Here is a 53,204-nt window from a genome sequence, read left to right on the forward strand (position 1 = left end):
GCCCCCTGCCCTCTGCCCCCTGCCTCCTATTGGACTCCTGACATGGGTTGTTATTCAGCGATGAAGCTTCTATCAATGCGTGATATTGTTGCTGAATTGACCGCACCATATTAGCATCGACAATAATATCTGCATCTAATATTTCGCCAGTGAGTGGGTTAACACGCATTGGCGCTCTCGCAAAACCTGCATCTAAAGAATTGAACCAGCGAATAGTATTGTAGCGGACATCTGCTGGATGCCAATCAGCATCATCTGGCATTTGCTGTACTTGAATTGCATTTTGAAATCCGGCTTTTTCAAATGCTTTATTCCACATCAAAACACCTTCACGAATTGCATCACGATATGCTGGTGGTACAGCATTTTCAATCCAAAATACAATCGGTTTTTTAGGTGGAGATAAGGGTGCGTTAGGTTCTGATGGTTCTAGATGCCAACGATTGATATAACGTACAAATGGTTCTTGAATGTTATTTTGAGAAAAATCTTGGAAAGCAGTAATAAAATATCCCACTCTATCATCAGCAAGTCTGGGAATATAACCGTTATTTTCTCGAAGTTGGGAAAAACTATAATGTACCTTCAGGCTAATTGATCTACTATCAGGTACAGTGATTAAATCTGCACCTTCTAATGATGAAAAACCGTAAATTGAATCAATCTCTACGTTTTCAGGAAAACTTTTAACATCACCAAAATACGATTTACTTTTATCTAAGCGGTAATCAGCTTGCAAAGAATATTTCAAGAAAAAAGTCAAGCCTGGAAAATCCTGCATCAGCAAATCATCCAGGTCAATTAAAATATTTTTATTGTGCTGATCTATACTGTTAATTGCTAATGAATATAACACCGAATCGCTAAAAGAACGCGCCAGCGATCGCTGTTCTGCTTCACCTGGCTTTATCCGAAATTTGACATTACGAATTACAAAATGCAAATTATTTTTGACTCGCCGGAAATAAAAGAGAAAATCATCCAGCGGTAATCCACTATAAATCCCTTTTTCCCCAACCCCAGATTCTAATGTCACTGTAGCTAAATAATTTTGATTTAGCTGTTCGGGTTTAATTACTAAGTAAATCTTGCCTGATTCCTGATTGCAATAAAAGCTGAAAAGTCCTTCTGGTTTATTGATTTGTTTGACTATTTCACGAAATGGCGGCAATTCTTCTTTGTTATTTTCTTCAATATTATCGTTAGTACTCCCTAAATTTTCAACTACTGGGAGTGTGTTTAATTGCTGTAGATACAATGGGTTAGCTTCTACCCAAGCAGTATTTAAGATAAAAAAATATAACAATACTATATAGATTGCTAATTTGGCGATCCAGTGTTTCATCCTTTGGTTGTTTAACTGAAGTGGTTATGTATAGAGGAAAAACTGTAGATTGATGCGCCGTGAGTCAGCTTCCCCAAGACTTCTGCGATACTTAGTACTGACAAACTGTGTAAATTCACTGGTTCTAGCCGCACAAAGATTAGATGTCTTGTGATTGATACGTAGAATTTTTGAGGATTTTTTGTTTATCAGATGAAGTTAATTGTATCTTAAGGTAGATATTTTTTGCATCTTAAGATATATGTTTTTTTAAATATATATTGTATCTAAGTTAAAAGAATGTATGTGTTGCTACAGTATCTAAATCTCTTCGTAAACAGCAAGATCCCTGATTTTTTCCAGGATGCTAAATTTAACGCTCAATTCAATCTGTATTCATATTGGAGCTTTTAATAGTGTTGCGTTTTAACGAGTCTTAATATGGGGTAGATGCAAGATAGTGACTATATATTTTGGGCAAACTAAAATAGCCAAATTATTCAAACACACAATGAAAAAGCTGCTATTTTACCAAAAATTATCGTTAAGCTTGCTAGTTTTTACTGCTTTACTCACGACATGTAAACTATCTCAAGCATCGACTTTATCAACTTCTGCTCAAACACTAGCCGTGAAGGAAGGTAAAATCATCGCTTGCGGCAAAAATAGGCGGCAAGATGACTCACTTATCAATTACGATAGTGATGGAATTCTCGAAGAATGTGTGATTGGTACTTCTTCTTTGCCAAAACAAATTAATGAGACTGTATCAACCGAAAAAGAAGAAATAAAGACTGAAACCCCAGAAGAAATTCTTGATGCACTCATGCAGTCTCTTGCAGAAATGACTGAAGGTTGCGATGAAGCGATAAAAGTTAAAGCAGGGATAAGTTACAGAATTTGTACAATCAATAACGAACCAGTCACAGCTTCCGAAACGCTTTCAGAGGTAGGAGACGGTATAGGTTTCTGGTTTAAAAATAGCAAAGTTGTGGCAATCCGATATTTCCACTCAGGAGAAACACTCTTCTTTGATGATGAAAAATTAATTGCTAAATTTTCTGATAACCAGGAACTACAAGGTAACTTCACTGATGAAGAACGCCGAGAGGCTGAGACTTTAGCAAAAGATGGCTATCAAACAATTTTTCAAGCTTTTGCAGCCGAAGCCGATTAAGTTTCTTATTTTATAGATTTTTAAATCATCCGCAGATTAGCCAAGAAGATGCAAGGGAGAGGTGACAGGTGACAGGTGACAGGTGACAGGTGACAGCCAGTAGGGTGCGTCAGTAGGGTGCGTTATCGCGTCAGCGTAACACACCCTACCAGATTCAAGCCTATTGTGGATCAGGTTTTTCCGACTTGTGTATACACCGTAGCCGCGTCGGAGAGGGGTTTTTTCAGTATTAATGAATTGGTGTTCTATAGGTTTTGTGTTTATGTCCTAATCACCTTATCTGTTGCTATAAGCTAACAATCTGACTTTAATTTTAACCAGAGGCGTTGCTGATTTCAGAGACAAGAAAACTTCTGAAAGTGAAAATTTTCAGTCTGTTCTATCCTACTTTTAGCAACGCCCACTATTTGATAAACAACAGACGCGATCGCTCGCGTCTCTATTTAGCCTTATACTGCTTCTGTATTCTTTTCTCCAGTCCGAATCCGCACAACTTGCTCAACAGGAGAGATAAAGATTTTACCATCACCGATTTCGCCTGTACGCGCAGCAGAGATAATTTTGTCTACTACCATATCAACTTGACTGTCTTCAACGACAATTTCCACTTTCAGTTTTTGCAGAAACTCAACTGTGTACTCAGAACCGCGATAGCGTTCTGTTTGTCCCTTCTGCCGTCCAAAACCTCTTACTTCAGAAACTGTCATCCCAACAATACCAGCATTAACCAAAGCAATCTTTACTTCGTCAAGCTTAAATGGGCGAATAATTGCTTCTACTTTTTTCATGTATTTGACTCCTAAGTTTTAATAGGTTTGTTTATCTATCTAACCAGATCCACTGTCTGACACTCTTACCAATACCGCGATTACAAAAACATAATGTAATAATTGCAACTTTTTTTAAAGTGTATGATGTTTGTATATGCAGTTTTGGCACCACAGATTGATGACCGAAAGCAGTAGGAGAGCAAGCAAGCGGGGCGCAGCGAGAAACGTGCTTTGTGCAACTCAAAAATAGAAAAATTCTATGTTTAAGTATATTTGTTAACAATTTAGAACAGATGTTAGCGACTTTGATGTTCAAACAAAGGTCGCACAATCAAATACCCAGCACCAAAAGCGGTAAGCATAACTAACAAAATAGTAATAACTAACCACCAGCCATTAAATTCTTTCTTTTCTGCTGCCATAGAAGGATAATAACTGACTGGCCGTTCTTCAATAAAGACTGTTTCTGGTAAGTCAGAATTTATTTCTAGTACAGGTACAGAAAAATCAGAACGGCGTTTGGCTTTAGGCGCTTCAGGTGGACGTGGACGTGCTTCCTTTTTCGGCTGCTTGGCTGGATTTTTCACTTCACCAACCGCACGAGGAGGATGGCTACTATCATTACCCTGTGTACCACGGAAATCTACTAGCTTTTGCAAGTGTGAAACAGATTCCAAGACTTTGGTAATTTCTTGGCGGAGGAACTGATTTTCTTGCGCTAGTTGTTGATTTTTTGCGGTGAGTGCATCTAATTTTGCCTGGCTTGCTTGCAACTCTGCTGCCAATTCCCGATATACGTACAGTGGCACAGAGGACGGATAATTTTGAGAAGCAGGCCGTTTTGCAGGGTGGCTATGAACATCTGCTGTCGTTGTTCGCATCGGTGAATTGGTATCAAAAATTAAGGTAATGAAATTGTACAGAGATGCTATCAGAAATAAATAAATCTGAAACTATGCCCAAGAATAATAGAAAAATGCCGAGATAGCAAAGATTTTTTTCGGTTGAGTCACCACCCGAAATTCATCTTAACAAGCAACTAACAACTTATAATATTCCACAAAGCACAGGTCAATTTCGTAACAAAGAAAAAAAGTGTCCTACAGGGCCTTGACCGTTGCCAATACTGAGAGAGTAAGTGAGTGCAGTTGTAACATATTCTTTTGCCTGTTTGACAGATATTAACAAATCCTTGCCCATTGCTAAATTAGCTGCGATCGCTGCTGATAATGTACAACCAGTACCGTGGGTATTTTGCGTGTCTACTTGCTGTGTTGTCAAAATTTCTAAACGGTTGCCATCAAACCAGATATCCACCCCACGGGCATTTCCCTGCATTCCGCCACCCTTGACTAACACTGTCTTAGCTTTTAAATTGCGGTGAATGGTTTGAGCAGCTGCTCTCATATCATCCAAAGAATTAATCGGCAAACCACTCAAAATCTGTGCCTCGTAGCGGTTAGGTGTGATAATAATTGCTTTAGGAATTAGTTGTTGGCGCAAAGTCTTAATGGCATCATCATCAATTAACTGCGCCCCAGTGCGGGATACCATCACTGGGTCAACTACTAAATTACTAATTTCTAAAGCTTCCACTTGCTGGGCAACAGCAGCGATAATGTCTTGGTTCAACAACATTCCCGTTTTTGCTGCTTGCACGCCAATATCTTCTACTACAGCTTGCATTTGGGCTACAACTGCCTCTGGGGGCATAGCATCAACCCGCGCCACTCCCAAGGTATTTTGCGCTGTGACGCAAGTAATAGCGCTAGTACCGTGGACACAATGAAAAGCAAAGGTGCGTAAATCAGCTTGAATTCCCGCACCACCACCACTATCAGAACCAGCAATGGTTAAAGCAACGGGTATTTTAAATGTTGTTTCAGTGTTCACCGTTCGTGCAATCGAGAATGAGTTTGGTGAAATAGATGAAATAAAGGAGAGTATCTAAGCAGGCATTGGCGTTCCGCCCACCGTAGGCGACCGCTACAACTTAGACAGTAGCCAAATCATAATGCAAAACTAAAATTTCATTGATTTTTAAGACAGCCATTGCATATTCACACCCTTGGGTATCAGCAAATTCAACTAAGTAATTAGTCTCGTCTCTTTCCTCATATACTTCTACAATTGTTCCCACTTGTCCATTTGGTAAATTTTCCATAGAAAGAGCATCCGATTCTACCAGAGTTAATCACTCGATTGGAATAGGATTAAGAGTGGCAACAGTATCCAAAAGTTTAGGTTTAGTCATTGCCCATAAGATTGTCTCAATAGAATACAAAGATTATCATGCGATCGCTCCCACCTCACTTTACAACCCAGATTTCCGGTAAAATCAAGTTCGGAGGATTGTGAATCGGGAGACTAGGGTTGCCTACACTTGGAGTTAACATTGACCATATCGCCACCATCCGACAAGCGCGGCGGACGGTGGAACCAGACCCTGTAGCGGCGGCTGTACTGGCAGAGTTAGGAGGTGCAGATGGTATTACCATACATTTACGGGAAGACAGGCGACATATCCAAGACCGGGATGTGCGTTTATTGCGGCAAACAGTGAGAACGCATCTTAATTTAGAAATGGCCGCTACAGAAGAAATGCTGGCGATCGCTCTTGACATTAAACCAGATTATGTGACTCTAGTCCCTGAAAAACGGGAAGAAGTCACCACCGAAGGCGGACTCAATATTGTTGGGCAAATTGCTAGAATAGGTGAGATTGTCGATAAATTGCAAAATGCTGGCATTCCTGTTAGTTTATTTATCGATGCTGAACCTGCACAAATCGAAGCATCTGTCAAAGTGCAGGCAAAATTTATTGAGTTGCACACCGGGCAGTATGCTGAAGCTAAAGATGAAACCACTCGCCAGCAAGAGTTAGCTGTATTAGCTACAGGGTGTGAGCAAGCAATTAAAGCTGGATTACGGGTAAATGCTGGTCATGGACTCACCTACTGGAACGTTTATCCTGTGGCTGCTCTTCCCGGAATGGAAGAACTAAACATCGGTCATACTATCATCAGTCGGGCAGCTTTAGTCGGGATGGAAAGAGCAGTCCGGGAAATGAAACAAGCTATGAGAGTGCTGAGTTCTGAGTAAAGCAAAAAGTACTAAGTAGTTTTGCACTCAGTAAATACCCCGCCAAGTTAGGAGCAGTCTTTTAACTCAGCACTCAGCACTTATTTATCAAGAGGGGTTGTAACTGCGAAATCCAGAAAGAAGTATGAAGTGTGAAGTCAATTTTTCAGATTTTAACTTCAACTTTCAGCCTTCGTTGGTTAAATTTTCAACTAAAACTTTTATGACCTCAACACAATCTGATAACCTTCCGCTTTGGGTACAAGATAGAGATAAAGTTATCGCCGCCAGCGCTGATGTCGAGTGGCGCTATCAAACACCTCCTGATTATTCTCGTTCTAAAGAAAATCTTGCTCAAGAGAGTGTATGTAATCATATTGAAGGTTCATTAGAAGCGATCGTCCAGAATTTAGTGCGAACCTTCGAGATGGAGGTATCTTTTAAATCTAACCCAGAACAGTGGTTAGCAGTTGTGAGTGACAAGTTTCGTGTCAGTACCAATGGTGGGGCAGAGTACACAGCAGCAGATTTATCAGCCCAAGGTACTTACAATTTATTTATGGCTGATTCCGAACATTACAAAGCTTCCCAAGAAAGCTTTGAATCATCAGCTAAAATCTTCCACACAACATTTCCCCAAGGATTTCCTTGGGAAGTACTGGAAGTGTTCTCAGGGCCACCAAACGTAGCATTCAAATGGCGACACTGGGGACATTTTAAAGGTGCATATCAAGCCTATACACCCACTGGAGAGACAGTTGAAATTGTCGGGATGAGCATTGCTCGTGTCACCGATGATTTAAAGATTATTTCCGTGGAACACTATTTTGACAACATGCTGTTCTTAGAAAAACTAACAGCAGCTGGCAAACAAACAAATAGTGAAACCAAAGGAAGTGCTTGTCCCTTCAGTTCTTGGTTCCAAAAATTCCGTAAGAGTTAATTATTCTGGGTACAGGAGTAATACTGTACCCTTAAATCACTCGTTAGTAACCCAAGGATAAAAATGCAAACATATTATTACGTTTTGGCCAGCCAACGCTTTCTCATACAAGAAGAACCTTTAGACGAAGTGCTGAAAGAACGCACGCGCCATTACCACGAAAATGAGAAACAAATTGATTTTTGGTTAGTTCAACAACCAGCTTTCGTAGAAGCGCCAGAAATGGCAGAAGTTAAGGCTAAGTGTCCCAAACCCGCAGCTGCAATTATTTCTACAAATCCCCAATTTATTACCTGGCTGAAACTACGATTAGAATACGTAATTACAGGAGAATTTCATGCGCCTTCTGTAACAATCCCTGATCCTTTAGCATCGCTTGTGGCTATTTCCTAGTCCACTAAAGTATGAAGTGTGAAGTGTGAAGTATGAATTAAAATTACCCCGACTACAAGAACTTGGTATGTAAAGATTTTTTCATCCTTCATCCTTTAGACTTCAGACTTTTTAGTGACCAATTACTAAAATAAAACTTCTTAAAAAATCTAGCTTATGCGTGCCAATTTTGTGCAGAGGGTTAAGACTGTATCCAGTGCATTGGTAATAGCGATCGCCAGCTTAATCAATAGTACGACTTTTGTCAGCGCTCAACAAAAAATTCCCGTATGCCAACCACCAAACCCTGGGGAATATTTGTTACTAGTAATTAGCCCCACAGCCGAATATCAAAGACAATTACGAAGTGCTTTACCCAATGAAATTTCCACTACTACTTGTCAATATCTCACCGACACAGTGACACGGATAGGCGGTTTTAACAAAATTGAAGATGCTAATCGTTGGGCAAGATATATCAATAATATTGTTGGATTGTCTGCCATCATCACTACACGACCTGCCGAAGTTGCTCAACAACCAGCAACAGTACCAACAGTTAGCTATAATCCCCAACCACTAGGACAAGGTTACGCCGTATTGGTGGATTATTTTAACCGTCCAGAACTAGCCAATAGCGTGCAGCAAGTCGTAGGAAGTAACATAGGTTTTGCTTCCTACGGACAGCGCCCCTACTTGCTGGCAACTCATACCAGCAACCAACAACAGGCTTACAACACACTACAGAAACTCAACGAGCGTGGCTTTTTCGCCATCTTAGTTGATAGTCGAAAAGTAATATTACTGCGTTCAGCCGTGCGCCTACAGTAGCCAGTTCAAAAAGGCAAAAGTTAAAAGAAAGAATGTTTATCTTGCAAGATTTTCATACTTCATACTTCATACTTCAGTAAGCATACCTAGCTAACAAGTAAATTGTGATGCCCAACGCTGACCCAGCAATAACTTGTACTGGTGTGTGTCCCAGTAATTCCTTGAGGCGGTCTTGGCTAAACTCATGCTTTTCGTCAAATAATTCAGCAATCATTTGATTGAGTATTCGAGCTTGCTTACCCGCAGCTTGGCGCACTCCGGCTGCATCGTACATAACGATAATGGCAAACACTGTAGCTAAGGCGAATTCAGGGGATGCCCAACCAACAGTTTGACCAATACCAGCAGCCAACGCTGTCACCAGAGCAGAATGAGCGCTAGGCATACCTCCGGTAGTAACTAAAACACGCACATTCAGTTTTTGATTTTTGACTAGCTCGATGACGAGCTTCAATGCTTGAGCAATGAAACAGGCTACCAGCGCAACCAGCAGCACCCGGTTGTTTAAAATATCGGCTATGTCCTGCATGGTGTTTTGGTTTAGTTAGTTAAAATTAGCAGTAGTTATTTTGTAAGTAAAAATTTTGATGGAGTCCAAAAACCCAAATCTCAAAAGATACTGATCCCAAATTGGCATATTTAATATTGTTTGAAGTTGTTGGAGCAGGCTGTTAGTCAAGACCATGAATCTAAAATCATGTTAATTGATCCAACACCATGAACCTCTTTTGGGGTGATATAGTTACTGAGATCAGGTCTAACCTGCCTGTAGCACTTATTCACCACAACATAGCGGCTCCAAAATTTAAAACCCAAATTGCTATGACCTAGTTACTGCGATTCACAATAAAGTGAGCTAGGGCTTGCAGCGGCTGTGCAAGTTTGCCAAATGGTTCCAACTCCGCACAGGCTGCCTCAATTAGCTGTTGGGCTTTAGAGCGTGATTCCTCAATTCCCCACAGGCTAGGATAGGTGACTTTCTTGGCTAGGAGGTCTTTACCAGCAGTTTTGCCCAATTGTTCTTGAGTTGCAGTGATATCCAGGATATCATCGATGATTTGGAATGCTAGACCAATATTCTGAGAATAGCGAGTCAATCGTTGGATATCTTCTGGTGATGCTCCCGTCAAAATGCCACCACAAACCACACAAGCTTCCAGAAGGGCAGCAGTTTTATGGTTGTGAATAAAATTCAGGGTTTCCAGGGAAATATCAGACTTACCTTCTGATTCCAAATCGACTACTTGACCACCGACTAAACCCGCAGCTCCCAGCGCTCTCCCCAGACGAGCAACTACCTGTAAAACTCGGTCTTTGGGAACGCTCTCAGGAGTTTGAGTAGCGACTAATTCAAAGGCGAAGGCTAATAAACCATCTCCAGCCAGAATAGCAATATCGTCGCCGTAAACTTTGTGATTGGTCAACCTACCACGACGGTAATCATCATTATCCATTGCTGGCAGGTCGTCATGAATCAACGACATTGTGTGAATCATTTCTACAGCACAAGCTGTAGGCATGGCTATTTCGATAGTACCGCCCATCATTTCACAGGTAGCAAGGCAGAGAATGGGGCGTACGCGCTTACCTCCAGCTAGTAGCGAGTAGCGCATTGATTCGTAAATCTTTTCTGGATAAACGACAGGCATAGACTTATCCAGAGCAGCTTCACAAAGCTTTTGTCGGTCTTTGAGATAAGCTGCAAGGTTAAAGGTTGCTGTTTCTGGCATCTTCTGAAGGTTATCAGCTGCTACCATTCTTATAATTCCTTCAATTTTTAGCTTTTGGCTGTTTGTCGTATACGTCACAATTTTACGGGGCTTTGGCGCTGAAAAGTTATGAGGGAGGAATCGAGAGTTAAAAATTAAAAATTCATAACTTTTTACTCATAACTTTTGACTACTTTGTTGTGTGCAAATAGCTGGTAAATGTGTTTTGCAACAACATAGCAACGGTCATTGGGCCGACACCACCAGGAACAGGGGTGAGATATTCCGCCACACCAGCAATTGATTCTAGTTCGGCATCGCCAACTAAGCGACTCTTGCCGTTGGTATCAGTGACGCGATTCATTCCCACATCTACCACGATCGCACCCGGTTTTACCATGTCAGCGGTGATGAGTCCTGGACGACCAACGGCGGCGATGAGAATATCAGCATTTTTGGTAATGCTACTCAGATTTTGCGATCGCGAGTGGACAATGGTAACAGTAGCATCAGCTTCTAGTAGCATCAAGGCCATTGGTTTACCTACCAAAATACTACGTCCCACAACTACGGCATTTTTTCCCCCCAAGGGAATTTCATATTCTTGCAATAGCCGCATTACACCCGCAGGTGTACAACTGCGTAAACCTGCTTCACCCCGCACTAGTCGCCCCAAATTCACTGGGTGCAGTCCATCGGCATCTTTATCTGGATGTATTCGATTTAACAAGGTTACAGCGTCCAAGTGGTCAGGCAGGGGTAGCTGCACAAGAATACCATCTACTCTTTCGTCTTCGTTGAGTTCGGCAATGACATCCTCTAATTCCCTTTGGCTAGTTTCTTGAGGAAAATGCTTACCAAAGGAGGCGATTCCCACCTGAGTACAGGCTTTTTCCTTATTGCGTACATAAGCGGCTGATGCAGGGTTATTGCCAACCATCAGCACGGCTAAACCGGGGGGACGGCCAACTTTAGTTTGTAATTCCTGAATATGTGTTTGTAGTTGTTGGTAAATTTTTGCTGCTAACGCTTTACCATCAAGAAGTTTAACAGTTGTTGTTTTCATGAGAATCCCCAGAAGATTCGCCTCTAATCCAAAATTTTAGTTGTCTGTAGCGAAGTCAACATTTGGCAAAAATTTTTGTATGTTGATTGCTGTTGCGTCTCTCCTACCACAAGACCATACTTGTTTATCTTCTCAGATCCATTGCTTTATCTGACGGATAAAAGCATGAAATATTCAAGGGAGCGGTGAAACACTATGTCAAAGATGGGTGTCTGATAGCCAGGAACATGGGTTATGAATGAGAACTGGGAAATAACTTGATGAAACTAATGCAGCAATCGCCAAATTTTTACCGTGTACTTTTCAATTTTTTCCTGGTAGCGGGACTGTGTAGTTGTGCTTCTTGGACAGCTTCTGACCTCAAAGGTAGTAACTTGATATTTGGTAGCAATGTCACTGCGATTGAGAAGATTCAAGCTAAACCAAATAAACAAGCTACCGTTTATATTCAAGGCAAGGTTGAAAAGCAAGTTCCGCTAATGAAGCAATGGGCATATCAAATTAGTGACTCTACTGGCAAAATTTGGGTAATTACCAATCAAGGCAATCTTCAAAAGGGAACACAAGTAGTATTAAAGGGTAAAATTCGCTACCAAAATATTTTGATTGCCGGCCAAGATTTTGGGGAAGTTTATATAGAAGAGTAATTAATAAAAAATTAGGTATAAATTTTATGAATAATCAATTAGTACAAGTAGCGATCGCCATTCTCTACCAAAACAACAAGTATCTCATGCAACTACGAGATAATATCCCAACGATTGCGATTCCTGGTTGCTGGGGTTTGTTTGGTGGACATATCGAACCTGGCGAAACCCCGGAGGTGACAGTCAAAAGAGAAATTATTGAAGAAATAGCCTATGATTTGCCAGCCTTTACAGAATTTGGCTGCTATACCGATGAAAAAGCCATCCGCTATGTGTTTCAGGCTCCATTGCTGGTTGATTTAAGTCAACTGGTGCTGAATGAAGGCTGGGATATGGGATTATTGACCCCAGAAGATATACGCCGGGGTGATTGTTACTCAGCTATCGCTGGTGAAGTCCGTCCATTAGGGATGATACACCAAAAAATCATGCTTGACTTTATCAACAAGCAATCTCTAGCACCTGACGCACGAGCAGAATTGGAAATTGGCATCTAATGCCACAATAAACTAAAGAATTGTGGTGGAGTCAACATAATTCGTAATTGATAATGAGGCTCTCTACGAGACGCTAAAAGCGTAGACTTCGGCGTGAGCTCAGTCGAACGCTTGCTTCTCCGCAGGAGTACGCGGACTCGCTACCGCTACGAAGCGCGTAATTCGTAGTTATAGCGGTTCCTACTCACGTGAGGTACACTAAAAACCTTAAATTGACAAGCTTCTCCGTCTCACACGTGTACCTCATCCCACAGAGAAACGCTATACAATCAGTGGGGGCTTGAACCAACCACTGATTGAAGACCACCCTTACGAGTTCACCAGTCACCTACAGAAGGAAACCTTCTTGCAGTGCTGGCTCACCAAATCAAAGATTTGGTGCGGGCTTGTACCCTCTTTAATTACGAATTACGAATTAGTAATTATTTGGTCACTCTCATGCAATCAGCAAACAAACTACCACGATGGTTCAGTTATGGTTTGGCCTTTCCCTTGGTCATTCTCAACGGTTGGTTATTAATCCAGGTTGTCAAGTACTTTCAACCTTTGGTAAGTGTAGTGGCGATCGCCATTCTACTAGCTTTTGTCTTAAACTACCCCATCCAGTTTTTTCAAAGACGCGGTGTACCGCGTAACTTGGCTATTGTCGGAGTCTTACTATTAGCAGTGGTAACTTTAGCAGGTGTTGGTGTCACCTTAGTACCAATTATCCTGCAACAATTAAACGAACTAGCTAATATTCTTCCGTCTTGGATAGATTCTGGCGTGCAACAATTAGAAGCTTTCCAAAATTGGGCGGCTACACAGCAACTTCCTGTAAATTTACGAAATTTAGCTCTCCAACTTTTAGAAAGATTGTCTAATCAATTTCAATCTTTCACTGGCAGAATTCTTGGTTTTGCTTTTGACACTATTGGGGTTGTAGTGAACATATTAATTGCTGGAGTATTAACTATTTACCTAATATTAAATGGTGAGAATTTATGGGATGGAATTTATCAGTGGTTTCCATCCTATATAGGTATGAAAGTTAGGCAATTATTACGAGAAGATTTTCAAAATTATTTTATCGGTCAAGCAACATTGGGTGCTATTTTGGCTGTGACAGTGACATTAGCATTTGTCACGCTACGAATTCCCTTAGCTTTACTTTTTGGTATAGCTATTGGATTTTTCTCACTTTTCCCTTTTGGTACAGGTATCGGAATTGCCATAGTGAGTTTATTAGTTGCTTTGGAAAACTTCTGGTTAGGTGTGGAAGTTTTAGGTGTAGCCGTAGCTATTGACCAAATCAACTCTAATATTGTTGCACCGCGAATTTTAGGAAATTTAACTGGTTTAAATCCTGTATGGGTTGTAATTTCATTATTAATAGGTGCAAAACTAGGCGGCGTTTTAGGTTTGCTAATTGCTATTCCGATTGCCAGTTTCATTAAAGATGTTGCAGATAGTTGGCGAGCCGGAGAACTTAATCAAAAGATTGTTGCTAGTGAAGATGGTGTAAAAGTTTCACAAACTGAAGCCAGTCAAGAAAATTACGTCAGTTAAAGCTGTTTAGAAGCCAATACACCCAAAAATTAAACATGGCATAATTTGAATTGAGCAACCTAGACGCGCCCCGTGCGGCTTCCTGTACCTCTACGGAGAAGCAAGCGTTCAACTGAACTCACTCCGAAGTCTACGCGTAGCATCTCCATTCTCAAGACTTTATTAGGGTATTTCTGTCGATACACGTACTAATCTTCTATAAATTAGGTAACTCAATCCTGGAGTAAATTTAGATAGACAGTAGAGCATCTTCAGTCACTAAACTTGATCTGCGAAAATAAGAAGCAGAATTAAGCCCCATTTTATTGCAATATTCAGCGCACTTGCGGCACATAGCTGCACAGAACATCATTGTGGCATCACCACTCGTCTGTTCACAAGTTATGGCAGTGCGATCGCAAATTTGGGCGCACAAGCTACAGGTATTTCCCATAAACTCAGAACCATCATTAATCATATTGACGCACATTGTGCACATTTCTGCACAGTCCCGCATCATAGATATCATACTCATATCCATGTATTTACCACCTCTATGCTTGCAATATTTAAGAGTATCAATGCAAGTAGTTTGGCATTCGATGCAGATTTGTTTACAAGCTTCCATTTCAGCGAGTATGGATTCAATGATCATAGAAATAGTCTCCTAGTTTTCACAGTTGATAGTTTGGTTGACTTAATTAGCAAGGTAAAACTTTATTTTTGAGAAATCAATAGATTCTGAAGTTCTAGTAATTTGAAGGCCGCTATATCTATATACTTGATGTAATTTCATTGGCTTTTCAATATTTAATGACTACCTAATTAGCTAAAATCCTCATCAATTAAGACTTGAGAATATTCTGTTAGTTATGGGAAATTACTTTTAGGAAGTAAGCTCTCCTTTAATATCAAGAATTTAGCTGTCGGGTTATTTAATCTGCACACCTACTAAATAGAAAAATAGTTGAGGGATAGTACTACTTTTATTTTCTAGGTTATAAGCCGTCAAAGCTTTATATAGTAAAAACTATAGCTATATTCATTATGAAGAAAACTCATTATTTGAAAAAAAGCTATCAGTATATTTTCTTGTAGTTAGCTAATATCAAAGTTTCCTGACTTTGTTAAGCCTCATGTCATACTCCGGTACCCTACGCCAAGGCTACTACACAAACAAAGTCCTAACAAAAAAAACAAAGTTGGCGTTGCTGAATTTAGGGATGAAATAATGAACCGCAAAGTACGCATTCTCTACGAGAGGCTTCCGCCAACGCGCAGCGTCTCGTAGAGAAGAAGAGGTTTTGAGAGATAAATATCAGAAAATCATCCCGCATTTATGCAACACCACAAAGTTTTTAAGCCGCTTGTACGGGTTTTGTCATGACTGATTTAAATGAAGTTTCCATAGACGGATTCAGTATTAAGTCAAGAGCTTGATAGATGAACAGCTATAAATCGATATATTTATCGTAATTTCATCAGAATTTGAGTAAATGTATCTGAGAAAACATTGTGTTTAACGATGTTCTCGTTTAAAGTACAATAAATCAATCAACTAACAGTAGTATAATGGATGAAAGCTCAAAAAAACAAAACTATATCCTCTTGGATCTATCTGCCAAAGTGGAATATGCACTGTTAGCACTTTTAGAATTAGCGAACCATTATGTTCACAAAACCCCTGTAACGATGGGCGACATCTCCGCCAAGCATCCGATACCAGAGCGTTATCTAGAGCAGATTCTTTCCAGTTTGCGGCGAGCAGGTGTAGTCAAGAGTCAACGCGGCTCTAAGGGTGGCTTTGTTTTGGCGCGTGAACCTCGACAACTGACTTTGTTAGAAGTCGTGATTATGTTGGATGGGGAGCAGAAAAAGGAAGAATGCTCTTCTAGAGAAACTTTAGAAAAAAACTTGGTGTGGGATATTTGGGGGGAAGCCGACAGGGCTTCACAAGCTGTTTTGAGTCAACATACCATCCAAGACTTATATGAACAGCGAGAAGCACGTTTACAGAAAAGTCAGATGTATTACATTTAGCAACATACATCAGGGATCAAGAGCGAGAATTCATAATAGTCTACCCAGCATAAAGAAAATACATAATTCAACCTAGTTTCAGCGAAGGTTACTTTAGTATTACATCATTTCAGTATTTGTCAGAGTCGGAGATACTTGCATTCAATTAGCTAGAGATAGATTCTGAGTGTAGACCATGTCTTAAAGACAATTCGCCTACCTTCCCTACAGTTGATCATTCCAGTATAAAACTATTTAAATAATCTAGAGGAACTGTGAACACATAGTATAGTACACCCCCTCCAAGAAGAATCACAGCTAGACTTGCCAGAAGTATCCAACGATCGGGTGGTTGATAGGTATCCTCGTCAATATCTTGACGAACAGCGAAATAATGCTGAGTTGACAGTAACACTGTTAACACACCAACCAAGGCAAATGCTAAACCTAACTTCCATCCATTACCAGGAGGTTGCGGTGCTAATGGAGGGTTGATTATCCGCAACCGCACAATCAAAACACCAAAACCCATGAGCGCAATACCACTCCGCATCCATGCTAGATAGGTACGTTCATTCGCTAAATGATCTCGGATTCGATCCGATCTGTACTTTTTTTTTACTAAATTCTTATTTTCTAATTTTTCTACTTCGATATTCATGAGAAATCTGTGTTCAATTAGTTATTCAATAATTTTACTATTTAATCTGTTTTACGAAATTAAATCAATATTCTTCTAAAACAAAAGCGTAATTTTATATCCAAAATATAAATCAAAGTAAGTGATTAATTTGGGGTAGTTAATAAATTATTTTTATTGAAAACTTATAACTAATATGTTCCTTATTTTTTTATAATTTTAGACATATAATCAGATAAATTGGCAACAAAAAAGCCAGAAGAATTCTGGCTTTTAGTTTTTATGCAAAATTATGGCTGAATTTACCTATTCAATCAATTAATCGTTAATTTTCGCGGTTGTAATTCCAGCGTCTAGTGCGGCTTGTAAATTCTCAGGAATCAACCAGTTAGCTTCGCCAGATTGAAAAACCTTCGCCGGTGGAAGATTGAAGTCAATTTCTCCAGTTTGAGAGTTGCTTGTAGCTACTAACCGAGTTCCGTGAACAATCTTAAAAGCTTGAGCAGGGGTGGCTGCTTGTTCTTCTGTAGCCGCTTGTCCGGGGAGATAAACGCCTTGACAGTCCCACTCATCATCAGTTTCTGTGCCACTAGGGAGCAGATATAATTCATTGTCGTAGTTTGAGGTAGATTTTTTCGGTTTTTCACCGTATATCAACAGCATTTTATCTGTTTCATTACGGCAGATTCCTACAGAGTCTTCACTATTTTCTAAAATGTACTTTTGGTATTTTAAGTTAGAAATTTTCTGCTCAATTTCTGGTGTATCTCCTTGGCTTTGTTTATCCTGCAATGCAGATTCTAGTGATTTAGTTATTTCTATATAGTCTGGATCATCAGCTAATTTTTTTCCTGCCCAAGATGGTTGAGCAATCATCAAGTTTACCAATAGTAATAAGCAAACTAGTGTAATTTTAACCAGAGTATTTTTGAACAATCTCATGTGTTTCTCCTAAGAAGTTAGTGTTTTTTTGATGCTAATTACCTAATTTAAGGTATTAATTGGGCATTGTTTCATCTATCTGTTGATGCAAGTTGCAAACATAAAAGCTTATTTTTGTTTAACTCCAGATATAAATTCGGCTTCAGAAGATCCCAAGGAGAATCTATAATTTTCTCGCCAAAGATTCTTGCTTAAAATTAACAAGTAAGAACCAATACTTACACAAGTAATTAAAACTAAGGCAGGAGTTTCTAAGGTTTGACTTTCTATTAAAATGGAAACACCCAATCCAATTAAAATAAAGGGAACTAAAGAATTACCGTAGCGAGTAATTGCAGAAGCGATCGCACTTACCTGAGTTAAGCAATAGGCTGTATAACACCACACACCTACCATCACGAAGAAAACTACCAAAATCACCAGTAAGCTATCCCATGTATTGGTAGCAAACATTGGCATATAGATACTGATGTTGTCACCACCATTAGCGATAGTAACTGCTGCTACACTGTAGGTTTGGGGTGAAAGGAAATTGTTCCACCAAGCTTGCGAAGATTCGGGGGTGTTTAAATCCTCTGTATCGCTAGTCTCTTGATTTAGTAAGCGATTAATACCAATGATGATTGGAACAATACCGAGTAGACCAATCCAAGATTCTGGTAGGATGAACTTGCCAAAAAAGCTGGGTAAACTGGCAACTACTAACGCACTAAAACCTAAATACTGACCGATAACTATGTGACGACGGCGAAAGCAAGTATCTATCTGTGAGAAAAAAAGCGACAGGACAATAATATCGTCGAGATTGGTAGCAGCAAAAGCCGTGAGTCCTGTAGGAATAGCAGTCAGTAGTTCGCTCATGTGTGCGTCGTGTTTCCTCAATGATCGGTATGGGTGAGATAGAGGCTGCGAGTGTAGAAAATTTGTAATTTCAGAAAATCATTAGTGTAGTTAGCACTTTTGCTAGAAGCATAGTTTCACTCTATGGCTACCCATCAATAAGAGCAAACAGTCTTTTTTGTTAAATCCATAGACTGAATTTATGGTTATGCAGATATGACGGCCAAATAACAATTACTGTTATCTACACTTTTCCGCTAAATTTACCGTATAATTCTCTCAAGGTGTTCAAAATCACTACTATACAAGCCTGTAAATATTCCAAATGACGCTGGAACAGTTACGAATTTTTTTAGCTGTGTCGGAAATGCTGCACTTTACCCGTGCAGCTGAAGCACTTTACATAACTCAACCAGCCGTCAGTGCTGCTATCCAAAACTTGGAGACAGAATATGGTGTCAGGTTATTTCATCGCATTGGTCGTCATATTGAAATCACAGATGCGGGTAAATTATTACAAGGTGAGGCGCAAAAAATTCTTGATCATGTGCAGTTAACAGAACGTGGTTTGAAAGAATTAAATAATCTGCAACGGGGAGAGTTGAAGATCGGTGCAAGCCTAACTGTTGGTAACTATTGGCTACCCGAAAGAATTAGCCAATTCAAGCAGTTATATCCTGGCATTTTTATTAATTGTCAGTTGGGAAATGCGGAAGAGATTTGTGAAGGGACTGCTGTAGGTATGTATGATTTGGGTTTGGTGACAGGGGAGATTAAAGCATCATTACAGCAATCTTTAGAGAAAGACGAAGTAGGAAGCGATCGCCTGCAAATTGTTGTGGGCAAATCTCATCCTTGGTATCAAAATGCCGAGATTTATTTAGATGAATTATTCAGCACCAGTTGGGTAATGCGTGAATCTGGTTCCGGCGCACAGCAAATGTTTGAGCAAGCCTTACAACGTTGGGGAATTGAACCTAGTAACCTGGATATTGTACTTAACTTCAACACTAGTGAAATGGTGAAAGCAGTTGTAGAAAGTGGTGTTGGTGCAGCTGCACTTCCAGAATCAATGGTGAAAAAAGAACTACAACTAGGAACATTACAGGCTGTGCGAATTCTCAATCCGCAAAAACAATCCCAGAAAGAATTAGAAATTATCCAGCCGATTTGGAAACTCAAACACCATCAACGTTTTCATACACGAGTTACCATAGCTTTTGAAAATATGCTCATGGAAGAGAATGTACAAGTGGCTTAGTTTGATAATGTCGGCTTTTTTACTAAAATTGCTAAACAAATACAACTTGCTACTAGCTTTATCAAGCCTAAAGCCTCTGTTTTTAAAATAATTACCCCACCCAATATTATTAAAACAAAAGGCAAAATATAATTACTATACTGACTTAGTATCAGCGCTATTTTTGTTTGATAGGTAAATTTATAAGCTAAATAACACCAAATTCCGATTAATATAAAAAATACTACAACAATAATTATAAAATTAACTGTATTACTACTAGCAAATAATGGTATGTAGACACTGATATTATCACTACCATTTGCGATAGTTATGGCTGCAACGCTGTAAGTCTGTGCATTAAACAAACTTGTTGTGTTTGCATCTTGATATTCTGTTGTTATAATTTCAATCTCTGGATTTTCATTTTCTTCTCGATTAATCAAACTGTTGATACCCATAATTATCGGTATTAATCCCAACAATCCAATCCAGTTAGGTGGTATGACTAGTCCACCAAATAACCCAGGAAGACTAGCAATAATTAACACTGTAAAGCCTAAGTATTGGCCTGCAATAATGTGCCGATACCTAAAAACAGAATTTATCTGAGAAAACAGTAGTAATAAAATAACGATATCATCAATGTTAGTGGCAATGAAGGCTGAGATTCCCACTAAGAGTGTAGTAATTAACTCACTCATTTATATATATCCTGATTTATTGGCATAATTTTTATTAGTTAATCATTACTTTTAATCATCCCACATGAGTAAGATCATCACAACTATTACAGAAGGAATTTTTGCTTTTACTGCTACTAATATTGATGACATTGTTATTCTCATGCTGTTTTTTTCACAGGTAAATAATCAATTTCGTCGTCGTCATATTTTCGTTGGGCAATATCTAGGTTTTGTCGCTATCATTATTGCTAGTTTACCAGGCTTTTTTGGGAGTTTAGTAATACCTAGAGCTTGGATAGGATTATTGGGGATTTTGCCGATCGCAATCGGGATTAAGCAATTATTGCATCGAGAAACAGAAAATTCAGAAATTCAAATTGTTAACACTAGTTTAACTGTATCTGGTAATAGTAATCCTACCTTCAATTTCCTTTTGAGTATTCTAAGTCCCCAAACTTATAAAGTTGCAGCAGTCACAGTTGCTAATGGTGGCGATAATATAAGTATTTATATTCCTTTATTTGCTAGTAACAGTTTTACCAATTTATTAATAATTATTATAGTTTTTATTATTATGAAAGGAGTGTGGTACGCACTTGCTTATTTATTGGCTCGCCAAGCTAGAATCGCGTATATCTTAACGCACTATGGTAAAAATGCTGTGCCTTTTATATTAATTATTTTAGGTTTGTATCTCATGTATGAAAGGGGTACATTTACCCTTTTATCTTGGGGTTCATATATATTCTGCTATTTGTATGTAATATTTTTCCAATTTACATCTCTACTGGATACACAATTACTCAATGTTAAGAGAGTAGTTCAGTTATTCAATTACTTTTATTTATCGTTTTAAAAAGAAAGAATATTTGCTCTTGTCAAGCTAAAAGAAATAATATTGTTTTTAGATAAAGCCAAGTATTTGACTGAGAAAACAATAACAGAGAATCATCAATTTATTTGATAGCGTTCCGCCTCCAAAGTTTCTCAAAATCATCTGTCTGTTAATAAGTAGAAAGGTGCAAATAAACCGAACTATGTAACGGAAAGTAAAGTAGCTTGAAAACCTCTTCCCTTCTGCCCTCTGCCTCCTGCCTTGTCATAACGACAATTTTTAACACCGACCTACTTACTAGGCAAAATACTCAAACAATCTCCTAACGTAATCTCAGCTTAAAAAGTAGCGAGGGACTAGGGAGAACAGAATTAAATCCTTGCGAGTAATAAACATGAGTTGGTTAATTGGTACTCTAATTATCGGGATTTCTACTGCTATTGCCACTACCTTTGATGACAACTTGTATTTAACGGCTTTTTTTGGCAAAGTCAATCGTACCTTTCGTCCTCGGCATATTGTTATCGGGGAATTTTTGGGATTTACTACACTAGTGTTTGCTAGTCTCCCTGGTTTTTTTGGTGGTCTGATTATTCCTCATACCTGGATTGGATTGCTGGGTTTTTTACCAGTCGCTATTGGGATTAATCATTTATTAAATAGAGAAAGTGAGGAAGAAGCAGTACAAGCTGTATCAATTGATTTTAACTCTCGTGCAAAATCGCCGCATCATCAAAAATCCCTATTAGCAACTCTACGCGACCCCCAAACCTATCGTGTCTCTGCTGTTACTGTTGCCAATGGTGGGAATAATATCGGGATTTATGTACCCTTGTTTGCTAGTAGTAATCTTCCGAGTTTGGGTGTAATTTTGTGTGTTTGCTATTCAACAGTAGGACTGTGGTGTTTTCTCTCTTACAATTTGACTCGTAATCCTCTCATGGCTAATGTTTTAGCTCGTCATGGTCGGAAAATATTTCCCTTCGTATTAATCTATTTAGGATTCTCTATATTGATGAAAAGTGAAACGTATCGGCTATTACCTAATATTGCCATGTTTTCTAATTAGACAAATATGACGCTCTTTGTCTAATACACTAGCTTTAAACTCACCATCATTAATATAAAATAAACCATAAACCGCAGTGGTTTTTGTGGAACAATTTGACAGACTTTAGCTCCTAGTAATACTCCTGGTACTGAGCCAAGCCATATCGGTAATACTAAATTCCAATCAACTGTTCCCAATGTGAGATGTCCAATAGCAGTGAATAGTAAGAGAATTGCAGCTTGAAAAATATCTGTACCAACTAACTTCCGCGCATCTAAACGAAAAAATGTAATTAAAGCCAAAGCAAACATTGAACCGGAAGCAACACTTGTTAGACCGACAACACAGCCTAAAAATGCTCCTACACTCACCGTTTGCAAGCGTCCTAGTTGAGTGGTTAAGTCAAATTTGGGTAATTCAGGTAGTTGTAACAGTGGAAAGAAGGTCAATAGTAGCATTTGAACTAATGCCAAAAGAGTGACTGATAAAATCGTCACACCCAGCAAATGCAGCATAATTTTGTCCAAGCTATGCTCGTTATTGAGTTTAATCAGGTGCAGTATTCCCACTCCCAACAAAGAACCAGGAACACTTCCTAAAGCCAGCCATTTGACTACTTCTCTATCGAGAGTTTGTTGCTGCCAATGTTTGATGCTACCAACGATTTTCATTAACGTCGCTGCAACAACATCAGAACTGACTGCTACGGCAGGTGGTATTTGAAAAACAAAAATTAGCATTGGGGTAATGAGAGAAGCACCACCAATTCCTGTCAAACCAACAACAATACCGACTAAAAAGCTGAAGAAAGGCAATAGTAAAAAATCCATACTCCTGTCCTTAACTGGGGTTTTGTAAATGCGGTTTTGTTTAGCTGAAACTAAAAGATTGGTTGTAATGCTGTTGTGTACAAGGTTTCATGTAATACCAATTCGTAATTCGTAATTCGTAATTCGTAATTCGTAATTAAGAAACTCTGATTTGGTCTGGGTTGTGGGGTTTGAATGTGTTGCCTAATTTTAGAGAATTGGTATAACTGCTAGTTTTGAGCGACTACAGGAAAAATATCAAAAATACCAAAAATCGATCAACTTACCGTATTTTAAGATTAAAAATAATAAAAGTCTATATTTTGTTAATTAATCCAATTAATTTGTATTAATTAACACGGCTCGTTAAGCAGGATTTTCCTGAAATCTAGTAATAACAGATACTTTAAATTAAGTATTAAAATTATACTAGTATTTTAAGTAACTACATTAATTGCAGCATAATTTTGATATGCCAGAGTTAGAAAAAGTCAATAATGAAAATCAACAAACACCAAAGCTGCGATCGCCTATTGGGTTTGTGCAAAAATTGTTAATTACACACTGGCGTTCTTTGTTGGTGCTGTTCATCGGGGTATATTTACCACTGCAAATTTTTGGACTGTTGGCGTTAGAGGTGCGGTACAACGAGAGTGGCTTTCCCTGGGATTTACCGATTCTGGAGAGGATTCACGCTCTAGCACAGCCACAGTTAGATGTATTTGCCGCGATTTTGACAAAATTTGGTTCTTTTTGGATTGTATTACCCATTCTGAGCATAATTACACTTATTGTAATAATGCAACGTCGCTGGCGATCGCTGACTTATTTACTGATTACTGCTGCTGGTAGTGCTACTATCAACCGCACAGCCAAAGAATTCTGGCACAGAGTCCGTCCTCATATCTGGGAATCAGTCGCACCAGAGTTTGATTATTCGTTTCCCAGTGGTCATGCTATGACGAGTATGACGTTGATTGCTATTTTGGTGGTTTTAACTTGGGGTAGTGCTTGGCGTTGGTTTACAGTAACTTTCGGTAGTGTGTATATCTTAGCCATTGGCTGGACACGGCTATATTTGGGGGTACACTTTCCTAGTGATATTATTGCAGGTTGGATGGTGGCGATCGCTTGGGCAATTGGTGTGAGTTTCATTATTCGACCATTATCACAGTCAGCAAATATTACCAGTGAAAAACCAGTGAATGAAACGCAGTTACTTCTTGAAGAACAGCAGTTGCTCAATAAAGAACAATAATTTTATTTGTGTAAATAAAATTATTGATACAAAAATCTTACGTATAATTAACCGTTTTTGAGATTCAAATCTCTGTTTGACTCTGGACTTTTTCGACTTTTTATCCTAAAGTACGGTTAATTGATGCAATTACTGTACAAATATGAATGAAATCAAAAAGAGTAGTCAAGAGTTGTTATCACAAAGTCCAGAAAGTGTACCTAAAACATTATTGCAGAAGCTCAGAGGTGGATTTTGCTTAGTAATTGGATACTTATTATCACCGTTATGCTGGTGGAATGATTTGGTATTTAATTTACCAATTGCTTATCTTTTCGGATATATTTGTAGTCTTTTTACGCCTAAATTACTGATGCCTGGCGTTATTATTGGTTACTGGTTATCTAACATTATTGGTATTTTGTTAATGCAAGCAGGTGCAATTGATGTGTTGCAAAAACAAAACCAAGAACGCAACTTAAAAAAGGAATTATTGACAGGCTTAGTTTCTTCAACTGCTTATACTTTTTTGATTTTGGTATTAATCCAGTTTAAAATTATCGATACTCCTAGTTTCTTTTCTGGTAGTTAGTAAAAAAACCAGTTTCTCTCACTGGGTTACTGTATTATAGACAAATTACTTTAGTTTTAAAATCTCACTTACATTTAAAAACTTAGGTGTATCTTTGGTCATAATTACAGGTAATTTACCATCCCATTTTTCTATTGCCTGCCTTGTCAAAATATCATCAGTCAAACTATCACGTAATAATCTGTTTACTTCCGCTTCCCCCTTCGCTAAATTGACCTTTACCTCTGCTTGTTTTGCGGCTTTTAATGCAATAAAATCTGCTCGTTTTGCATCTTGTTCTGCAATTTGTTTTGCCTCAACTGCTTCACTGAATTTATCTGAAAAATTAACATGAACTAGCGAGATATCATCAACTGCAATATGGTAGCTAGACAATTTCGTTGTTAATTTTTCATCAATTCCAGATTTTACTTCCTCTCTTTTAGTGACTATTTCTTCTGCTTTATACTTTGCTATAACTGCTTTTACAGCTTCTTCTACTGCGGAATTAATGATTTTATCAACTACATCTTTTTCATCACCAATCTCTCTAAAAATTAAATTAACATCTTCAGGTAAAATATGCCAATTCAATGCTACATCTGGAAAAACATCTTGCAAATCTTTAGAAGAAGCTTCAGCAGCTATTTCTTGTTTTTGAATTTTCACGCTGATTTTTTTGACTGTATTAACAATGGGAATTATGAGATGTATCCCCTCTGCTAGTATTGTTTTCTGTACCTCACCAAATTGCATTAATACGCCGCGCTCTCCAGGATTGATTATTACAAAAGGTGTTAACAAAATTGTGATTAAAAATAAAAGAGCAGTTATTTTACCAGCATTGTTTGTCAGTTTAAGTTGTTTCATATAGACTAAGGCGATGATTATCTCATTTTGGCAACTTTTATTAATAAATAATTATCATAGTACATTAAATCGATAAAAATAAGCAAGTTTAAAAACTGTAGTGATTCAGATACCAGACTTCTTTGGGAAGTTGAATATTTTTTTGTTCACGAATGATTTAGGAATGCTATATTTACTCATTAATTTTTCAAACAAGCTCTGAAGATATGCTGCTAAGTGATAATAGTTTTTTAACTTCTAGATAACTCAATATTTACTTGTGGTATTGAAAGAATATGGTAAATATATATGGATAAGTAGGTCGGTGCTAAAAATTGTCGTTATGACAAGGCAGGAGGCAGAGGGCAGAAGGCAGAAGGGAAGAGGTTTTCAATCTACTTTACTTTCCCTTACATTGTTCGGTTTATTTGCACCTTTCTACTTATGGCAATCTGGTGAGATATTTAATCAAATTTAGTTTTATAAATTATCAATAGGACTTTTGGCGTTGCCGAATTTAGGGATGAAATAATGAACCGCCAAGTACGCAAAGTACGCATTCTCTACGAGAGGCTTCCGCCAACGCGCAGCGTCTCGTAGAGAAGAAGAGGTTTTGAAAGATAAATATAAGAAAATCATCCCGCATTTATGCAACACCGGATTTTTATATACAACTCAATCTTATAGAATCCAATCAGCCATTAAAAGTAAACCGCCGTCAGTTTTTGCTAAATTCAGCAGTTACAGCAGGTAGAATTATTGAGCCAGTGGGGATATCACCAACAATAAGTTAATCAAAACAAGATGGTAAATATAACAGACATCGAAATTAACACTACAAAAGTCAAAATACCCAACAATGACTTAGAAATCGATGCTTACTTAGCTCAACCAGCCCATGAAGGAACCTTTGGCGCTGTTATAGTTTTTCCCGAAATTTTTGGAGTGAATGGTAATATTCGGGATATTACCGAACTTATAGCAAAACAAGGATATGTAGCAGTAGCACCTGCAATGTATCAACGGATTGCTCCTGGTTTTGAAGTTGACTATAGTCCAGAAGATGCTGGCTATAGCCCAGAAGCCTATCGGCTTGGTTTGGCATACTATCAACAAGTAAAGTATCAAGAAATTCTCAGTGATATTCAAGCCGCGATCGCCTATCTAAAAACTTTACCTCATGTTAATGATAGTGCGATCGGCGCTATTGGTTTTTGTTTTGGCGGTCACGTTGCTTATATGGCTGCAACTTTAAGCGATATCAAAGCTACGGCTTCGTTTTATGGCGGTGGAATTACCACTTCTAGTTATGGTGAAGACACTCCCACCATTAACCGTACTTCTGAAATTAAAGGTACTATTTATACCTTTTTTGGAACAAGAGATACATTAATTTCTCAGGAAGAAACCGAGCAAATTGAAGCAGAGTTAAAGAAACATCAAATAAATCATCATGTATTTCGATACGACGCAGGACACGGTTTCTTTCATGGATTTTTCAAGGACAAGTACCCATTAATAGAGCAGAATCCTAGTTACAACCCAGAAGCTGCTCCTGATGCTTGGCAACATGTTCTCGAACTGTTTCAGAACAACTTGTAAAATTTGATTATGTTAAAGTGTGTTACGCTTTGCGACAACACACCTTAACAGTTATTAGTTATTAGCTTGTCACTGCTGCTTTCTTTCCATTACCATTGCTGTCCACATTGGTAATAAATAATGGTTGCGGTGAACTAACAATTGCTGGCTCGCCTCGTAGTTTCTTCCGGCGCTGATTTTTCGGAACTCCTCCCGCCATACCATACTCTACACTGCTTTTACCATATCGAGTTGCAACTCCCAATAGCATATGCTCTGCCATGTCTGCTAACTCGCTTTCTGTTTTTAACATTTCACTATATAACTTATCTAGGTAAGAAAGGGTGCTGTTGTAGATATTTTCTTTAGTTCGCATTGTTTCGATCAGAGTTGAGAATCTAGCTAGGCTGAGTCCATTGCCTGTATCTAAATTCGGATCAATTGAGTTAATACTAGCTGCACGACGCGCTGCTTTTTCTAACACCTTAGAGGTTCTTTTTTTACGAGCCATAATATAAACCTAGTAATACAATACTGTTGATATTCTTTACCTTAAAGAACTTCCGTATTGATCGGCTTGAGAGAATTTCGGCAAATCTGCAATGGCTTTTGCTACACAAGAATCGTTGTCATAAGTGCTGAAATTACTGAAATAAGTTAACAAACAGGTAAATTTAGAAAGTGATCTCTGGTTTTTTTGCGGAAAATACCAAAATCAATTCATAAACTAGTTAAAAGAGCAAGCATTTAGGCAAAATGAGTCAGCAAAAAGCCATTTTGTTGATAAAAAATCCTAAAATAAGTGCGCGAATCACTGAAATGGGAACACATTTAAGTAAATTAAGACAACAAGAAGCTTTTTTGCTGGCATAAACAACCAAAATGAGAACTCAAAAAAGCATTTTGAGAAAGCCATTTGCCTTTTTGCTGATTAAAATTGACTGAAGCTATTTTCTTGAAGTTGTAATTAGTTGTAGCGATCGCAGCAGAGTTTGAGCAGAACGGCAAAAATCAATGATCATGTAGCCTTAAATATTTCTTTTGGTATATTTACGCCTACTAAAGGCGTTTTATTCGTATTTAGTAAAATATAGCAGGTGACAGGGAACAGGTGACACTTCGGCAAGCTCAGTGACCGCATGTGACAGGGTTAAAAGTCTTTTAGTGCATGAGTTTTATCATTCGCCGATGTCCTAACTGTCTTGGCTACTGCTATAAATTACTGCTCAGTTCACTAAAAGTTACTACTAAAGTTAACTAAATTCTAAATCTCGTTAACGTTAAAATTTACAAGTAGCTAACGAAATTTGGCAAAATTCAAACCTAGAGTTTTTCACCATCCAGAGAATTGGCATTAATGCCAGTTCAAGTTTATGAAAAAATCAATAGATGAACAAAAACCAGAGCATCCACTCAGTTTACCTGGCGGAGCATTTGATATTGTAGCGATCGCAGCTTCAGCGGGTAGACTAAATGCCATATCTCAAGTTCTAGCTAATTTACCAGCCAACTTTCCCTGTGCAATTGTCATAGTTCAGCATCTTGATCCCCGACATCTTTCTTTGATGGCAGATATTCTGAGTTGGCGTACTCCCTTACTGGTGAAACAGGCTGAAGCGGGAGATAGTGTCACTCCAGGAACAGTATACATTGCCCCGCCCAACCATCATTTGTTGGTTAACCCTGATCGTACTCTGTCTTTGACTCAATCAAATTTAGTGCATTTCGTCCGTCCCTCCTCCGCTGAATTACTGTTTAATTCAGTTGCTACCAGTTGCAAAGAAAAAGCGATCGCTGTTGTACTAAGTGGAACAGGTAATGATGGAGTCATGGGAGTTCAAACGATTAAACAAATGGGTGGTACAGTCATCGCTCAAGATGAAAAAACCTCGGAATATTTTGGAATGCCCAGTGCCGCGATCGCTACGGGCATGGTAGACTTTATCCTACCGCTGTCAGAAATAGGCGCTGCTTTAATTAACTTGGTCAAACCCTTGCAAGGGAAGCAGGAAGCAGAGGATAAAATTTGAAGTTTTTACCAGGAATTTAAATGTTACGCCTTGTAGGTGCAAGCTTACAAGAAAAGGGGATTAGGAAAGATCAGATTTCTCTGTCTTTTGCGTCTAACAGAACTTATCCCCGGAGTTTTAAGATTGTAACTAATGAATATCAACAACAAAGAGCAAATATTTGAAGAACTGCGGCAATTTATCAGGCGATCTCGAGAACCATTTCAGAACACCAGAAAATGCTAATTGAGGCGATTAAGTATCGTTTAGCCACAATCCCTTGATCGATTCTGACTACCAAAGAGCCGGAGTAATTTTATTGATATAAAGAGAGCTAGTGTGATGATGATACCTGATGATTTGCCAGTAAACTTACAAATTGAAGCGGCTCAACAGCGCTTAGAACAGATTCAGCAACAAGCAAATTCCTCATCTAACACTAGTGATCACTTAATCTCGGTAGCGATCGCTGAACTTTCCATCGCCTTAGAAGAATTGAGCATTGCGGCGGCAAAATTGCACCGACAGAACCAAGAATTGCTGGAAACTCGCCAAATGTTGGACTGGGAACGCCAACGCTACCAAGATTTATTCAACTTTGCCCCAGAGGCTTATTTAGTAACAGACGAGCAGGGAATTATCCTAGAAGCAAATCAGGCGGCGCAAACCCTGCTGAATATCCGCCATAATTACCTGGTGGGTAAACCGCTAATTTTATTTGTTACCTCTAAATATCATTCAGTTATTTATCAGCACCTGGAAAAGCTGAAAAAATTGTTGGCTGAGAACGGAGAAAATGTCCAACGTCAGCAACAAAATATTTACTTAACAGCACAGCAGTTGCTCCAAAACAGGAAAGTGTCTTTAAAACCACGGCAAAAAAAAGTATTACCCGCCGCCCTTTCCTTATCTGCGGAATGCGATCGCCAAGGATTAACTCGTCTGTGCTGGTCATTCCGTGACTTGAGCGATCGCCAGCAAGCCGCGCAGAAGTTAAAAGCATCAGAGAAACAGTATTGCCTCCTGTTTGAAAATTATCCTCTCCCCATGTGGATTTTCGATCCCCAAACCCTCGCTTTTCTGGTAGTAAATCAAGCGGCGATCGCTCATTATGGCTATTCTCAAGCTGAATTTTTAGCCATGACCCTCGTTGATATTTGCCCACCTGAAGATATTTCTGCTTTCCAGAAACACATGGAGCAGTATCGCCTGAGCGATTATTTTGTCTATCATCGAGAGTGGCGACACTGCAAGCGCGATCGCTCCATCATTGATGTCGAAATTACCAGTACCCGGATTATCTGGGAGGGAAAACTGGCTGACTTTATGATGGTTAAAGATATTAGCGCTCTCAAACAGACAGAACAAAAGATCCGTGAACAAGCAGCCTTAATTGATATTGCTACCGATGCAATTTTTGTCCAAGATTTGGCAAATCACATCTTATTTTGGAGCAAAGGAGCAGAACGCTTGTACGGTTGGACAGCAGAGGAAAGCTACGGTCAAAAAGCTGATCAGCTATTTTACAAAAAATCCAGTCATCAACTCCACGCCAGCCTTAACGCCACTGTTGAAACAGGTTTTTGGGATGGGGAATTACACCAAATTACCAAAACTGGCAAAGAAATTATCGTTGAGAGTCGCTGGACATTAGTGCGCGATGAATCTGGACAACCTAAATCTATCTTAATAGTCAACACAGACATCACAAACAAAAAACAAATAGAGCGGCAGTTTTACCATAGCCAAAGGTTAGAAAATTTGGGAATTTTAGCCAGTGGTATTGCTCATGACCTCAACAATGTTTTTGCTCCCATTGTGATGATTTCTCAATTACTTACATCAAAATTTCCCAAAGTTGATACCCGGACACAAGAACTTTTCAAAACACTAGAAAATAGTTCCAAACGCGGCACTAATTTAGTTCAACAAATTTTGAGCTTTGCTAGAAGTTCCGAAGAAAAATATATTTTATTACAAGTTAGTCATCTACTTAGAGAAGTAGTACAAATTATTAAACAAACATTTCCCAAATCTATTGAAATTAAAACTGAAATTCCGACAAACAGTCTAGGAATAGTCAAAGCAGATCCCACACAACTGCATCAGGTATTCATGAACCTTGTAGTCAATGCTCGTGATGCCATGTCTAACGGTGGTATCCTCAAAATCTCGGCTGAAAATCGATTGATTGATGCAACCTATGCTGGGATGTCAGCTGATGCTCACCAGGGAAACTACATCGTTGTGACTATTTCAGATACAGGGGTAGGAATTTCGGCTGAACTTGTAGAGCGCATTTTTGAGCCATTTTTTACCACCAAAGAACTTGGACAAGGTACAGGATTAGGGCTTTCAACAGTTTTAGGAATTGTGAAAAACCACGGTGGCTTTGTAGAGGTGCAGAGCGAATTAAATAAAGGTACACAGTTTCAGGTGTATTTGCCAGCAGCACAAGGAACAACTACTGAGCAAATCATAGAAGAAGAACTGCTCCAAGGAAACGGCGAATTAATTTTGATTGTCGATGACGAAGAATTTATCCAACAAACTACTAAATTAACTTTAGAAAAAAATAATTATAAAACCATCATTGCTCATGATGGAATTGAAACGCTGGCTCTTTATCCTAACTACAAAGCAGAAATCAGCGTGGTGTTGATGGATATGATGATGCCAAATATGGATGGATTAATGACTACCCGTATTTTGTGCAGTATTAACCCCGATGTAAAAATTATTGCTACGAGTGGTTTGTCTACTCATCGTCAAAAATTGCTGAAGGCTGGTGCAAAGGCTTTTTTATCTAAACCCTACACGACACATGATTTATTGCAGAGTTTATCGCAAGTAATAGCAACAAATACAGCAGGGGACAGGTAATAAGCTTAAAAGCAATCACCTGCGTAGATTGGGTGAAGCGAAGCGTAACCCAACATTGATTATGTCTTGATCTCTGGAGCGATCGCCCTCCACCATACATTTATCAACGTGAGTTCGATAAACCTCATACCATTCCACTAAAAATTTGATGCAGATGTAGGTTGGGTTGAGGCACGAAACCCAACGCCTCAATACCTTATCATTGTTGGGTTTCACTACATTTAACCCAACCTACGTATCTGTTTCATTCTTTTCAGGAATTGGTATCACCCCCAAACGGTTCGGTTAACGTGAATTCGATGAACCTCTCCCCAACCCCTCTCCGACGCGGAGAGGGGCTGAAATACTACTAGTTTCCAACGGAAAAATCAGAGTTTTAAAGCCTCTAACGCCACTTGCTACAACGCGGAAAACCCGCGCAAGTGGTTCCTCCTTGCAGGGGAGAGGTTTGGAGAGGGGTTTTTGATCTCCGTCGAACTCACGTTTATCATGAGATGGGCATGGAGAGATACCTGCGGTGGGCTGCGCCAACGCAATAAAAACCCAACATTTGAGCTTGGAACTCGAAACTTCAACCTCAGTGGGGTAGGGTGGGCCATATTCCCATATTTGACAATTTATTCCCAAATTATCTGCTTTTGCCCACCCTACAAGATCAGGCGATCGCACTGGATTTTCACTCAGCACTTTGCTATATAAAGTAGCCAATAATTAGTTTATTGTGATCGCACTGACAGAAACATTACAGGCGATCGCACTAATCCTTCGGCAAACTCTTTCGTATAAATTCTGCATTATCTTGTATTGTGCTATCTACAGCATCTAACGCCCATTTCTGCTTGCTTTTCCAACCTTTGATGAAATCATCGATCCCATTTGGCCAATTGTCTGCTGTTAATTGAAGGACTTTCTCCCGAATCTCTGATGGTAGGTTGTCGTAGGTAAGTTGAACACCCTTCTGCTTCTGTAACCACGGGGCTGTAATCTCTTCTTGTCCGACGGCATAGGGGGCTGGTTCATCTTCTTGTGTGTCCCTGACTACTAGACGGGTGAACGTGGGGTTTAATTTTTTCAAATCCTGCTGTCTTTTCTCGGTAGACATACCCTGCCACCTGTTTGGCTCTATTCCTGGCTTTCCTTCTATGTCCGCTACATACTTTTTCAAACTATATCCTGGAGGCAGAAGCACAAGTAACTCTGTTTCGATTTGCGACAACTCTGTTACCCCAGGGAACAGAAACCCATCTGGTACATCGAACCAGACATTATGTGGTGTGCCTTGTAATATTAAATCAACGCCTCCTTTTGATGTATCGTATCCCCAAGAAAGAGAATAGGGATTAACGCCAACCGATATAAAGGGCGTTGTATCTTCTAATAGTCCTTCGCCATGTAGGGCTAGTTGTTCCGTTAATTTTTTCTTTCCTCCTTTTATTATTTCCCTGTATTTTATTTCATAAGCTTTTGCATCGTTATATGCCAATTTTGAAAGATAATCTGCTTCTTTGCCAGCGTCCATCCATCGTACTACGCGCATCAGTTGTATTGGAGCTTGCCTATTTGAATCTGGAGAGATTTTTGGTATTTTTAAGTAATTAGGTGTTGCTCTTGTTCTTTGGATAATTGCCTTATTCCCCATCACATCTGCTTCTTTTTCCAACTTCTCATTTTCATTAATTTGTAACCCTTTCATCTGCATTGTTGGTTTTACCTTGCCTTGCATCTGCTGGATAACATGCCAAGCTTCATGAGGTAAATGTTCTTCTTGTCCAGGCGCAACGTGAATCTGTGTTCCTTGGGTATAAGCTAATGCTTGTAATTGGGCTGGTTTTGGGGAATTATAATGAACTCTGACATTATCGAGGGAGTATCCTGAAAGATTTTCTATCCCTGTTTTGAGATGATCTGGTAATCCAGTTGAATTGGGCGTGTTTGAATCTGTCTGAAGTTTTGCTTGTAATATCTCTGACTGAGCGATCGCTAATTTAGGTTCTACAGGTAATTGCCCAGCTTCCGGATTGAGAATAGTAAAATCTGGTATATGGCTGGTATACCCTAGGGTTTGGGGTTGTGTTGTTGCTTGTGGTTGTGGCTGTAATGCAAACGGACGGGATTCTAAGGGATTGACAGCAGAAGCGATCGCTTTTTGATCTGAAGATTTTTTTTGTGACGCTTGATGAGTCCCCATAACAAAGCTCTGCACACTGCAAGGTTATACTTTATTTTTTCACCTTTGTGAGCAACGCTAGATTAGACCTTAGTTGAATATATTGGCACTGTTTCCCAAAAAATCGATTTTGAGTGAGAATGAAGAGAGCGATCGCACTCCCCAAAATTAGCCGATTCTTCAGTTAAGATAAGCAATATCTAACCTAATCTTGTCAGATTTCAAGTCAAGAGGTTTTATGCAAAGAATGACAGATAACTTGAGCTTAAAAAAGCTATATGAAACTGATGAACATCTCTGGTTAGAGGAAACAATCAAATTATTGAAATCTAACCATTTAGAAGAATTAGATATAGAAAATTTAATTGAGGAATTAGAAAGTTTGGGTCGTAGAGACAAAGCTAAGGTAGCTAGTTTATTAGAGCAAATTATTAGACATATTTTACTGCTGCAATATTGGCAAGAAGAACTCGAATTAAATTCTAGATATTGGAAAGCAGAAGTTAGAGGTTTTAGAAACCAATTAAAACGGCATTTAACAACTAACTTGTATCAATTTTTAGAAAACGAATTGCCGTCTATTTATGCTGATGCTTTAGGATATGTGATTGACAAAACAGAAGGTAAGCTCAATAATTTACCTCAATCTTGCACTTATACCTTACAACAGTTACTTGATATTGATTACCTACCTTAATTGTTAAATTTAGAGATAGAAAATCAGGCGATCGCACTAATAATAATCATTCAAATTACCTAACTTTTTCCCTGTAGCGTGGAATGAACCAATAGTAGTAAACTCTAATTGTCCGTTGCCTCGGTTATAAGCTAACAGACGCAGCTGTGTACTTCCTTGGGTTAAACGTATCTCACACATATTGCCGTACCATGTTGGTGTTGAACAACCTTGATCACGTGCGGCATCTTTTATTTCTGTACCTTGTTTTACTGCTTGTATAATCGCGTATGCTTTATCAAGTGCGGCTGAATCATTGAAGCGTACTTCTGGATTATCATTGATTACATTCCATCCTTTTAGTTCTTCTGGAGATTCATTTTCATTTACTTCTTCTTTTTGTTTCTTCTTATTACCATATTTGCTATAGTCTTCATTCTGATAATCTGAATTTTCACGTTCCAGTTTTTGGTAATCTGCTATAAGTTTTACAAGTTTTAGCCTGAGTGTTACAATCTCGTTTTTAATAGGCCACACTTCATTTATTGGTTGTTGATAATCAAGTCTGTCACTATGGCCTTTCACTGTGCCTAATGCTTTATTGATTTTTTGGATAGCAACTCTTATACTCTGGCTTAGTTGCAGTACAGTCGAATCGGATAGATACTTCTGTGCTTCACTCAGAATTTGTTTAGCTATTTGTATTTGAGGATGTATTTCTGTTTTATATGCCTTAACAAAGTGTTTCCATCCAGGAGTAGTCGGCACATACTCAGCTATTGCTGGCCGCAAATAATCCTCGAATGTCACCTCAGTTGGACTTTGGCCTTCTGCATTTATGGGGACTGAATCATCTAAATCTTCATCGTCATAATCGTCATAATCATCATAATCGTCATCATCGTCATACTCCTCAACCGCAACTGATTTATTACGTTTGACATGAGTTTTATGCCGTTTGCTACGACCCATTTGCACTACTTCAGATTTTAATTGTAAGTAGTTATCTTCCTCAGAATCAGGTGACTGTTTTTGCTCTATTCTTTGGAGTGTTTCACTATTTACTAATCCTCTTGTCCCCATAACATCCGCTTCTGTTTCCAATGCCTCATTATTATTAATCTGTAATTCCATCATCTGCATTGTTGGTTTTACCCTTCCCTGCATCTGCTGGACAACGTGCCATGCTTCATGGGGTAAATGTTCTTCTTGTCCGGGTGCGACGTGAATATCTGTGCCTTGGGCGTAAGCTAATGCTTGTAATTGGGCTGGTTTGGGCGAATTATAATGAACCCTGACATCATCAAGGGAATATCCTGATAGATTTTCAATCCCTGTTTTCAGATTATCAGGTAATCCGGTTACATTGGTTTTGACAGATGTATCCTCAGCTTTTGTCTGTAGCGCTAATTTTGGTTGTACAGGTAATTGTCCAGCTTCGGGATTGAGAATGGCGAAATTGGGTATTTGACTTTCGTATCCTGTTGTTTGGGGCGATCGCGCTTTTTCTTTTGGTTGTCGCTGCACACCGAACGGACGAGACTCTAGGGGATGAACATCAGAAGCGATCGCCTTTTGTTCTACAGATTTCTTTTTCAATTCTAGATGAGTTCTCATCGCCAAACTCCGCTCGCCGCAAGGTAATACTCTATTCTCTCATCTTTCTAGGTAATGCAGATTAGACTTTCGTTTAATATACAGGCAATGTTTCACGATCAGCAGCAGCTTCCACCTTACTGCGTAATCGAGCCAGCACCACATCTACATTTAAAATATCACCTCGCTCGGCTGCCCTTACGCCTTCTTCAATCTTTAGTCGTGTTTGTTCGACCCAAGCTAGATATTCTGTAGTTTCTTCGGAATCTTGCTGTATTATCTCGTCAGCGAGGAGAACAAGAGCTGTGTCAATTGCATCTTCTAGAGAAGTATACCCACCCTGCTGCGAGAGAAATTCAAGAACTTGACTCTGCTGTGTACTAAGGGTGATTTGCATATCTATTCACTGCTTGAGGCTATTAGTTGGAGTTTTACACGAGTAGTCACATTTTAATATAGCATTCGTTTTGCGATCGCCTGAGTTTCAAAACATTTTATAAAATCCATCCTTTCACCTCCACATCTGTTAAAGGGCGCTCCATTTTAATATATTCACTTTTCGCCGCTTGCAAAAGATGTTTCATCCCCACAGGTTCATCGCTATCTGCGGCTACAAAGGCTGCATTCAGGGCAATGTTACGAATATTTCCGCCAGCAACACTTAGCTTGGCTAATTTTTCAAAATCTAAATCTGCGGTTGGGGTTTGGCTGGGATACACTCGTCGCCAAATCTCGGCGCGTTGTTTGGCATCGGGAAAGGGAAACTGAACGATAAAGCGGATGCGGCGCAGAAATGCCTGATCTAAGGAGGCTTTTAAATTGGTGGTGAGAATTGCTAAACCTCGGTAGGCTTCCATGCGTTGCAAAAGATAGCTTACCTCAATATTGGCGTGGCGATCGTGGGAGTCTTTCACTTCGGTACGTTTGCCAAATAAGGCATCGGCTTCATCAAACAACAGAATTACTCCACCACCTTCAGCCGCATCAAACACCCGCCGTAAGTTCTTTTCTGTCTCCCCAATATATTTGCTTACCACCGCACTCAAATCAATTCGATACACATCAAGATTGAGGGCATTACCTAAAACTTCCGCCGCCAATGTCTTGCCTGTACCACTGGCTCCCGCAAACAAGGCACTAATCCCTAAACCCCGTTGTCCCTTAGCAGCAAATCCCCACTGTTCATACACTTTCGATCGCTGGCGCAGATGTGCGGCAACATCTTGTAACACACTCAACTCATTAGGCGGTAATACCAAATCCTCCCACTCCGCAGTTGCGGCAATGCGTTGTGCTAGTTCATCTAAGCGAGGACGCGCTTGGGTACGACAAGCATTCCAGAGGAAAGTGCTGAGTGCTGTTAGCGGAAGCGGGAGTTGAGCAGCGTGCTGAGTGCTGAGTGCTTCCCATTTGCCTCTTACTTCGGTGCAAACGATGTGAATAGTAGAGGTACTAAGGTTGAAGTGGGAAACTAGATTACCTATTTGTCCGTTTAGGGTGGGAGTTAATTCACCTAATGCAGTTTGCCACACCTGGCGCTGTTCTGCTGGAGTGGGGTGCTGCACTTCTAAGGTGAGCAAAGAACGCTGAATGAGACGACGACGTTCTAAACAACAGACAATTATGGGGGCTTGGAGAGAGTCTAGCAGTTGAGTAATATTATGCTCTTTACTGCTGTCTTGAGATTCTAAGCGATCGCAATCCAGAAATATCACTCGTCGATGTAGTCGCCATTCCCGTTCCCACAAACAGCGAAGCAGATGCAGTTGATTAATATCATTGGGGAGGGTATTGGCAGAAACAGTATATCCTGTTAATCCGAGAAGATGACAAGCTGTTGCGGCGATCGCTTTTTTGCTGGCTGTTTCTATTCCACAAAGCTGCAACACGGGTAAAACACGATTTTCTTGGGAAGCTTGTACCCAACAGTTCGCCATTTGTTCAGCTAGAGCATGATGCGAAGTGACTAAGTTCTCTGTCTGTAATGGCGATACTCCCAATTGCTGCCAGCGTTCATCTAGGGGCTGTAATCCTGCTAGGTAATGTACAATTTGCTCATCCAACCGCAAAGGACACATAGTAAGGGCGTTACCTGCTCCCATCTCTACTAATCGCCAGCGCCGTAGTGGTGCATCTTGGGTGAGTGCGCCCCAATAAGGAGATGATGAAATGGATAAGGCTAAACTGAATGTGGGATATTCTGACTGCGGCTGATTCTGAGCCTCAGCACACAATTTACCCCAAGAGCTATCTAACTCCATCCCAGCACACAACAGGATAATTTCCCGCTCAAATGACGATAAGCCAAAAATTTGACAAAGTTGTTCCAAGGCTGGGGGTGTTGTTTCAAAAGCAGGATGATGAGCTAACTGCTTCTCCTGTTCTACATCTGCTTTTGGTTCAATTCGCCGTTCTAAAACTCGACGAGTTTGAGAGAGTAAGTCAATTAAATAACGGTGATTTGCAGTATACCAATCTTCTGTAACAGCGTGGGATAGCATGTATTTAGTTAGTTTTATCTTTTAACTTATAGCAGCCAAATATGTTACGACAGTCTTGATTCCTCAAAACCTCTCATCGGCTGAATTTTAACTCAGCACGCTGCTCAACTCCCGCTTCCGCTAACAGCACTCAGCACTTTGCTATACTAAACCAAAGTTTTTTGTTTGCGTAAACTTTGAATGGTTGCGATCGCATGTTTCGCTACTAGATCAATTTCCTCGGTAGTGTTAAATCGTCCAATGCCAAACCGCACGGAAGCATAGGCTAGTTGCTCAGAATTTCCTAAGGCTGTGAGAACATGGGAAGGTGCGGTAACTGCCGAGGAACAAGCAGAACCAGAAGATACTGCCATGACTGGTTGCAGTCCGAGAGAAAGTGCTGCACCATCAACTCCCGCAACACTGATATTTAAGTTTCCTGCTAAACGTTGCGTCGGATGCCCGTTGAGGTGAATTCCTGCTAACTGCGACAGTTGTAACCACAATCTTTCTCTTAATTGAGTCAGGCGTAAATTTTCTGTTGCTCGTTCCGCTAAAGCAATTTCTACCGCTTTACCAAAACCAACAATTTGCGGCGTGTATAATGTTCCCGATCGCATTCCTCGTTCATGTCCCCCGCCGTGTAACTGTGGTGCAAGCTGCACTCTGGGGTTACGCCGACGGACATATAATGCACCGATACCCTTGGCTCCATATACTTTATGAGCCGTCAGCGACATCAAATCAATGTTCATCGCTTGCACATCTAAGGGAATTTTACCAATAGCTTGGGCAGCATCTGTATGAAAAATGATATTGCGATTGCGGCACATTTCCCCAATTTCTGCTAACGGTTGCAACACCCCAATTTCATTATTAGCCGCCATTACTGAAACCAAAATTGTTTCTGAACGCAAGGCTTTTTCTAATTCAATTAAATCAATTATTCCGTCTTGTTGCACCGGTAGAATTGTAATTCCAAAACCCAGAGTTTTCAGATATTCGCAAGGGTCTAAAACTGCTTTATGTTCAGTAGCAACAGTAATAATATGCTGACCTTTTTTAAAATAAGCTTCCGCTACACCTTTAATCGCTAAATTATTCGCTTCCGTTGCCCCACTAGTAAATACAATTTCTTCTGGTGTGGCGTTAATTGCTGCTGCTAATATTTCTCGTGTTTGTCTTACAGCCGCTTCTGCTTCCCAACCATAAACATGATTAATACTCGCTGGGTTGCCAAATTTTTCTGTGAAATATGGCAACATTGCTGCTAATACTCTTTCATCTACAGGGGTGGTAGCATGAGAGTCTAAATATATGGGACGATTAGACATAGATTAGTTGATAACTTGACTTAAGTTTTTTAATATTTGCAAAACTTTATATAATTCGTTTTCTCGTCTAGATAAAGTAAATTTATCAGATAAAGCATATCTAGATTTATCTTGCTTGATTAACTTGATAAATTGAAAATCTTCACCATTTGTAACCAACCCAAATACAGGTTTGTCTGTATTTGGACTAGTAAGCATATAAGATAGTGCTTGAGGAATGGCATCGATAAGAGATAAACTCACTTTTTTTGATTCTATTACCAGGAGCCAAAATTCTTCTTGAATAACCAAAACGTCTATTCTACCACGAACAATTTCTACCTCTACCTCATCTTCTTCATCTGTTTCTACTTCATTTTTGATGGCAATTTCTACAGATTTTTCCGTGGCGATCGCAAATGGCTCTTGATAAAACCCTGCTAAATCTAACAATGGCGATAGTACCACCATTTTGACAGCATTTTCTAAGATAGGCGGACGTTTAACCAAGCTTAAAAAATTAGTTTTTACCCTATCTAAATACTGTTGCTCAAAATTTGTTACTTCAGATAAATGCTCCAACCATTCTGGAAAAAATCCTTCTTCTTCTGATAGTTTTAAACTAAATCTTTTTTCTAAATAGGCAAGTCCGATAGTCCTAGCTTGGATCACTTGTACCATAGTCAAACTGAAATACTTAACCAATGAAAAATCTGCCTTAACTAAGATTATCGGGATCTATTCCCAAAGCTCTTAATTGTTCTGCTAGTTTTTGAGCGCGTCTTGCTTCTTCTTGAGCGCGTTGTTCTGCTAATTCAGCACGTTTTTGTGCTTCTTTAATTTGTTCTTCTGGAGTGGGATATCTTTTGCCATTTTCATCGTACCAGTAAAGCCATTCTCTAGTTACGCCGCAGTAATTCCCGCGATCGCAACCAATTCCTAAACCAATTTCTGGTAACCAAACGGGATTTCCTGTTTGTAATTGATACTTACCATTAATTAATTTATGCACTTCCAAGCGCGGTTTGCGGCGACGACGAGGAGAGTAAATCACATAATAAAGTACACCCAATGTCTCATATTGATTTAATTTATCGCTGTATTCCTTGCGATAATTTTGGGAAACTACTTCTAACGCTAAAATTGGTATAACATTTTCATCCCATAGCACATAACTGGGACGCAGCTCCTCATCATAAAATCGTTCTACTCCCAAACTTAAAAATCCATCTGGGACAATTGGCGGTTCATCAGGGTCATAATAAATACCCATATCTATGCCAAATAACCAGTCCATCCTTTCAGACCAAAGTATGAGTAAAATTGCTTTGAGCAACCCTGGTATTAATTCTTGCAGTTCATTATCCACAGGAGTTTCATCAGAGTCTGGCAGTTCTTCGGCAGAGAGTAAGTACCTTGGCAAGTTGTACTCTAACATGACTGGTTTCCTCAAAACTCACAGAAACTTGGCGAATCTACTCACGCCAGTATCTTCATCTGAAATTATAGCGATTTCGTAGTGATACCAATTCTTAATGACGCTCGTTCGCCCTTGGCGTGCCGTAGGCAAGACTCGCTAACGTAATTCGTATACTAAAAACTGCTGGGAAGTTGACTTTTAAACGCAGAGGTACGCAAAGTGTTTTAACACTTAATAAATATCTTAGTTTTTTGACTCGGTTATTGGTTTATATTTACCAGAGGGTGTACTAGCAGCCACTCATCTTCAAAAGACTAGGAGTCCGTGCAAGTGAAATTTTAATCACAACATCGCAAGATGTGAAAGCCAGGTAGATATTAAAACGAATATTTTTTGCTGAATTGCAACGGATAAGGACTAAACTAAAAAGTCTTGTACAGCAAAACCTATAGAATTAAACGAAGTAATCATGTCCAAAGTTCTCGTCTCCGATCCTATTGATCAAGCTGGAATTGACATTCTTTCCCAAGTAGCGACTGTAGATGTCAAAACAGGCTTAAAATCTGCGGAATTGATAGAAATCATTGGTGATTACGATGCACTGATGATTCGTTCTGGTACACGGGTGACAGAAGAAATTATTGAGGCTGGCACACAATTAAAAATTATCGGTCGTGCTGGTGTAGGCGTAGATAATGTAGATGTTCCTGCGGCTACACGTCGCGGAATTGTTGTAGTTAATTCTCCCGAAGGAAACACGATCGCAGCTGCTGAACACGCACTGGCGATGATGTTATCTTTATCTCGTCATATTCCTGATGCTAACGCTTCTGTGAAACGTGGTGAGTGGGATCGCAAAACTTTTGTAGGTGCAGAAGTTTACAAAAAAACTCTCGGTATTGTCGGTTTAGGTAAAATTGGTTCCCATGTTGCGGCTGTGGCTAAAGCAATGGGGATGAAATTACTCGCTTACGATCCCTTCATCTCCAACGAACGAGCAGAACAAATTGGCTGTCAGTTGGTAGATTTGGACTTGCTCATGCAGCAAGCCGACTACATCACACTTCATATCCCCAAAACCTCAGAAACCACCCACTTAATCAACGCCACAACTCTAGCAAAAATGAAGCCCACAGCGCGGATTATTAACTGCGCCCGTGGCGGTATTATTGATGAAGTAGCTTTAGCCACAGCCATTAAAGAAGGCAAAATCGCTGGTGCAGCATTGGATGTGTTCGAGTCAGAACCTTTAGGTGAATCGGAATTGCGATCGCTCGGTAAAGAAGCCATCCTCACCCCCCACTTAGGAGCATCCACCACAGAAGCTCAAGTAAATGTAGCCATTGATGTTGCTGAACAAATCCGTGATGTGCTGCTGGGACTACCCGCACGTTCCGCAGTCAATATTCCCGGACTCGGCCCCGATGTCTTGGAAGAACTCAAACCCTACATGCAGCTGGCTGAAACTTTGGGTAACTTGGTAGGACAATTAGCTGGTGGTAGAGTAGAAACACTGACAGTCAGATTACAAGGGGAACTGGCAACTAATAAGAGTCAGCCCTTGGTAGTAGCATCTCTAAAAGGTCTATTACACCAAGCTTTGCGCGAACGGGTAAATTATGTCAACGCCAACATCGAAGCCAAGGAACGGGGAATTCGTGTAATTGAAACACGAGACGCTTCTGTGCGCGATTATGCTGGTTCCCTACGTTTGGAAGCCACAGGTACTTTAGGCACTCATTCAGTGACAGGTGCTTTGTTGGGTGAGAAAGAAATTCACTTAACTGACGTTGACGGCTTCCCGATTAACGTTCCCCCCAGCAAACATATGGTGTTCACCTTGCACCGTGATATGCCAGGAATTATCGGTAAACTCGGTTCCCTCCTCGGCAGTTTTAACGTCAACATTGCCAGTATGCAGGTAGGACGGAAAATCGTCCGTGGTGATGCTGTCATGGCTTTGAGTATTGATGATCCCTTACCCGATGGCATTTTGGCTGAAATTACCAAAGTACCAGGAATTCGAGATGCGTATACAGTAACACTTTAAAAGTGCTGAGTGCTGAGTAGAAAGTGCTGAGTGAAGAACGTTAGAAATTCAGAACAACTTACCACTCTCATCACTCTTGCACAGACGCAACGCGTCCCCACTCAGCACTCAGCACGGGCTGAACGCCCCGCTACCGCTAACAGCACTCAGCACTTAGATATGGCAAACACTTGGTGGGAATTACAGATTTTATGTGAGCCAGCATTAGAAGATTCGATCTTTTGGCGGCTGGAAGATTTTGGTAGTCGGGGGACAGCTAGTGAACGTAAAGGGAATTCTTCGCTAGTAAAGGCTTATCTGCCGCAATTTCAAGCAGAGTTACTAGATTTAGCAGCACTGGCGCTACGGCTGCGCCAAGATGCTTTGTGTGTGGGATTTTCTGCTCCTAGCTTACACTGGCAGTTAATTGATGAAGAAGATTGGGCAACCAGCTGGAAACAATATTGGCAACCCCAAGAAATAGGCGATCGCTTTTTGATTAACCCTGCATGGCTACCAATCCCGGAAACAGAACGGTTAGTGATTCTTCTTGATCCTGGTGTTGCCTTTGGTACGGGTAATCATGCCACAACTCAACTTTGTTTAGAAGCTTTGGAAATGCGCTTGAGCAAAGTTCCCCAATCTTTTACTGGTAGCGAACAAACAGATCCAATGATTATTGCAGATATCGGTTGTGGTTCTGGTATTCTATCCATTGGTGCAGTACTGTTGGGTGCAGAAAAAGTCTATGCGGTGGACAACGATCCCCTAGCAGTACAATCAACTTTCAGCAATCGCGCCCTCAATAACGTTAACCCAGAAAGCTTGATCCCAGCCGAAGGTAGTGTAGACGTTTTGAGCAAAATTATTGAGAAACCAGTCGATGGCATCGTCTGTAATATCTTGGCTGACGTGATTATTCAGTTGGTTCCCGAAATGACTGCGATCGCTAAACCCACCACTTGGGCAATCTTCAGTGGCATTTTATTAGAGCAATCGAAAGCAGTAGCAGATGCCTTAGAAGCAAATGGTTGGGTTGTGGCTACCCTGTGGAAAAAGAAAGAATGGTGCTGTTTAAATGTCCGGCGTTCTTAGTTGACGTTGACTGTCAACTGTCAAGACGATGAAATATGCAAGCTTTATGTGGAATATCTGAACAATATTGATTCAATAAATTGGATAGCCGAGGCGCAACAATTCTGCCTCTATTTTTTTGCTATAGCAGTAGCCAAGGCAGTTAGGACATCGGCCAATGATAAAACTCATGCACTAAAAGACTCTTAACCCTGTCACCGTTCGGCTGACGCTCACGGCGGAAGCCTGCGGTCACTGAGCGGCTGGTGAGCGCAGTCGAACCATGCCGAAGTGTCACCTGTTCCCTGTCACCTGCTATATAAATAAAATTTTGATACGAAATCGACCATTGAAAATTTGTAGTTACAAGTTTTGGCTTGTAAACAATCAAGCAATCTCTAGAAAGTGAAGAAAAGTTAGCTAAAAAAAATATAGAAAAATTTGCCAATTTTTCCGAAATTATCAAACTCTAGTAAGTAGATAGATGTGTGACTAACACACACTAGTTTTGCAAGTTGAAACAATATAGTTTCGCTAGTTGTAACAAGGGTGTGCTATTCATAAAAATTTACCTGAAATCTTCACAAGCATATTGCCATATCAGGCTTTCGGCAACCAATAAAAGCCCATAGCTATCTATATATTTGAAGTAAAAAATTTATGGCAAATATGAGTAGATAGAGATTTTCAGGAATATTTGTTCATCAATTAATCAACACCAACAAATTAAAAATATTGAGGAATTTATCATGAATAAAGAGAATAAAGAGCGTCCTTCTCGTCAAGAATGCCAAGAATTAGGCCCCGAAAACAACAGACAACGTCGGAGATCATCTCGCCAAATTCGCCGCGAGGCAACACAAATCGCCTTTAACCGAGGTGTATCAGATCATATCTGTAATGGTGAAGAGCAAGACTATCGTGGTGCAAATGGATCTCCTAACTATATTGCAAACTTCTCTAAAGGTTTGCCTCATAATGAATTAGGAGAAGTTAAACCAGAAGCTTACCAATCTCTACTCAAAGCCCTTGAAAGTGGCAAACCACAAGACTTTGAAGCTATCCAGTTAGGTCTTGGTCGTAAATTGACCAGTCCCCAAGCAGGTTTGGGTTTTGATTTACAAGGCCCAGACGGTCACGCAATTGTCATACCTCCAGCACCTCGCATTGACTCAGCACAAAACTCTGGGGAAATGGTAGAACTTTATTGGATGGCACTACTGCGGGATGTCAACTTTACCGAATATGCAAATAATTCCCAAGTAGCAGAAGCAGCAGCAGATTTATCTAAATTATCTGATTGTCGTGCGCCAAAAGTTGGCGGAAAAGTGACGCCAGCCACTATCTTCCGAGGTATTTATTCTGGCGACTTAGTAGGCCCCTACATTTCTCAGTTTTTGTTTAAGGATATTCCCTATGGTTCTCTGACCATTTCTCAAAGGCAGAAAACCGTAGCACGAGATATTGATTACTTGACAGATTACAACTCTTGGCTAAATATCCAAAACGGTGGTGCAGCCAAAGAAGATGTTTTTGACCCCACACCTCGTTATATCCGAAATCTGCGTGATATTGGTCAATATGTCCACGTTGATGCACTGTACGAAGCTTACCTCAATGCCTGTCTGATTCTATTGGGATTGAATGCTCCCGTAGATCAGGGTAATCCCTACAGAAACTCAAGAACTCAAATCGGGTTTAGCACTTTTGGTGGCCCCCACATTCTCAGCCTCGTGACTGAAGTGGCAACCCGCGCCCTAAAAGCTGTGTGGTTCCAAAAGTGGTTTGTGCATCGTCGCTTGCGTCCCGAAGCATTTGGCGGACTAGTTCACAACCAATTGACTGGACGTGCAAAATATCCCATCAATGAGGAAGTTTTTAAATCCAGCGCCTTAGAAAAAGTCCATAGCCGCTATGGTACTTATCTACTACCAATAGCATTCCCAGAAGGTTCTCCCACCCATCCTGCATATGGTGCGGGACACGCTACTGTAGCAGGTGCTTGTGTCACCATTCTCAAAGCTTGGTTTGATGAATCTTGGGTCATACCTCAGCCTGTAGTTCCCAACGCTGAAGGAACTGGGTTAATTCCATATACTGGCTCTGACGCAGACAAGCTAACTGTAGGCGGTGAATTAAACAAGGTTGCAGCTAATATTTCACTCGGTCGTGATGCTGCTGGTGTTCACTGGCGTAGTGATTACACAGAATCGCTAAAACTGGGTGAACAAATAGCAATTGGCTTGCTGCAAGAGCAGTCAATTACCTATAACGAAAATAATTTCTTTACCCTGACGAAATTCGATGGTCAGACCATCAAAATTTCTCGTGACGAAGTGAAACACTTAATGGTAGAGAAAGATGATTAGTGATGGGTTACTAGTCACTACTAGTTCATAATTAATCATTACCCTCGGAGTCATCCGAGGGTAATATTACGATTAGGTACTAAGTAGGTCGGTGTTAAAAATTGTCGTTATAACAAGGCAGGAGGCAGAGGGCAGAAGGGAAGAGGTTTTCAACCTACTTTACTTTCCGTTACATAGTTCCGTTTATTTGCACCTTTCTACTTAGCAAAAATATTCATTCCTATAAAAAATATACTTAAACTCTTAAATTTTATCTAAGTTAGCTTTATTTATATTTAATTTTTAACCATAAAATTATTAAATTAAAAATAAATGATACGGCGTTGGCAATAATAATTGGTAAAGCTTGCAGAGCAATACCATAAACTAACCATAATAAAAGCCCACTCATAAATGTAATCAACATCACAAAAGAAACATCTTTTGCTGATTTCGTTTGCCAAGTTTTGAACATCTGGGGCAGAAATGCTACGGTAGTTAATCCCCCAGCAACTAATCCTAAAATTGTTAAAAAATCCATTACTTTATGTAACTTATTTTAGTATTGTTAGTGTAGCATTTTACTGGAATAGCATTTATGTGTTGCTTTTATTAGACACCTTAAAAACACGAAAAAGGGCAAGTATTTAGCTCACCCTCAAATAATTCTGACAATTTAATTTTAATTCCTACAACACCTGACACTGGCCATGATGCCGCAATAAATGATCGCACAACACGAGTGCCACCATCGCTTCAACCATTGGAACTGCACGAGGTAACACACAAGGATCATGTCTGCCTTTTGCAGCTAACAATGTTTCTTCACCTTCACGAGTGACTGTTTTTTGTTCTTTTCTAATAGTTGCTGTTGGCTTAAAAGCAACTCGTAAAATAATATTTTCGCTGTTAGAAATACCGCCTTGAATGCCACCAGAACGGTTAGTTACAGTGCGAATTTCACCATTTTCATCAATATAAAATTCGTCGTTATGCTCAATTCCTGTTAACAGTGTCCCAGCGAAACCTGAACCAATTTCAAAACCTTTACTCGCAGGAAGAGACATGACAGCCTTAGCGATATCGGCTTCCAATTTATCAAATACGGGTTCACCCAAACCTTTCGGCACATTTCGTGCTACACATTCCACTACACCGCCGATAGAATCACCTTGTCTACCAGTTTGCTCGATTAATTCAATCATGCGATTGGCGCATTCTGCATCAGGACAGCGGACAATGTTGCTTTCTACTTGTTCTAAGGTGACGGTATTTGGGTCAACTACGCCTTCCAAATCTTTGATACGCTTGACGTAACTGATAACTTCTACATTAGCAGCTTGCTGAAGTATTTTTTTAGCGATCGCACCAGCCGCGACTCTACCAATTGTCTCACGCGCCGACGACCTACCACCACCTTGCCAATTCCGAATTCCGTATTTAGCATCATAGGTCGCATCTGCATGAGAAGGACGATATTTCTGCGCCATCTCATCATAGTCTTGCGGACGTGTGTCTTGATTCCGCACGAGGATAGCAATGGGTGTCCCTAGAGTTTTCCCCTCAAACACCCCAGACAAAATCTCGCAGGTGTCTGCTTCTTTGCGCGGCGTTGTAATCTTACTTTGTCCTGGTCGTCTTCTGTCTAACTCTACCTGAATTTCTTCGGCAGTAATCTCCAGTCGCGGAGGACAACCGTCAATTACAACTCCCACACCGCCGCCGTGAGATTCACCAAAGGTAGTGATGCGAAACAGATGCCCAAAAGTATTACCCATGATTGTGAGGAAAAAGGATAAGGCTTTTGTATTCTACCGAGAGTTTTTGCAAATGTTAAAGTCCTAGACTATTTTATATTTAATTCTTCCAAGCTGGGGACATCTACCCAACTACCTGTGTTATGAGATTGATGAGCTAAATCCATTAACAATTGTGAATAAACACCTTCTCGTAAAGATGGGACTATTGACTGCTTTTGGTCAATTCCTTGTAGCCATTGGTCTACTACTCGCAGAAATGCAGAAATGCGTCCGTCGCTGAAGTTTTGGGTAAACATTAATCGGTTGGGGATTTCAATTTCTGCTAACGGTTGTCCCACTTGGGAACCCCAAACCCGAAAACCGTGGATATAGTCTTTTTGATTTTCGCTACCTAAAACTAATGTACCGCGATCGCCATACACTTCTACCCAATGAGTTCTCGGTGCGTGAACAACAGCACTAATGGTAACTTGGCAAGGTGTACCATCAGCCAATTCCAACGACAGCAGGCAATTATCATCTGTATCTACTGGCTTTATTTCGCCACTGCTAGGGTCAATACGGTTAGGGATAACTGTAGTTAAATAAGCGCTGAATCTGCGAACAGGCCCAAATAACCAATAAATATAATCAAAGGTGTGAGAACCCAAAGACCCTAATGCACCACCACCTTTATCTTGAGAAGAATACCAATTCCAAGGGCGGGAAGTATCAGCACGGGAAGAACCTAACCAATCAATTTTAATTAGGCGCTTGTTACCGACATAATCTGAAGATAAGAGTTCAGAAAATAACTGCCATCCTGGGACAAAGCGAAATTCAAAATCAACAACAGCGGTAACGCCATTTGCTGTTGCTAATTTATGTAGTTCTTTAGCTTCAACTGCGGTTAAAGTTGTGGGTTTTTCTAATAATAAATGTTTACCTGCTTGCAGCACTTCTTTTGCCATTTCATAATGCAAAAATGGTGGTGTAGAAATACTAACAGCTTGCACTTCTGGTAACTTGAGAATGTCTGCAATGGTAGTGCAAGCATGAAGAATATCATTAGCATTTGCAATTGCTTTGGCTTTATTAATATCGCGGTGATAAACAGCAACTACATCAGTTCGAGGATGAGCTTTAAATCCCGGAATATGGACTTTTTGACCAAATCCAGTGCCGACTACAGCAACACCAAGTACATTCTGATTCATGGTTAATTTGGCACTCTTAAACTAATTTACTGCAAAAATCATATCGTATAGTAATACTATTTTTATAAAATTTTTCTCATATTTATAAAATTAAAAATAAAACAATTAGTAATAATACTGAGATTTGATAAAAACCAAAATATTTTTTGCTAAATATGGACAAACGATAGAAAAAAGAAATATATATAAAATAGTTCTGTTATTGCTGTTAATAAAATTAACAATATCTACGCAGATATACAAGCTCACTCATCAAATACATAAAATATTCAAGATAGCAAATCTGGAATATAAAAAAACATGAAAACATCTCTGTTTCGTAAATTAAAACTTGTTCCTTCGCAACTAGTAACTGTAACAGTACTACTGACATTCCTCTTGTTCATTCCGCAAATTTGGCTCAATTTACAAGCATATTATGATTTTCATAAAATTACTAAGAATGAATTTAGATTACAAAAACTGAGTGATAAAATTATCTATTTTGATGAAGTATTAACTATGTCAGCCCGCATGAATGCAGCTACGGGAAATCTGATGTGGGAACAAAGGTATCGCAAATTTGAGTCACAACTTGATATTGCTATTCAAGAATCTATTAAACTAGCTCCTAAAGAATATAGAAATGAGGATGCAAAAAAGATTGATATTGCTAATCAAGAATTAATTAAAATGGAATCTCAATCTTTTGATTTAGTTAAAAAAAATCAAAAACAAGCAGCACAACTACTATTATCTAGCCGCGAATATGAAATTCAAAAACAGATTTATGCTGATGGTGTTGCTAAAAGAAACTATAATATATCGTTTCAGTTGCAGCAACAAGTTACTGAATATCAGCAAAGAATATTTTGGGCAATTTTAGGTTCTATTGTAAGTTTAATGTTGTTGATTCCGGCATGGTTTTTGGTGTTAAATTTATTGCAGGAATATTTAAAAGCTAAAAAAAATGCTCAAGTCGCCTTAGAAGAAACTAATTATATGTTAGAAAACCAAGTGACGATGAGAACAGAAATATTAAATCAGAAAAATATTCAATTACAACAGACACTGCAAGAATTACAGCATACTCAAGTACAGTTGATTCAAACTGAAAAAATGTCTTCGCTTGGTCAGTTAGTAGCTGGTATTGCTCATGAAATTAATAACCCTGTTAATTTCGTTTATGGCAACTTGATGCACGTTAGAGAATACACTCAGCAGTTATTATCTTTAATTAATTTATATCAGCAACAATATTCTAATTACAACTCAGAAATTACTATTCTAATGAGTGAGATGGATTTAGACTTTATTCTTGATGATCTGCCAAAACTTTTATCCTCCATGGCCGTTGGTACTGAGCGTATTCGTGAGATTGTGCTGATTTTACGAAACTTTTCCCGTCTTGATGAAGCTGATATGAAATCTGTAGATATTCATGAAGGTATTAATAGTACTTTGTTAATTTTGCAGCATCGTCTTAAAGAAAAAGACGAACAGCAGGAAATTACAATTATCAAAAAATATGGTGATTTGCCTCTTGTTGAATGTTATCCTGGAGGATTAAATCAAGTATTTATGAATATTATTAGTAATGCCATTGATGCTTTACGTGAACAAGAAATAGACTACTTAAAACAAGAAATTAAACAATACCATAATTACATTACTATCCATACTCAATTTCAAAATAAAGACCGCGTAATTATCAGCGTTAAAGACAATGGTTCAGGAATAAATGAGGAAATTAAACCTAGATTATTTGATCCATTTTTTACAACTAAACCAGTCGGTCAAGGTACTGGATTAGGATTATCTATTAGTTACCAAATTATAGTAGAGAAACATAAGGGAAAAATCAACTGCATCTCAGCGCCTGGCAAGGGGACAGAATTTTTGATTGAAATTCCTGTTAAACAGATAAATGAGGCAAGGTTGGATAGTAAATGTAGTGAATATTTATAGTATATGGCAGGTGACAGGGAACAGGTGACACTTCGGCATGGTTCGACTGCGCTCACCAGATGCTCAGTGACCGCATGTGACAGGGTTAAAAGTCTTTTAGTGCATGAGTTTTATCATTGGCCGATGTCCTAAATGCCTTGGCTACTGCTCTACTTGTCGTGATTCTGGATAATTAACAAGTGCATTTTAACTTTTGTTTATTAGCTCTTATCTGAGAATTCGCATTGTGAAAGGATAGCGATAGTGTTCTCCGTGATAAGCTTTGATGGCGGCAAAAGTCACTAGGAATAATTGTAATAATATTAATCCTATAATTAGAAACATCCAGACAAAAAGTAAAGCATCTAAAACTGATTTAACTTCATTAACTGCACCATTAGTTGTTATGGCAACGCCACAGCTACCCAGTACGAGTACCAAGGAAAAAATAATTACAACTAAAGTATACAAAGTCAATGATATTTGAAAGTTTAAAGATTCTCTACCTTGAAAGTCAATCCAAGGAAATTTAGATTTTTTAAGTTGCCAAATTCCTAGTGGTAATAAAATATTTAATGGTAAATATAAAGGAATACCAACAAATACTAATCCAAATAACAATAGCCATGCCAATAAAGCCGAAAGATGACATAACATCGCCCATGTACGCATTTTTTGTTGGACTTGTTTTCTCATGGCTTGTTAATTAGGATTTAGATGAATAAGATTTCTATCTACTACACTACCTGTAAACCAGCAGGACAAAAGTTTAAAATTTGAGTATTTCTCGGTCATAATTTTCCGGTAGAAGAGGTTCTATTTCCCAGATTATGCCTTCTCCTGGTTCTAAGCCAACTTCTACGACGCAATATCTTCGTTAGTTTGTCTATCTTCTACGCTCCAGGCTGCTGCTGCACTTAATTCTAAATTCCAGCGTTCTTAACCAACAAACCCTAAGAGGCTGTTTTAAAAGTCTAAGAGGTGGTAAAAAAACTCTCTCAGTATATGCTGTGAATAGATAATAGACAGCACTGAGAGAGCAACATGAGTAAAGCATACCCTAGCAATCTGACCCGCGCCCAA

49 protein-coding genes and 1 pseudogene are annotated in these 53,204 nt (G+C 39.5%); 22 read left to right on the forward strand and 28 right to left on the reverse strand.

Annotated elements, in window-relative coordinates:
* The coding region (locus IQ259_RS15625; RefSeq protein ID WP_193886337.1) for a DUF5117 domain-containing protein at positions 1 to 1,345 on the reverse strand (1,345 nt) is incomplete at its 3' end.
* A 490-nt stretch (positions 1,346 to 1,835) separates the two neighbouring features.
* Here IQ259_RS15625 and IQ259_RS15630 point away from each other — a divergent pair.
* Positions 1,836 to 2,501 carry a hypothetical protein gene (locus IQ259_RS15630; protein ID WP_193886339.1) on the forward strand — a complete coding sequence of 222 codons (666 nt, stop codon included), beginning with the start codon at positions 1,836 to 1,838 and terminating at the stop codon, positions 2,499 to 2,501.
* Between the two features lie 449 nt (positions 2,502 to 2,950).
* Here IQ259_RS15630 and IQ259_RS15635 read toward each other — a convergent pair whose 3' ends face one another.
* The 4 genes from IQ259_RS15635 to IQ259_RS15650 form a co-directional block, all read right to left on the reverse strand.
* Entirely contained in the window at positions 2,951 to 3,289 is a 339-nt protein-coding gene (locus tag IQ259_RS15635) for a P-II family nitrogen regulator (protein WP_193886340.1), read from the reverse strand.
* Between the two features lie 278 nt (positions 3,290 to 3,567).
* The gene (locus IQ259_RS15640; RefSeq protein WP_193886342.1) at positions 3,568 to 4,152 is read right to left on the reverse strand and encodes a hypothetical protein; all 585 of its coding nucleotides are present in this window, start codon (positions 4,150 to 4,152) and stop codon (positions 3,568 to 3,570) included.
* 190 nt (positions 4,153 to 4,342) lie between these two features.
* Positions 4,343 to 5,164 (reverse strand): bifunctional hydroxymethylpyrimidine kinase/phosphomethylpyrimidine kinase, encoded by an 822-nt coding sequence (gene thiD / locus IQ259_RS15645; RefSeq protein WP_193886344.1) that lies wholly within the window; start codon positions 5,162 to 5,164, stop codon positions 4,343 to 4,345.
* 100 nt (positions 5,165 to 5,264) lie between these two features.
* A complete protein-coding gene (locus IQ259_RS15650) occupies positions 5,265 to 5,435 on the reverse strand; it encodes a DUF4926 domain-containing protein (RefSeq protein WP_228014567.1) in 171 nt (56 codons plus the stop codon).
* Between the two features lie 209 nt (positions 5,436 to 5,644).
* Between IQ259_RS15650 and IQ259_RS15655 the strand changes: the two genes are divergently transcribed.
* From IQ259_RS15655 to IQ259_RS15670, 4 genes are all read left to right on the forward strand, one after another.
* Positions 5,645 to 6,373, forward strand: a complete 729-nt coding sequence (locus IQ259_RS15655; protein WP_193886346.1) for a pyridoxine 5'-phosphate synthase — start codon at positions 5,645 to 5,647, stop codon at positions 6,371 to 6,373.
* 202 nt (positions 6,374 to 6,575) lie between these two features.
* Positions 6,576 to 7,295 carry an ester cyclase gene (locus IQ259_RS15660; protein ID WP_193886348.1) on the forward strand — a complete coding sequence of 240 codons (720 nt, stop codon included), beginning with the start codon at positions 6,576 to 6,578 and terminating at the stop codon, positions 7,293 to 7,295.
* Positions 7,296 to 7,358: 63 nt separating this feature from the next.
* On the forward strand, positions 7,359 to 7,688 hold the full coding sequence (locus tag IQ259_RS15665; RefSeq protein WP_193886358.1) for an MgPME-cyclase complex family protein: 330 nt from the start codon (positions 7,359 to 7,361) through the stop codon (positions 7,686 to 7,688).
* 156 nt (positions 7,689 to 7,844) lie between these two features.
* On the forward strand, positions 7,845 to 8,498 hold the full coding sequence (locus IQ259_RS15670) for a hypothetical protein (RefSeq protein WP_193886360.1): 654 nt from the start codon (positions 7,845 to 7,847) through the stop codon (positions 8,496 to 8,498).
* Positions 8,499 to 8,571: 73 nt separating this feature from the next.
* Here the strand turns inward: IQ259_RS15670 and IQ259_RS15675 are convergent, their stop codons facing one another.
* From IQ259_RS15675 to folD, 3 genes are all read right to left on the reverse strand, one after another.
* Positions 8,572 to 9,027 (reverse strand): divergent PAP2 family protein, encoded by a 456-nt coding sequence (locus tag IQ259_RS15675; RefSeq protein WP_193886362.1) that lies wholly within the window; start codon positions 9,025 to 9,027, stop codon positions 8,572 to 8,574.
* A 298-nt stretch (positions 9,028 to 9,325) separates the two neighbouring features.
* Entirely contained in the window at positions 9,326 to 10,255 is a 930-nt protein-coding gene (gene crtE / locus IQ259_RS15680; protein ID WP_193886364.1) for a geranylgeranyl diphosphate synthase CrtE, read from the reverse strand.
* Positions 10,256 to 10,397: 142 nt separating this feature from the next.
* Positions 10,398 to 11,273, reverse strand: a complete 876-nt coding sequence (folD, locus tag IQ259_RS15685; RefSeq protein WP_193886366.1) for a bifunctional methylenetetrahydrofolate dehydrogenase/methenyltetrahydrofolate cyclohydrolase FolD — start codon at positions 11,271 to 11,273, stop codon at positions 10,398 to 10,400.
* Positions 11,274 to 11,533: 260 nt separating this feature from the next.
* Here folD and IQ259_RS15690 point away from each other — a divergent pair, with 260 nt between their 5' ends.
* The 3 genes from IQ259_RS15690 to IQ259_RS15700 all read left to right on the forward strand — a co-directional run bounded on the left by IQ259_RS15690 (position 11,534) and on the right by IQ259_RS15700 (position 13,965).
* The gene (locus tag IQ259_RS15690) at positions 11,534 to 11,920 is read left to right on the forward strand and encodes a hypothetical protein (protein ID WP_370568036.1); all 387 of its coding nucleotides are present in this window, start codon (positions 11,534 to 11,536) and stop codon (positions 11,918 to 11,920) included.
* A gap of 26 nt (positions 11,921 to 11,946) precedes the next feature.
* Positions 11,947 to 12,417 (forward strand): NUDIX hydrolase, encoded by a 471-nt coding sequence (locus IQ259_RS15695; protein WP_193886368.1) that lies wholly within the window; start codon positions 11,947 to 11,949, stop codon positions 12,415 to 12,417.
* A 438-nt stretch (positions 12,418 to 12,855) separates the two neighbouring features.
* Complete coding sequence (locus IQ259_RS15700; protein ID WP_193886433.1) at positions 12,856 to 13,965, forward strand: AI-2E family transporter; 1,110 nt, start codon at positions 12,856 to 12,858, stop codon at positions 13,963 to 13,965.
* 229 nt (positions 13,966 to 14,194) lie between these two features.
* Here IQ259_RS15700 and IQ259_RS15705 read toward each other — a convergent pair whose 3' ends face one another.
* A complete protein-coding gene (locus IQ259_RS15705) occupies positions 14,195 to 14,599 on the reverse strand; it encodes a four-helix bundle copper-binding protein (protein ID WP_193886370.1) in 405 nt (134 codons plus the stop codon).
* 917 nt (positions 14,600 to 15,516) lie between these two features.
* Between IQ259_RS15705 and IQ259_RS15710 the strand changes: the two genes are divergently transcribed.
* Entirely contained in the window at positions 15,517 to 15,984 is a 468-nt protein-coding gene (locus IQ259_RS15710) for an Rrf2 family transcriptional regulator (protein ID WP_193886372.1), read from the forward strand.
* A gap of 214 nt (positions 15,985 to 16,198) precedes the next feature.
* Here IQ259_RS15710 and IQ259_RS15715 read toward each other — a convergent pair whose 3' ends face one another.
* The 3 genes from IQ259_RS15715 to IQ259_RS15725 form a co-directional block, all read right to left on the reverse strand.
* Positions 16,199 to 16,624 carry a YidH family protein gene (locus tag IQ259_RS15715; protein ID WP_193886374.1) on the reverse strand — a complete coding sequence of 142 codons (426 nt, stop codon included), beginning with the start codon at positions 16,622 to 16,624 and terminating at the stop codon, positions 16,199 to 16,201.
* Between the two features lie 297 nt (positions 16,625 to 16,921).
* Positions 16,922 to 17,545, reverse strand: coding sequence for a hypothetical protein (locus IQ259_RS15720; RefSeq protein WP_193886376.1), 624 nt, complete (start codon positions 17,543 to 17,545; stop codon positions 16,922 to 16,924).
* Positions 17,546 to 17,653: 108 nt separating this feature from the next.
* Positions 17,654 to 18,406, reverse strand: coding sequence for a cadmium resistance transporter (locus tag IQ259_RS15725; RefSeq protein WP_193886378.1), 753 nt, complete (start codon positions 18,404 to 18,406; stop codon positions 17,654 to 17,656).
* A gap of 304 nt (positions 18,407 to 18,710) precedes the next feature.
* Between IQ259_RS15725 and IQ259_RS15730 the strand changes: the two genes are divergently transcribed.
* A complete protein-coding gene (locus tag IQ259_RS15730; RefSeq protein WP_193886380.1) occupies positions 18,711 to 19,646 on the forward strand; it encodes a LysR substrate-binding domain-containing protein in 936 nt (311 codons plus the stop codon).
* On the opposite strand, the gene IQ259_RS15735 is transcribed toward IQ259_RS15730, so the two are convergent.
* A complete protein-coding gene (locus tag IQ259_RS15735; protein WP_193886382.1) occupies positions 19,643 to 20,329 on the reverse strand; it encodes a cadmium resistance transporter in 687 nt (228 codons plus the stop codon). The two genes, IQ259_RS15730 and IQ259_RS15735, sit on opposite strands and share 4 nt — an antisense overlap.
* Positions 20,330 to 20,393: 64 nt before the next feature.
* Here IQ259_RS15735 and IQ259_RS15740 point away from each other — a divergent pair.
* Positions 20,394 to 21,044 (forward strand): annotated as a pseudogene (locus IQ259_RS15740) (cadmium resistance transporter); the annotation flags it as partial.
* Between the two features lie 496 nt (positions 21,045 to 21,540).
* Complete coding sequence (locus IQ259_RS15745; RefSeq protein WP_193886386.1) at positions 21,541 to 22,215, forward strand: cadmium resistance transporter; 675 nt, start codon at positions 21,541 to 21,543, stop codon at positions 22,213 to 22,215.
* Positions 22,216 to 22,235: 20 nt separating this feature from the next.
* Here IQ259_RS15745 and IQ259_RS15750 read toward each other — a convergent pair whose 3' ends face one another.
* Positions 22,236 to 23,027, reverse strand: coding sequence for a sulfite exporter TauE/SafE family protein (locus IQ259_RS15750; protein WP_193886388.1), 792 nt, complete (start codon positions 23,025 to 23,027; stop codon positions 22,236 to 22,238).
* A gap of 451 nt (positions 23,028 to 23,478) precedes the next feature.
* Here IQ259_RS15750 and IQ259_RS15755 point away from each other — a divergent pair, with 451 nt between their 5' ends.
* Both IQ259_RS15755 and IQ259_RS15760 read left to right on the forward strand, forming a co-directional pair.
* On the forward strand, positions 23,479 to 24,264 hold the full coding sequence (locus IQ259_RS15755; protein ID WP_193886390.1) for a phosphatase PAP2 family protein: 786 nt from the start codon (positions 23,479 to 23,481) through the stop codon (positions 24,262 to 24,264).
* Positions 24,265 to 24,406: 142 nt separating this feature from the next.
* On the forward strand, positions 24,407 to 24,835 hold the full coding sequence (locus IQ259_RS15760; RefSeq protein WP_193886392.1) for a hypothetical protein: 429 nt from the start codon (positions 24,407 to 24,409) through the stop codon (positions 24,833 to 24,835).
* Between the two features lie 45 nt (positions 24,836 to 24,880).
* Here the strand turns inward: IQ259_RS15760 and IQ259_RS15765 are convergent, their stop codons facing one another.
* On the reverse strand, positions 24,881 to 25,684 hold the full coding sequence (locus IQ259_RS15765; protein WP_193886393.1) for a prohibitin family protein: 804 nt from the start codon (positions 25,682 to 25,684) through the stop codon (positions 24,881 to 24,883).
* Between the two features lie 783 nt (positions 25,685 to 26,467).
* Here IQ259_RS15765 and IQ259_RS15770 point away from each other — a divergent pair.
* Positions 26,468 to 27,265, forward strand: a complete 798-nt coding sequence (locus tag IQ259_RS15770; RefSeq protein ID WP_193886395.1) for a dienelactone hydrolase family protein — start codon at positions 26,468 to 26,470, stop codon at positions 27,263 to 27,265.
* 61 nt (positions 27,266 to 27,326) lie between these two features.
* On the opposite strand, the gene IQ259_RS15775 is transcribed toward IQ259_RS15770, so the two are convergent.
* The gene (locus IQ259_RS15775) at positions 27,327 to 27,755 is read right to left on the reverse strand and encodes a hypothetical protein (protein ID WP_193886397.1); all 429 of its coding nucleotides are present in this window, start codon (positions 27,753 to 27,755) and stop codon (positions 27,327 to 27,329) included.
* Between the two features lie 862 nt (positions 27,756 to 28,617).
* Here IQ259_RS15775 and IQ259_RS15780 point away from each other — a divergent pair.
* Entirely contained in the window at positions 28,618 to 29,274 is a 657-nt protein-coding gene (locus IQ259_RS15780) for a chemotaxis protein CheB (protein WP_193886399.1), read from the forward strand.
* A 321-nt stretch (positions 29,275 to 29,595) separates the two neighbouring features.
* Positions 29,596 to 32,136, forward strand: a complete 2,541-nt coding sequence (locus IQ259_RS15785; protein ID WP_193886400.1) for a PAS domain-containing sensor histidine kinase — start codon at positions 29,596 to 29,598, stop codon at positions 32,134 to 32,136.
* A gap of 285 nt (positions 32,137 to 32,421) precedes the next feature.
* Here the strand turns inward: IQ259_RS15785 and IQ259_RS15790 are convergent, their stop codons facing one another.
* Positions 32,422 to 32,823: a hypothetical protein gene (locus tag IQ259_RS15790; RefSeq protein ID WP_228014568.1), complete on the reverse strand. Its 402-nt coding sequence runs from the start codon at positions 32,821 to 32,823 to the stop codon at positions 32,422 to 32,424.
* Between the two features lie 70 nt (positions 32,824 to 32,893).
* Entirely contained in the window at positions 32,894 to 34,324 is a 1,431-nt protein-coding gene (locus tag IQ259_RS15795; protein WP_193886404.1) for a DUF4157 domain-containing protein, read from the reverse strand.
* Between the two features lie 226 nt (positions 34,325 to 34,550).
* Here IQ259_RS15795 and IQ259_RS15800 point away from each other — a divergent pair, with 226 nt between their 5' ends.
* Entirely contained in the window at positions 34,551 to 35,000 is a 450-nt protein-coding gene (locus tag IQ259_RS15800) for a DUF29 domain-containing protein (RefSeq protein ID WP_193886406.1), read from the forward strand.
* A 36-nt stretch (positions 35,001 to 35,036) separates the two neighbouring features.
* Here IQ259_RS15800 and IQ259_RS15805 read toward each other — a convergent pair whose 3' ends face one another.
* The 6 genes from IQ259_RS15805 to IQ259_RS15830 form a co-directional block, all read right to left on the reverse strand.
* Positions 35,037 to 36,596, reverse strand: coding sequence for a DUF4157 domain-containing protein (locus IQ259_RS15805; protein ID WP_193886408.1), 1,560 nt, complete (start codon positions 36,594 to 36,596; stop codon positions 35,037 to 35,039).
* Between the two features lie 73 nt (positions 36,597 to 36,669).
* Complete coding sequence (locus IQ259_RS15810) at positions 36,670 to 36,972, reverse strand: hypothetical protein (RefSeq protein WP_193886410.1); 303 nt, start codon at positions 36,970 to 36,972, stop codon at positions 36,670 to 36,672.
* Between the two features lie 97 nt (positions 36,973 to 37,069).
* Positions 37,070 to 39,076, reverse strand: a complete 2,007-nt coding sequence (locus IQ259_RS15815) for an ATP-binding protein (protein WP_193886411.1) — start codon at positions 39,074 to 39,076, stop codon at positions 37,070 to 37,072.
* Positions 39,077 to 39,222: 146 nt separating this feature from the next.
* On the reverse strand, positions 39,223 to 40,389 hold the full coding sequence (locus tag IQ259_RS15820) for a cysteine desulfurase family protein (RefSeq protein ID WP_193886413.1): 1,167 nt from the start codon (positions 40,387 to 40,389) through the stop codon (positions 39,223 to 39,225).
* Between the two features lie 3 nt (positions 40,390 to 40,392).
* Positions 40,393 to 41,049: a type I restriction endonuclease gene (locus IQ259_RS15825; RefSeq protein ID WP_193886435.1), complete on the reverse strand. Its 657-nt coding sequence runs from the start codon at positions 41,047 to 41,049 to the stop codon at positions 40,393 to 40,395.
* A 37-nt stretch (positions 41,050 to 41,086) separates the two neighbouring features.
* Positions 41,087 to 41,806, reverse strand: a complete 720-nt coding sequence (locus tag IQ259_RS15830; RefSeq protein WP_193886415.1) for a Uma2 family endonuclease — start codon at positions 41,804 to 41,806, stop codon at positions 41,087 to 41,089.
* A gap of 451 nt (positions 41,807 to 42,257) precedes the next feature.
* Here IQ259_RS15830 and serA point away from each other — a divergent pair, with 451 nt between their 5' ends.
* The 3 genes from serA to IQ259_RS15845 all read left to right on the forward strand — a co-directional run bounded on the left by serA (position 42,258) and on the right by IQ259_RS15845 (position 47,260).
* Complete coding sequence (gene serA, locus IQ259_RS15835) at positions 42,258 to 43,838, forward strand: phosphoglycerate dehydrogenase (RefSeq protein WP_193886417.1); 1,581 nt, start codon at positions 42,258 to 42,260, stop codon at positions 43,836 to 43,838.
* Between the two features lie 159 nt (positions 43,839 to 43,997).
* Positions 43,998 to 44,912, forward strand: a complete 915-nt coding sequence (gene prmA, locus IQ259_RS15840) for a 50S ribosomal protein L11 methyltransferase (RefSeq protein WP_193886437.1) — start codon at positions 43,998 to 44,000, stop codon at positions 44,910 to 44,912.
* A 728-nt stretch (positions 44,913 to 45,640) separates the two neighbouring features.
* Positions 45,641 to 47,260 (forward strand): vanadium-dependent haloperoxidase, encoded by a 1,620-nt coding sequence (locus IQ259_RS15845; protein WP_193886419.1) that lies wholly within the window; start codon positions 45,641 to 45,643, stop codon positions 47,258 to 47,260.
* A gap of 265 nt (positions 47,261 to 47,525) precedes the next feature.
* Here IQ259_RS15845 and IQ259_RS15850 read toward each other — a convergent pair whose 3' ends face one another.
* The 3 genes from IQ259_RS15850 to IQ259_RS15860 form a co-directional block, all read right to left on the reverse strand.
* The gene (locus IQ259_RS15850; RefSeq protein ID WP_193886421.1) at positions 47,526 to 47,780 is read right to left on the reverse strand and encodes a SemiSWEET transporter; all 255 of its coding nucleotides are present in this window, start codon (positions 47,778 to 47,780) and stop codon (positions 47,526 to 47,528) included.
* Positions 47,781 to 47,928: 148 nt separating this feature from the next.
* Positions 47,929 to 49,017, reverse strand: a complete 1,089-nt coding sequence (aroC, locus tag IQ259_RS15855; RefSeq protein ID WP_193886423.1) for a chorismate synthase — start codon at positions 49,015 to 49,017, stop codon at positions 47,929 to 47,931.
* Positions 49,018 to 49,085: 68 nt separating this feature from the next.
* The gene (locus IQ259_RS15860) at positions 49,086 to 50,195 is read right to left on the reverse strand and encodes a Gfo/Idh/MocA family protein (protein ID WP_193886425.1); all 1,110 of its coding nucleotides are present in this window, start codon (positions 50,193 to 50,195) and stop codon (positions 49,086 to 49,088) included.
* A gap of 300 nt (positions 50,196 to 50,495) precedes the next feature.
* Between IQ259_RS15860 and IQ259_RS15865 the strand changes: the two genes are divergently transcribed.
* The gene (locus tag IQ259_RS15865; protein WP_193886427.1) at positions 50,496 to 52,142 is read left to right on the forward strand and encodes a sensor histidine kinase; all 1,647 of its coding nucleotides are present in this window, start codon (positions 50,496 to 50,498) and stop codon (positions 52,140 to 52,142) included.
* Between the two features lie 207 nt (positions 52,143 to 52,349).
* Here IQ259_RS15865 and IQ259_RS15870 read toward each other — a convergent pair whose 3' ends face one another.
* Positions 52,350 to 52,817: a DUF4870 domain-containing protein gene (locus tag IQ259_RS15870; RefSeq protein ID WP_193886429.1), complete on the reverse strand. Its 468-nt coding sequence runs from the start codon at positions 52,815 to 52,817 to the stop codon at positions 52,350 to 52,352.
* Between the last annotated feature and the right edge of the window lie 387 nt (positions 52,818 to 53,204).

Source organism: Fortiea sp. LEGE XX443 (assembly GCF_015206815.1).
GTDB lineage: Bacteria > Cyanobacteriota > Cyanobacteriia > Cyanobacteriales > Nostocaceae > Nostoc_B.

Coding starts and splice junctions, on each gene's coding strand:
- IQ259_RS15630 (WP_193886339.1), top strand. CDS start 1,836: ATGAAAAAGCTGCTATTTTACCAAAAATTATCGTTAAGCTTGCTAGTT.
- IQ259_RS15635 (WP_193886340.1), bottom strand. CDS start 3,289: ATGAAAAAAGTAGAAGCAATTATTCGCCCATTTAAGCTTGACGAAGTA.
- IQ259_RS15640 (WP_193886342.1), bottom strand. CDS start 4,152: ATGCGAACAACGACAGCAGATGTTCATAGCCACCCTGCAAAACGGCCT.
- IQ259_RS15650 (WP_228014567.1), bottom strand. CDS start 5,435: ATGGAAAATTTACCAAATGGACAAGTGGGAACAATTGTAGAAGTATAT.
- IQ259_RS15660 (WP_193886348.1), top strand. CDS start 6,576: ATGACCTCAACACAATCTGATAACCTTCCGCTTTGGGTACAAGATAGA.
- IQ259_RS15665 (WP_193886358.1), top strand. CDS start 7,359: ATGCAAACATATTATTACGTTTTGGCCAGCCAACGCTTTCTCATACAA.
- IQ259_RS15670 (WP_193886360.1), top strand. CDS start 7,845: ATGCGTGCCAATTTTGTGCAGAGGGTTAAGACTGTATCCAGTGCATTG.
- IQ259_RS15675 (WP_193886362.1), bottom strand. CDS start 9,027: ATGCAGGACATAGCCGATATTTTAAACAACCGGGTGCTGCTGGTTGCG.
- crtE (WP_193886364.1), bottom strand. CDS start 10,255: ATGGTAGCAGCTGATAACCTTCAGAAGATGCCAGAAACAGCAACCTTT.
- folD (WP_193886366.1), bottom strand. CDS start 11,273: ATGAAAACAACAACTGTTAAACTTCTTGATGGTAAAGCGTTAGCAGCA.
- IQ259_RS15690 (WP_370568036.1), top strand. CDS start 11,534: ATGAAACTAATGCAGCAATCGCCAAATTTTTACCGTGTACTTTTCAAT.
- IQ259_RS15695 (WP_193886368.1), top strand. CDS start 11,947: ATGAATAATCAATTAGTACAAGTAGCGATCGCCATTCTCTACCAAAAC.
- IQ259_RS15700 (WP_193886433.1), top strand. CDS start 12,856: ATGCAATCAGCAAACAAACTACCACGATGGTTCAGTTATGGTTTGGCC.
- IQ259_RS15705 (WP_193886370.1), bottom strand. CDS start 14,599: ATGATCATTGAATCCATACTCGCTGAAATGGAAGCTTGTAAACAAATC.
- IQ259_RS15710 (WP_193886372.1), top strand. CDS start 15,517: ATGGATGAAAGCTCAAAAAAACAAAACTATATCCTCTTGGATCTATCT.
- IQ259_RS15715 (WP_193886374.1), bottom strand. CDS start 16,624: ATGAATATCGAAGTAGAAAAATTAGAAAATAAGAATTTAGTAAAAAAA.
- IQ259_RS15720 (WP_193886376.1), bottom strand. CDS start 17,545: ATGAGATTGTTCAAAAATACTCTGGTTAAAATTACACTAGTTTGCTTA.
- IQ259_RS15725 (WP_193886378.1), bottom strand. CDS start 18,406: ATGAGCGAACTACTGACTGCTATTCCTACAGGACTCACGGCTTTTGCT.
- IQ259_RS15730 (WP_193886380.1), top strand. CDS start 18,711: ATGACGCTGGAACAGTTACGAATTTTTTTAGCTGTGTCGGAAATGCTG.
- IQ259_RS15735 (WP_193886382.1), bottom strand. CDS start 20,329: ATGAGTGAGTTAATTACTACACTCTTAGTGGGAATCTCAGCCTTCATT.
- IQ259_RS15745 (WP_193886386.1), top strand. CDS start 21,541: ATGAGTTGGTTAATTGGTACTCTAATTATCGGGATTTCTACTGCTATT.
- IQ259_RS15750 (WP_193886388.1), bottom strand. CDS start 23,027: ATGGATTTTTTACTATTGCCTTTCTTCAGCTTTTTAGTCGGTATTGTT.
- IQ259_RS15755 (WP_193886390.1), top strand. CDS start 23,479: ATGCCAGAGTTAGAAAAAGTCAATAATGAAAATCAACAAACACCAAAG.
- IQ259_RS15760 (WP_193886392.1), top strand. CDS start 24,407: ATGAATGAAATCAAAAAGAGTAGTCAAGAGTTGTTATCACAAAGTCCA.
- IQ259_RS15765 (WP_193886393.1), bottom strand. CDS start 25,684: ATGAAACAACTTAAACTGACAAACAATGCTGGTAAAATAACTGCTCTT.
- IQ259_RS15770 (WP_193886395.1), top strand. CDS start 26,468: ATGGTAAATATAACAGACATCGAAATTAACACTACAAAAGTCAAAATA.
- IQ259_RS15775 (WP_193886397.1), bottom strand. CDS start 27,755: ATGGCTCGTAAAAAAAGAACCTCTAAGGTGTTAGAAAAAGCAGCGCGT.
- IQ259_RS15780 (WP_193886399.1), top strand. CDS start 28,618: ATGAAAAAATCAATAGATGAACAAAAACCAGAGCATCCACTCAGTTTA.
- IQ259_RS15785 (WP_193886400.1), top strand. CDS start 29,596: ATGATGATACCTGATGATTTGCCAGTAAACTTACAAATTGAAGCGGCT.
- IQ259_RS15795 (WP_193886404.1), bottom strand. CDS start 34,324: ATGGGGACTCATCAAGCGTCACAAAAAAAATCTTCAGATCAAAAAGCG.
- IQ259_RS15800 (WP_193886406.1), top strand. CDS start 34,551: ATGACAGATAACTTGAGCTTAAAAAAGCTATATGAAACTGATGAACAT.
- IQ259_RS15805 (WP_193886408.1), bottom strand. CDS start 36,596: ATGAGAACTCATCTAGAATTGAAAAAGAAATCTGTAGAACAAAAGGCG.
- IQ259_RS15810 (WP_193886410.1), bottom strand. CDS start 36,972: ATGCAAATCACCCTTAGTACACAGCAGAGTCAAGTTCTTGAATTTCTC.
- IQ259_RS15815 (WP_193886411.1), bottom strand. CDS start 39,076: ATGCTATCCCACGCTGTTACAGAAGATTGGTATACTGCAAATCACCGT.
- IQ259_RS15820 (WP_193886413.1), bottom strand. CDS start 40,389: ATGTCTAATCGTCCCATATATTTAGACTCTCATGCTACCACCCCTGTA.
- IQ259_RS15825 (WP_193886435.1), bottom strand. CDS start 41,049: ATGGTACAAGTGATCCAAGCTAGGACTATCGGACTTGCCTATTTAGAA.
- IQ259_RS15830 (WP_193886415.1), bottom strand. CDS start 41,806: ATGTTAGAGTACAACTTGCCAAGGTACTTACTCTCTGCCGAAGAACTG.
- serA (WP_193886417.1), top strand. CDS start 42,258: ATGTCCAAAGTTCTCGTCTCCGATCCTATTGATCAAGCTGGAATTGAC.
- prmA (WP_193886437.1), top strand. CDS start 43,998: ATGGCAAACACTTGGTGGGAATTACAGATTTTATGTGAGCCAGCATTA.
- IQ259_RS15845 (WP_193886419.1), top strand. CDS start 45,641: ATGAATAAAGAGAATAAAGAGCGTCCTTCTCGTCAAGAATGCCAAGAA.
- IQ259_RS15850 (WP_193886421.1), bottom strand. CDS start 47,780: ATGGATTTTTTAACAATTTTAGGATTAGTTGCTGGGGGATTAACTACC.
- aroC (WP_193886423.1), bottom strand. CDS start 49,017: ATGGGTAATACTTTTGGGCATCTGTTTCGCATCACTACCTTTGGTGAA.
- IQ259_RS15860 (WP_193886425.1), bottom strand. CDS start 50,195: ATGAATCAGAATGTACTTGGTGTTGCTGTAGTCGGCACTGGATTTGGT.
- IQ259_RS15865 (WP_193886427.1), top strand. CDS start 50,496: ATGAAAACATCTCTGTTTCGTAAATTAAAACTTGTTCCTTCGCAACTA.
- IQ259_RS15870 (WP_193886429.1), bottom strand. CDS start 52,817: ATGAGAAAACAAGTCCAACAAAAAATGCGTACATGGGCGATGTTATGT.